Source organism: Micromonospora sp. LOL_024 (assembly GCF_048060415.1).
Classification (GTDB): Bacteria; Actinomycetota; Actinomycetes; order Mycobacteriales; family Micromonosporaceae; genus Micromonospora.
The window spans coordinates 1-57,671 of sequence record NZ_JBHMIS010000029.1 but is presented as its reverse complement, the minus strand read 5'-3'; the positions used below and the strand labels follow the sequence as shown (position 1 = coordinate 57,671).

Below are 57,671 nucleotides of genomic sequence, written 5' to 3'. Positions count from 1 at the left end.
GACGGTGCCGACGGGGATGTCCAGCAGCGGCCCGCCGATGATGCTGCCGGTCAATCGCAGGGTCGCCTGCACGGCGATGGCAACGGCACCGTCCTCGGTGACGGTTTCGACGTTGGTCAGCGTGGCGACCAGTTCGGCGTCGATCAGGCCGGGGACCACGACCGCGGCACTCGCGGTGACGCCGGGGGCGTTTGGCACCAGCTCGATCGGCACGCCGAATAGTTCCAGCCCGGTGAGGGTGGTGTCCGCTGTCTGCGCGCCGGTCTGCGGGCAGTTGACCGCCGCGGTGATCACCTCGGCGTCGATGACGGGGGTTCCGAGGATGGCCAGGGCCAGGTCGGCGATCTCGGCGTTGGCCGATGAAGCCGTCTCGTCCCGGGTTGCGCTTACCTCGACGACCGTGCCCGAGGCCGTCACGCCCACGGCGCCCGGGATGGTGATCGCCAGAGCGGTGTCGGTGTCCGTGCCGCCTCCAGCGGGCGCGGTCGCACTTCCGATGACCACGTCGGCCGTGATCACGGGAACACCGGCCACGGATGCGGACAGGTCGACCACGACGCCACGGGCGCTGGCATCGCCGGGCGCGGCGAGCGCCGGGGCCGCGCTGGACAGCGCTACGGCACCGACGGCGACCGCTATCGCTCCGGTGGCAGAAATTCGCCGAATTACTCTCACGTTTTTCGCCTCTACTCGATCAGGCCCTCCCGGCCATCGAGAAGGCAGATCGACCCTATCCACGATTAGCCATAATCTGCTATAAAACGGACAAGATGTAAGTGTTTCACCATCTCCCGAACCGAAGGACCGCCGCCGACCGCTTCAGGCGGTCGCCGGTCGAGATCCTCGGAAACGGAGACCGGCCCTGGGCTGCCCGTCTCCGCACGGTGCACGGCGGCACCACGCCCGGTAGCCTCGGGCGGGTGCGGATCATCGCGTTCCTGGCCGTCTTCATCATCGTGCTGACCGCTGTCCTGCTGGTCTTCGTGGCCATGACGGCCAGCGCCCGACGCCGACGCCAAACCTCGCAGCTTTCCGCCCGCTGGGCGGTGCGCCACTACGCCATACCGGGGCGCGGGCACACCGTCGTCGGGGTCACCCTTGCCGACGCGGACGGCCGGGTACACGGTGAGCACGTGGTAGCGCGCATCCCGGACGACGCTCAGGACTGGCAGCGCGACTTCATCGTGGCCCGGCAGGAGGCCGAGGAGCGCGCGTTCCACCTCAACGCCGACCGCCCGTCGATCGAGGGCTGAGGCCACCTGCCGGGCCGGTGCCGTCCCCGCGCGGCCCCACAGGCCACATCCACAGCCTGTGGATAGCACATGTGTACGATTCAGGTTGCTCACAGGTCGGCGTGAGTACGCTTGATCAGCGACCCGGCGCCACCGGGAACGGATCCCTACCTGGAACGACGTGCGAGTGGATCACCAGAAGGTCGTTCGTGATGTGACGGTCCGGCTGCCCATGGCGTCGACCGTCACGGAGGCGTGCGAGGCGGCCGTCAGCGTCCTCGCCCGCTACACCCCTGCCACCATCGCCATCCTGCTGCACGTCCACGGCCGGCTCCGCTGCGTCGCCGCCACCGGATCCTGGCAGGTCTTCGCCACCGTGGCACCGGACGCCGGGATCGTCGGCCGGGTCTACACCGGCGGAGAGCCGGCCGTCGTCCCGGATGTCGAGGCCGACGCCGACCACATCCCGGTACGCCCCGACGTCACCGCCGAGCTGTGCGTACCGGTGCTGGATCCGGCCGGCCGGGCGATCGGGGTACTCGACCTGCAGTGGACCGGCCCGGCCGACCTGCTGTCCTGGCAGGTGGTCGCCGAGCGCGTCGCGGCCCGCCTGGGCACCGGAATCGTGGCGCTCGGCGGACCGGCGGAGAGCCGCAGCGAGAAGTTGCTCCGGCACGCCTCCGCGATGGCCGCCGCCACCACCGAGTGGGACCTGATGGGGGCTGCCATCGCGGCGGCCCGGGACGTGTCCACCCTCGCTGCGGCCGTTCTGCTGCTCGGCGGTCGTGGCGGCCCCCGACTCGGCGCACCGATGGTTGCCCCCGGCGGACTTGAGACGCGGGTACGTGCCGAACTGGGCGAGGTGGGCCGGCTGGCGCTGGGGAGCATCATCGACCGGGCGCACCGCTATGGCGCCGGTTACACCCTCGGCGAGTCCGGCCACCCACCCACCGCCGAACACGAGCCGCTGGTCCGGGCCGGGGTGGGCACGCTGGTGGCGGTACCGTTCGGGCCGCCCGAACGGGGTGGGGTGCTGCTGGTCGCCGACGAGCGGCTACTACGACCGGATCCGACCACGGTCAACCTGATGGAGTTGCTGGCCGGCCAGGCGTGGGGCTGCCTGGACCGGCTGCGCACCCTGGATCGACTTCGGGAGCAGGCCAGCTCGGACCCGTTGACCGGACTGCGGCACACCGGCCCGTTCGGGCAGCGGATCGCCTCCGTGACTCCCGGGCGAACCGCCCTGCTGGCGATCGACGTGGACGGTTTCAAGACCGTCAACGACACCTACGGCCACCAGGCGGGCGACCGGGTGCTGATTGACCTTGCCCGGGCGTTGGAGGGGGCGCTTCGCCAGGGCGACGAGCTGTACCGGATCGGCGGGGACGAGTTCGTCGCGGTGATCGAGGTGGGCCGCCCCGACGAGGCCGTACGGGTTGCCGAGAGACTCACCGCGGCGGCCCGCCGGATCGGCCGGACGATCAGCGTCGGAGTGGCCCTCCCCCACCCGGGCGAGTCACCCGAGCTGACCCTGCGCCGCGCCGACCAGGCTCTCTACGCCGTCAAGCGCCAAGGCCGCGACGGCGTCCACCTCTCCGCCGCCTAGCGGGTGAGGTCTTTGGCCAGGAGTTCGGCGATCTGGGCGGTGTTCAGGGCGGCACCCTTGCGGAGGTTGTCGCCAGTGACGAAGAAGTCCAGTGCGCGCGGATCGTCGAGCGCGCGGCGGACCCGCCCGACCCAGGAGGGATCGGTGCCGACCACGTCGATCGGCATGGGGAACTCACCGGCCGCCGGGTCGTCGACGACGATCACCCCGGGCGCGTCGCGCAGCACACCCCGGGCTGCCTCGGCCTCGATCTCGGTGGCGAAGACGGCGTGCACCGCGACCGAGTGCCCGGTCACCACGGGCACCCGTACGCAGGTCGCGGAGACCTTGAGGTCGGGCAGACCGAGGATCTTCCGCGACTCGTTGCGTACCTTCATCTCCTCGGACGACCAGCCGAGTTCGGCCAACGAACCGGCCCAGGGCACCACGTTGAGTGCCAGCGGGGCGGGGAACGGGCCGAGGTCGTCACCGACGGCCTGACGCACATCGCCGGTACGCGAACCGAGCAGCCGATCGCCGGCCACCTTGGTCAGTTGGTCGTGCAGGACGTCCGCGCCCACCTGACCCGCGCCGGAGACCGCCTGGTAGGAGGCGAGCACGAGTTCACGCAGGCCGTACTCGCGATGCAGCGGGGCGACCGCGACGATCATGGCAAGGGTGGTGCAGTTGGCGTTGGCAACGATGCCCCGTGGGCGGTTGCCCAACTGCTCAGGATTGATCTCCGGTACCACCAGCGGGACGTCCCGGTCCATCCGGAAGGCAGCGGAGTTGTCCACCACGACGGCGCCTCGGCTCACCGCGATCGGCGCCCAGTGCGCGGAGACCTCGTCCGGCACGTCGAACATCGCCACGTCGACGCCGTCCAGCGCCTGCTCGGTGAGCGTCTGGACGGTCAGCTCCTCGCCCCGGCAGTGGACCTTGCGCCCGGCCGACCGCTCGGAGGCCAGCAGGCGGATCTCGCCCCAGACATTGCGGCGGCCGGTGAGCAGCTCACACATCACCGTTCCGACGGCCCCTGTCGCCCCGACCACGGCCAGGGTGGGCAGGCCGGTCACCCGCGCTACCGCCCCGTCCCCGCGTACACCACGGCCTCGGTGTCGCCGCCGAGATCGAATGCCTGGTGGATGGCGCGGACCGCCGCGTCGAGGTCCGTGTCGCGGCAGACCACCGAGACCCGGATCTCCGAGGTGGAGATCATCTCGATGTTCACCCCGGCCTGGCCGAGTGCGGCGAAGAAACCGGCAGCAACCCCCGGGTGGGACCGCATCCCCGCGCCGATCAGGGAGACCTTGCCGACGTGGTCGTCGTAGAGCAGGCCCTTGAAGTTGACCCCCTCCTGGATCTTGCTCAGCGCGGCCATGGCGGTCGGCCCGTCGGTCTTGGGCAAGGTGAACGAGATGTCGGTGCGGCCGGTGCCCTCGGTGGAGACGTTCTGCACGATCATGTCTATGTTGATCTCGGCACCCGCGACGGTGTCGAAGATGCTGGCGGCGGCGCCCGGCTCGTCGGGCACCCCGACGATGGTGATCTTGGCTTCGCTGCGGTCGTGGGCAACCCCGGTGATCAGCGCCTGCTCCACGAGAAGCTCCTCTATCGATCCGGTGACCATGGTGCCGGTGTTGGTCGAGTATGACGAACGGACGTGGATCGGCAGCCCCGCCCGACGGGCGTACTCCACGCTACGCAGGTGCAGCACCTTCGCGCCGCAGGCGGCCAGCTCCAGCATCTCCTCGTAGGTGATGTGCTTGATGTGTCGGGCGTTCGGAACGATCCGCGGATCGGCGGTGAAGACCCCGTCCACGTCGGTGTAGATCTCACACACGTCCGCGTGCAGCGCCGCGGCCAGCGCCACCGCGGTGGTGTCCGAACCGCCCCGGCCCAACGTGGTGACGTCCTTGGTGTCCTGTGAGACGCCCTGAAACCCGGCGACGATGACGACGGCACCCTCGTCCAGCGCGCCCTTGAGCCGTCCCGGTGTGACGTCGATGATCCGCGCCCGGCCGTGCACCGAGGTGGTGATCACGCCTGCCTGCGAACCGGTGAACGAGCGGGCTTCGTACCCCAGGTTGTGGATCGCCATGGCCAGCAGCGCCATCGAGATCCGCTCGCCGGCGGTGAGCAGCATGTCCAGTTCTCGTCCCGGCGGCAACGGACTGACCTGGTTGGCCAGGTCGAGCAGCTCGTCGGTGGTGTCGCCCATCGCGGAAACCACCACCACCACGTCGTCGCCGGCCTTACGGGCGGCGACGATGCGCTCGGCCACCCGCTTGATCCGCTCGGCGTTGGCGACGGAGGATCCGCCGTACTTCTGCACCACGAGTGCCACGACGGCGCACTCCCTCCCGGTTGCCCTGAGCGTGCCGACGCCGCCGGCACCGGGCTGCGCGTGCCGACGCCGCCGGTACCGTGGCCGGCGGCGCGGGTCGGACGACCTCAGGGTATCGGGCGGCTCTGACCGCAGGGTCAGGTGATCCCACGATCCGGCCGACGGCCGCGGCGCGGGTGGTGTGCGACACGCGGGCGATGCCGCCCTTTCCGGGGGTGTCCGAAAGCCGGTCCAGCACCCAGAATGGCCGGGTGCGCCCCGTCCACCATCCGGCCCGCCCGCTGACCACGCCGATCGCGCTGCTCGTCCTGTTGACCGGCTGCTCAGCCCCGCCGCCCGCCAGCCCCGAACGGCAGCCGAGCGCCGCGCCCCGCCCCGCCGCGCTGGATGCGGCCCGTGACGAACTGGCCGCCCTCGCCGCCGCCGCCCAGGATCGGCACCTGGTCGCCCGGTACACCCTGCGGGTTGACGGCAGCGCTGACCGGCTGATCGTCTTCACCAGCGCGAATGACGACAGCTGGCGGATCGACGTACCGGCGGGCGCGCTCGGAGGCACGGCCGACATCTCGCTCGCGGCGACGAACGACGGACTGTTCCAGTGCGGGCTGCCGTCGGCGACCAGGCCCGAGCCGGCCAGTTGTGTACGCCTCGGCGAGCGCGACGACACGCTGCCACGGCGGCTCGACCCTCGGGTGCAGCATCCGTTCACCGACTGGCTCAAGGTGCTGACCGACCGGCGTGCCCCGCTGTCGGTCTCGCCGGCCATGGCACCGCCCGAGGCGACCGGCAGCTGCTACTCGGTGGAGACCACGGTCGCCTCGATCAACTCGCCGCTGGACGTGGGCATCTACTGCTTCGACACCGACGGTACGCCGACGGCGGTACGAGCCGTGTTCGGCACGCTGACGCTGGCCGCGCCGCCCGAGCCGGCACCGACCACCGTGCAGCTCGCCGGCCCGGTGGTGGACGGCGAGCCGCTGGGCATGGCGGCGCCACCTGTGGACCCGTCCGTGCCGGGCGGCGCCGTGCCGGGCGAAGCAGAACCCGGCACAGCCGGGCCGGACGTGGCAACCTTCTGACAATAAGTCCGGTTACGGGTGTTTTATCCCACACCTTGCCACCCCCGACTCGCCACTAAATCCGCCCATACGGGACGCTTTTCGCATGACCGACCTCACCCCGCTACTCGCGTTCCGCTGGAGCCCCCGGTCCTTCGATCCGGTCGCGGAACTGACCCAGGCCGAGACGGCGACGCTGCTGGAGGCCGCCCGATGGGCGCCATCGGTCGGCAACCGGCAGCCCTGGCGATTCGCGGTGGGGCACCGTGAGGACGAGACCTACAAGCGGATCCTGGTCAACCTGCCGCCGGGCGAGCAGCGGTGGGCCGGGCGCGCCAGCGTCCTGCTGCTCGCCGCGCACCGGCACGGCGGCAGTCCCTACGCGGCGTACGACCTGGGCCAGGCGGTGGCCCACCTGACCGTCCAGGCAACCGCGCTGGGACTGCACGTCCGCCAGTTGACCGACCTCGATGAAGGCGGCCTGGTGGCCGATCTCGACCTGCCCGGCGACGTGCGACCGTGTGTGGTGGTGGCGGTCGGCCAACTGGGCGATCCGTTCAGCCTCCCGGCCGACCTGCTGGCCGACGAGACCTCGCTGCGCCACCGCCGGCCCCTGGCCGAACTCGTGATGAGCTGGGCAGACTCTCCGGCCTGAGCCCGCCTCGCGCGAGCCTCGTCCCAAAGTCCGGGCCGACCTTCCCAGACGCCGTCCCATCACGTAGTGTCACTCTGTCATGTGGCAGGCGCACCTTCTCCTTGGTCGCCGCGACGAGGCCTGACGGCCGGCACCTCGTCGCGGAGTCGAACCGCGCCGCCAGCACTGCCTCGGATCTCTTGCTCGGCATCGCTGCCGGGCTTCGCTGCTGACCACATGACCACAGGAGAACTCCGCCATGGCTCACCCAGCCGGCACCACCGACGTTGACTCCGATCCCATCGCCCGACAGCGTCCCAGTCGGATGCCGTACCAGCGGTACCAGCCGTACCAGCAACAGTTCCCGATCGTCCTGCCCGACCGCAGCTGGCCCACCCGGCAGGTCGGGGCCGCGCCGCGCTGGTGTGCGGTCGACCTGCGCGACGGCAACCAGGCGCTGATCGACCCGATGTCGCCGGAGCGCAAGCGCCGGATGTTCCAGCTCCTGGTGCAGATGGGATACAAGGAGATCGAGGTCGGTTTCCCGTCGGCCAGCCAGACCGACTTCGACTTCGTCCGGCAGCTCATCGAGCAGGACCTGATCCCCGCCGACGTCACGATCCAGGTGCTGACCCAGTGCCGGGAACACCTGATCGACCGGACCTTCGCCTCGCTGCGCGGCGCCCACCGGGCGATCGTGCACTTCTACAACTCCACCTCCACCTTGCAACGCCGGGTGGTGTTCGGGCTGGACCGCGACGGCATCAGCGACATCGCCACCACCGGCGCCCGGCTGTGCCAGAAGTACGCCGAGATCCACACCCCGGACACCCAGATCCACTACGAGTACTCGCCCGAGTCGTACACCGGCACCGAGCTGGAGTACGCGCTGGAGGTCTGCGCCAAGGTCATCGAGGTGGTCGACCCGACCCCGGACCGCAAGCTGATCGTCAACCTGCCGGCCACCGTCGAGATGTCCATGCCGAACGTGTACGCCGACTCGATCGAGTGGATGCACCGGCACCTGCCGCGGCGCGACAGCCTGGTACTCAGCCTGCACCCGCACAACGACCGGGGCACCGGGGTCGCCGCCGCCGAGCTGGGCCTGCTGGCCGGCGCCGACCGGATCGAGGGCTGCCTGTTCGGCAACGGCGAGCGCACCGGCAACGTCGACCTGGTGACGCTGGGGCTGAACCTCTTCTCCCAGGGCATCGACCCGATGATCGACTTCTCCGACATCGACGAGGTCAAGCGGGCCGTCGAGTACTGCAACCAGCTGCCTGTGCACGAGCGCCACCCGTACGCCGGCGACCTCGTCTACACCGCCTTCTCCGGCTCCCACCAGGACGCCATCAACAAGGGCTTCGCCGCGCTGGAGGCCGACGCGGCCACGACCGGGGCACCGGTCGACCAGTTCACCTGGGCGGTGCCCTACCTGCCGATCGACCCGAAGGATCTGGGCCGCAGCTACGAGGCGGTGATCCGGGTCAACTCGCAGTCCGGCAAGGGCGGCGTCGCGTACATCATGAAGACCGAGCACCAGCTCGACCTGCCGCGCCGACTCCAGATCGAGTTCTCGGGCGTGGTGCAGGACGTCACCGATCACGACGGCGGTGAGGTCTCGCCAGCCACCATGTGGCAGATCTTCGCCGGGCAGTACCTGCTCGACCACCAGGCCGACCCGGCGGTGACCCTGGCCGGGTACGCCATCGGCACCGCCGACGGCAAGGTCGAGATCACCGCCCAGGTCGCCGTCGCCGGGCAGCCCCGCTCGGTCAGCGCCATCGGCAACGGCCCGATCGACGCGTACGTCAACGCGCTCGGCTCGGCCGGCGTGAGCGTACGCGTGCTCGACTACCACGAGCACGCGCTCTCCTCCGGCGGTGACGCGCAGGCCGCCGCGTACGTCGAGTGCGAGGTCGAGGGGCGGACGGTCTGGGGCGTCGGCATGGACGCCAACATTGTCACCGCCTCCATCAAGGCGGTCTCCAGCGCCGTCAACCGCGCCCGCCGCTGAGCTGCAGGGAAGGGCCCCTTGATAGCAACGCCGCGGTGGGCGTTGCTATCAAGGGGCCCCCTTGCATCCGGGTTAGCGCGGGGTGGAGACCGGCATCGAGTGGCAGGGCTGGCCGGGCGGCGGCCGACGGACCGGACGGTGGACCAGCAGGACGGCGATGGCCGCGCCGGCCAGCAGCAGTCCGGCGCACCAGAGCAGCGCGCCACGGTAGGCGGCGGTGAGTTCGGCGGGCTGCTCGTAGCCGGCGCCGGTGAGGCCGACCAGCAGCGGCAGGGCCGCCACCGCCAGCAGGCCGCCGACCCGGGAGGCGGCGTTGTTGAAGCCGCTCGCCACCCCGGCGAAGCGGTCCTCGACCGCCGCCAGCACCGAGGCCGTCAGCGGTGCCACCACCAGCGTTAGCCCGGCCCCGAACAGCGCCACACCGGGCAGCACCTGACTCCAGTACGAGGCACCTGGTGAGACCTCACGCAGCATCAACAGGCCGGCGGCGGCCAGGACCGGGCCGACCGTCAGCGGCAGCCGTGGTCCGATCCTCGTGGACAACGCACCGGCACCGGGCGAGCCGATCAGCAGCAGCACCGTCATCGGCAGCAGCGCCAGGCCGGTGAGCAGCGCCGACCAGCCGAGCACGTTCTGCAGGTAGACGGCGATGAAGAAGGTGAACCCGCCGAGCGCGGCGTAGACCAGCACGGTGAAGACGTTCAGCACCGAGAACAGCCGGCTGCCGAACAGGCCGGTGGGCAGCATGGCGGCTTCGCCGCGCCGCCGCTCGACGAGCACGAAGACCACCGCCGCGAGCAGCGCGACCACCGCCGCCGCCAGTACGGCCGGCGAGCGCAGGCCCCGGCTGGGCGCGTCGACCAGGGCGTACGTCACGCCGGCCAGACCGAGCGCACCGAGCAGCGCTCCCGCAACGTCGAACCGGCGCGCTCCCCGGGTCCTGGAGACGCTCTCGTCCCGGCTCTCCGGCACCCAGCGGAGGGTTGCCAGCACCACGAGCACGGCCAACGGCACGTTCAGGAGAAAGATCCACCGCCAGGAGAGCGCATCGATCAGCCAGCCGCCGATGAACGGACCGAGCGCGGTCGAGACGCCGGACAGGCCGGACCACGCTCCGATGGTCTTCGCCCGGTCGTCCGGATGGAAGCTGGCCTGGAGCAGCGACAGTGATCCCGGGGTCAGCAGGGCGCCGCCCGCGCCCTGGAGGAACCGCGCGGCCACCAACCAGTCGGTCCGCAGGGCCAGCCCGCACAGTACGGAGGCGAGAGTGAACCAGAGCACGCCGAGCAGGAAGATCCGCCGGCGCCCGAATCGGTCGCCCAGCGCCCCACCGAGCAGGACGAAGGCCGCGAGGGTGAGCAGGTAGCCGTTCACCGTCCACTGTAGGTCGGCAACGGAGGCGTCGAGGTCGGCGCCGAGGCGGGGCAGCGCCACGTTGACCACGGTGCTGTCCAGGAAGACCATCCCGGAGGCGAACACGGCGGCGACGAGAGTGCCCCGTCCGGCGCTGCTACGCAGCCGGAGGGCGTGCGCGGATTCAGGCATGGGTACCAATCTGCCGTGCGTCATCTGTCAGACACCACGAAACGCCGAAACCTCGCCCGGGTACTGTGCGGGATCGCCGGAAGACCGCAAGCTGGAGAGGTGTCGTCTGTGCGTACCAGATCAGGACCCTGCGCCGTGGGGGCGCTCGCGCTCGCCGCGGTGCTGACCCTCGGCGCTGCCGGTTGCGTCCCGCTGGAGGAGCCGGAGGCGCCGCCGAGTAGTGACGGCGGAACCGCCACTCAGATGCTCGACCAACTCACCGTCGCCGAGGCCAACTCGATGCGGGGCTACAGTCGCAGTCATTTCTCACACTGGCGCAAAACTGGCCAGAACTGCGATGTCCGGGACACCGTGCTGGAGCGCGACGGCAAGGACATCCAGCATTCCGGCTGCAACGTGGTGGGCGGCCGGTGGGAGAGCGTCTACGACGGGCGGTCCTTCACCGACCCGTCCAGCGTGGACATCGATCACATGGTTCCGCTGGCCAACGCCTGGCGTTCCGGTGCCGACGACTGGGACGACACGACACGCGGCAACTTCGCCAACGACCTCGACCGGCCGCAGCTCTTCGCGGTTTCCGCGTCCTCGAACCGGGCAAAGGGTGACCAGGATCCGTCCCAGTGGAAACCACCGAACCAGTCGTACTGGTGTCAGTACGCCGGTGACTGGGTGGCGGTGAAGCACCATTGGCGGCTTACGGTGACCAGCGACGAGAAGGCCGCGCTAGCCGACATGTTGGAGGGCTGCACATGGGAGAGCAAGCCGTAACCGGCACCGACGGTGGCACCGTGCCCGACGGTCCCGCCGCCGGTGCCACCGAAAACCCGTCGCCACCCGGCCCGGCCACGGCCGGGATGACCGCCGACGGCACCGCCGCCGCCGAGGTGCAGGTACCGGGTGCCGGGATGAGCGCTGACGCCGGTGGCGCCACCGGTCCGCAGAGCCGGACCACGGACGTCGTGCCGGGGCCCGGCGGGGTGATGACCGACGAGGTAGGCGTGGTCACCGGCGAGTTGACCCTGCGCACCGACTTCGCCGACGGGCAGGTCACCCTCCACGTGCAGTACAAGGACGCCGACGAGTGGTACGTGGTCACCGGCGGCAAGGCGCCGCTGGGTGACGCCGCCGCGCTGGACACGGTGCACGGCATCGCCGTCGGCCTGCTGAACCGTCCCGAGGGCTGAACCAAGCCGCCCTGCTCAGACGAACGAGCCGGGTTCGCTCGGTGCGGAGACGACGTCTGGCTCCTCGCCCTCGCCCGCCGGGCGGACGGCCTCCACGCCAACCTGGTGCGGGCGGAACTCGCCGCGGGCGATCTGCTCGGTCCAGTGGCAGGCGACCCGGCTGGCGCCAATCTCCCGCAGCACCGGCCGTTCGTCGGCGCAGCGGGTGGGTTGCGCCCACGGGCACCGGGTGTGGAAACGGCAGCCCGCCGGAGGGTTGGCCGGCGAGGGCAGGTCACCGGCGAGCAGGATCCGCTCACGGCGGTCCTCCACATCCGGATCCGGTACCGGCACCGCCGACATCAACGCCCGGGTGTACGGGTGCAGCGGCTCGGTGTAGAGCCGATCACTCGGCGCCTCCTCGACCAGCGCACCCAGGTACATCACGCCCACCGTGTCGGAGATGTGCCGGACCACCGCCAGGTCGTGCGCGATCACCAGGTAGGTGAGGCCGAGGTTGTCCTGCAACTCGTCCAGCAGGTTGACCACCTGGGCCTGGATCGACACGTCCAGCGCGGAGACCGGCTCGTCGGCGACGATCAGTTCCGGCCCGAGCACCAGCGCGCGGGCGATGCCGATGCGCTGACGCTGGCCACCGGAGAACTCGTGCGGGTAGCGGGACAGCGCCCAGCGCGGCAGACCGACCTTGTCCAGCGTCTCCGCGATGATCTTCCGCCGGCCGTTCCGGTCACCGCCGATGCCGTGCGTCTGTAGGCCCTCGGTGAGGATCGACTCGACGTTCTGCCGGGGGTCGAGACTGGACATCGGATCTTGGAAGATCATCTGCATCCGACGGCGCATCGTGCGCAGCTTGCCGGGTGCCAGCTTGGTCAACTCGACCCCGTCGAAACTGACCTCCCCAGCGGTAGGCGGGGTGAGCTGGAGCAACGCCCGCCCGAGGGTGGACTTGCCGCAGCCCGACTCGCCGACCAACCCGTACGTCCTGCCACGCGAGATGCGCAGGTCGACGCCGTCGACCGCCTTCACGTGGCCGACCGTCCGGTCGAACAGCACCCCCCGCTTGATCGGGAAGTGCACCTTCAGGTCTCGTACCTCGACGAGGATGTCGTCCCCGGTCACGGCGTCTCCTCCTCGCTGGGGGCAGGGGCCAGGCCCAGTACGACCGGCGGGTCGTCGGGAACCGCCTGCGTCGGCACCGAACCCGGTTCGGCCTGTCCCGGAACCACTTTCCGGACCTCCTCGGCGGGCGTCAGGCCCGGCAGCGGGGCGGGGTTGACGCAACGGTAGCTACGACCGTCGTGGGTGAGCACCAGGTCCGGCGGTTCGTCGACGCAGACATCCAGCTGGCGGGTGCAGCGCGGAGCGAAGGCACAACCCTCCGGCCAGGGCAACAGGTCCCGCACCGATCCGGGGATCGGGTTGAGCCGCTCTCCGCGTCCGGCGTCCAGGCGCGGCACCGAGGCGAGCAACCCCACGGTGTACGGGTGCCGTGGCTCGCGGAACAGCGGACGCCGTCGCGCGGTCTCCACCACCCGACCGCCGTAGAGCACGTTGACCGTGTCACACATGCCGGCCACCACGCCCAGGTCGTGCGTGATCATCACCAGCGCGGTGCCGGATTCGCGGACCAGGTCCTTGAGCAACTCCAGGATCTGCGCCTGGATGGTGACGTCCAGGGCGGTCGTCGGCTCGTCGGCGATCAGCAACCGGGGCTGGCAGGCCACCGCCATCGCGATCAGGGCACGCTGGCGCATCCCGCCGGAGAGCTGGTGGGGGTACTCCTTCAGCCGCCGCCTCGGGTCGGGGATGCCCACCCTTTCCAGCAGTTGGGCGGCTTCCTTGGCAGCCGCGTCACCCTTCATGCCGCGGTGCCGGGCCAGCACCTCGGTCACCTGGAGACCGATCGGTACGACCGGGTTAAGCGACGACAGCGGATCCTGGAAGATCATCGCGATGTCCCGACCCCGGATGTCCCGCCGCGACCGGTCGTCGAGTCGGAGCAGGTCGGTGCCGTCGAACATCGCCTTGCCGCCGACCCGCAGGCCAGGCTGCTTGGGCAGCAGCCCCATGATCGCCAACGAGGTCACCGACTTGCCGCAGCCGGACTCGCCGACCAGGCCGACCACGCCTCCCGCGTCGACGGAGAAGGAGACCCCGTCGACGGCCCGTACGGTCCGCTGACCGCGTCGCGCGAAGGTGACGGAGAGGTCGTCCACCTCGAGTAGTGCCATGGAGAGAACCTACTTCCGCAGCTTCGGGTCGAGCGCCTCACGCATCGCCTCACCGAGCAGCGTGAAGCCGAGTGCGGTGATGATGATGGCGACCGCCGGATAGATGGCCAGCGCGGGTCGGATGCCGATCCACTGCTGGGCGTCGGCCAGCATCACGCCCCACTCGGGGGTGGCCGAGTCGGGGTTGCCGAGGCCGAGGAAGGACAGCGCGGCGGCCTCGATGATCGCGGTGGCCAGGGTGAGGGTGGCCTGGACGATGACCGGGGCGAGCGAGTTGGGCAGCACGTGGGCCAGCGCGATCTTCGACTTGCGTACACCGAGCGAGGTGGCCGCCAGCACGTAGTCGCTGTTGGACTGCACGATCATCGAGCCGCGCAGCAGCCGGGCGAAGACCGGCACCGAGACCATGCCGACCGCGATCATCACGGTGGTCAGGCTCGGCCCGAGCAGCGCGGCGACGCTCACCGCCAGCAGCAGGCTGGGCAGCGCCAGCAGCATGTCGATGAAGCGCATCAGAGTGGTGTCGAGCCAGCGGCCCCAGCGACCGCCGAGGCCGGCGGCGGCGCCGGCGACCCCACCGATCAGCGCGCCGATGGCCAGACCGATCATGGTGGCGACGACGCCGACCAGCAGGGTCTGCCGGGCTCCGACGACCATCCGGCTGAAGACGTCCCGGCCCTGGTGGTCGTAGCCGAGCCAGTGCTCGGCCGAGTGCCCCGGGATCAGGCCCTGCCCCACCCGAACCACACCCTCGCGGATGCCGATGGTGTCCGTCGGGCCGTACGGCACGAAGAACGGGCCGATCACCGCGACCAGGACGAAGATGGCCAGAATGACCGCGCCGACGATGGCAGCCGGGTTACGTCGCAGCCGGCGGAAGGCGTCCTGCCAGAGGCTGACCCCTCGCTCCTCCTCCCGGGCGGCGAGTTCGGCGAGCCGGTCGATCTTCTCGCGCTTCTTCCCGCTGATGATCGTCACCGGACCCTCACCCTCGGGTCGATCAGGCTGTACGAGAGGTCGACGAGCAGGTTCACCAGCACGTAGACCACCGCGATGATCATGATGAAGCCCATCAGGACCGGATAGTCGCGCTGGCTGATGGCGTCGGCGAGGAAAGCACCGATCCCGCTGAACGCGAAGACGGTCTCGGTGAGCACCGCGCCGGAGAGCAGACCGCCGGTGAGCAGACCGATCGAGGTCGCCACCGGGAGCATCGCGTTGCGCAGCACGTGCCGGCGACGAACCACGTTCTCGGTCAGGCCCTTCGCCTCTGCGGTGCGCACGAAGTCCTCGTTGAGCACCTCGAGCACGCTGGCCCTGGTAATCCGGACGATGATCGCCAACGGGATGCTGGCCAGCGCCACCCCCGGCAGCACGAGATGCATGAGCGCATCGGCGGCGGCGTCCCACTCCCGGGTCATCAGCCCGTCAAGGACGAAGAAGTTGGTGATCCGGGTCGCGCCCAGGATCGGATCCTGCCGGCCGCTGGACGGGAACCAGCCGAGGTTCTCCGAGAAGATCGCCTTGAGGATGTACGCCAGGAAGAAGACCGGGATGCAGATGCCGACAAGCGACCCGCCGACGGAAGCGTGGTCGAGGAACTGACCGCGTCGGCGGGCGGCCAGGTAGCCCAGCGGAATGCCGATACCGATAGCGATCACCAGCGCGGTGACGGTCAGCTCGACGGTGCCGGGGAAGCGCTGGATGAACTCCGTGGTCACCTCGCGCTTGGTCGAGATCGACGTGCCCAGGTCGAGGCGGATCATCCGTCGGACGAACCGGCCGTACTGGATCAGGATCGGCTCGTCGAGGCCGAGGTTTCGGCGGATCGCGGCGCGCATCTCGGGCGTGCCCCGCTCGCCGAGAATGGCGGTCTCGGGGCCGCCGGGCAGCCGGCGGAGCCAGATGAACAGCAGAATGGAGAGCCCGAACAGCGTGGGTATCAGCTGGAGCAGGCGTCTGACGATGAACCGGAACACGGCGGCCTCGTAGGGGTGCGTTGCCGATCGCGGGCGGGCGCTGTGGTACAGCGCCCGCCCGCGGTCTGTGCTTCAGATCAGGACTTGAACTCGGCGGTGGCGAACCGCTCGTCGGTGAGCGGGCTTGCCTTGACCCCGGTCACGTCCTTGCCGAACACGATCGCCGGCGGCGAGTGCGAGATCGGCACACCGGGCAGGAAGTTCATGATGTCGGCGTTGATCTCCTTGTAGAGCGCCACCCGGGCCGCCGGGTCCGCGGTGGTGTCCGCCTGCCTGAACTTCTCGAACAGGGCGGGGTTGTCGTAGCCCCACTCGTCCTTCTGCCGGTCGAAGAAGGTGCCGATGAAGTTGTAGCCGTCGCCGTAGTCGCCGGTCCACCCGAGGAAGTGCAGGTCGTGCTTGTTGCCGGAGGTGGTGGCGTTCAGGTAATCCGGGCTCCACTTCAGCGGGATCGGCTCGATCTTGATGCCGGCCGCCTGGAGATCCGCCGAGACCAGCTCGAAGAGGTCCTTCGGGTTGGGCATGTACGGCCGGGTGACCTCGGTCGGGTAGTGGAACCGAAGGGTCAGGTCCGAGGCGCCGGCCTCGGCCAGCAGCGTCTTGGCCTTCTCGACGTCGTACTCGTACTTGGTGACGTCGCCGTTCCAGCCCTCGACGGTGTCAGGGAAGAAGTTGACCGCAACCTGGGCACCCGGGGGCAGCTTCGAATCGACCAGGGCCTGACGGTTGACCGCGTGGGCCAGCGCCTGCCGGACCTTCAGGTCAGCCAGCTTCGGGTTCCCCTTCTGATTGATCGCCAGGTAGAGGATGTTGAAGGCCGGGCGGGTCAGGACGTTGAAGCCCTCGCCCTTGAGCGGCTCGACGTCAGCCGGACCGACCAGGTCGTAACCCTGGATGCCACCGGAACGCAGCTCCTGCTTACGGGCGTTCTCGTCCGAGATGGTCTTGAAGATCAGGCTCTTCAGCTTGGCCTTCTCGCCCCAGTAGTCCTCGTTCCGCTCCAGGGTCAGCGTCTTGTTCGGGACGTCCCAGGCCTTGAACTTGAACGGACCGGTACCGGTCGGGTGCTCGGTCGCGTAAGCGGGGTACGTGATGTCGTCCGCGCTGCCCGAGACGTTGCTGGCGTCGTGCGCCTGCAACGCCGTGGGGCTGTGGATCGAGAAGGACGGCAGCATCAGGGCTGCCGGGATCTTGCTGGAGACCCGGGTGAAGGCCAGGCTGACCGTGGTGGGGTCGGTGGCGGTGCAGGACTTGAAGAGGCTCTCGCCGAGCGTGTCGTCCTCGTTGGCGGCGAAGCCACCCATCACGTCCTGCCAGTACGCGGTCACGTCCGGGCTCTGCATCAGACCCTTGGCGTTGTACCAGCGGTCGAAGTTGGCGCAGACGGCCTCGGCGTTGAAGTCGGTGCCGTCGTGGAACTTCACACCGGAACGCAACTTGAACGTCCAGGTCGTGCCGGCGGCGTCCGGCTCCCAGGACTCGGCGAGACCGGGGCTGACCTTGGTGCCGCCCTCTTCTGGGCGGACCAGCGTCTCGAACACCTGACGGGCGACGCGCAGCGACTCACCGTCACTGGCGAAGCTGGGGTCGAGCACCTTCGGGTCTCCGGCAACGCCGAAGACGAGGGTGTCCTTGCTACTACCGCTGGAACCTTCACGGTCGCTTTCGGCACAGCCTGCTACCGCGAGGGCCGCGGCCGCCACGGCCGCGATAGCGACCTTCGGCCTGGATGCACGCATGGTGCTTCACCTCGTCCTAGGGGGTACGGACAACGTGGTGACAGGGTCACCGATGGCCGTGACCATAGCTCCCGTTCGGACCGGCCGGAAACGGCGCGGGAAGCTCTTGGTACCGGATCGTGTCCTTAGTGCCTGGCACTGGGAACACGGACCTTCGAGCTAACGGACAAACCCCCACAACAGACTCATACAATCGAGATCATTCTGTTACATCGATTGAACGGCTTACTAGCGCCAGTGTCATACCACCGGCCGGCGCCTCTCACGGCCTGGGCGGCGTCAGACAGCAGGCGATGCCGGCTGTCCCGCTCCTGCCGCGTCCGTTCCCTCGCGTCGCACGTGACTGCCCCACCGGGCTCAGCGGACGTGGGTGCCACCCGACCATTCGACCGTCACACGGCCCGGCGTCCCTCGAAGGCCCGGCCCAGAGTGATCTCGTCGGCGTACTCCAGGTCACCGCCGACCGGTAGCCCGCTGGCCAACCGGGTCACGGCGATCCCCATCGGCTTCACCATCAGCGCGAGGTAGGTGGCGGTCGCCTCGCCCTCGGTGTTCGGATCGGTGGCCAGGATCAGCTCACGGACCTCACCGCCGCCGAGCCGGACCAGCAACTCGCGGATCCGCAGATTGTCCGGCCCGATGCCCTCCAACGGATTGATCGCCCCACCGAGTACGTGGTACCGGCCGCGGAACTCACCGGTCCGCTCGATCGCGACAACGTCCTTCGGCTCCTCGACCACACAGATCACCTCGCCGGTACGGCGCGGGTCGCGGCAGATCCGGCACTGGTCGGACTCGGCGACGTTGTAGCAGCTGGTGCAGAAGCGAACCAGCTCCTTGACCTTTCGCAGCGCCCCGGCCAGCCGGTTGACGTCGGCCGGATCGGCGGACAGCACGTGGAAGGCGATCCGCTGGGCGCTCTTCGGGCCCACGCCCGGCAGCCGCCCCAACTCGTCGATCAGATCCTGGATCGCGCCCTCGTACATCCGGGAGCTCAGAACCCGGGCAGGCCGAGGCCGCCCATCCCGCCAGTGACCGGGCCCATTTTCTGCTCGGTCAGCTCCCGGGCCGCCTCGGCGGCGTTGTGCAGCGCGGCGACAACCAGATCTTCCAGCGTCTCCACGTCGTCCGGGTCGACCGCCTTGGGGTCGATTCTGATGCCCTTGACCTCACCGGAACCGGTTACGGTGGCGGTGACCAGGCCGCCGCCGGCGGTGCCGGTCACCTCGGCCTCGGCCAGCTCGGCCTGCGCCTTGGCGATCTGCTGCTGCATCTTCTGCGCCTGCTTCAGCATCTGCTGCATGTTCGGCTGTCCACCAGGCCGCACGATGACTCCCTCAACTCGCCTACGCTGCCGCCGCCACCCTAACGTTCCCCACCGACCCCACCCCCGCCACCGCACTCCCCCGCCGCACTCACACGCCGATCTAGGGGGAATGGCCGTGAGTCGATCTCCAGAAACGATGAACTGCCCTAGATCGACGGCGGGATCAGTCGGTGATCTTCTCGGCGCCACCGAAGGTTTCGCGGAGGAGGCGGACGGCCTGCTCCTCGCTCGACTCGCGGGCGGTCTTCTCGTCGATGATCTCGTCGAGCGGTTCGTCGCCCGGGTCGAAGCCTTCGTAGGAAGGAACGGCAGTCCGTTGGACGCCGCCGGGACGTCCCACGCCATCGCGCACCGGGCCGTCGAAATCGGGATCGTACGGCGGCTCGCCGGCGAACTCGACGTCCGCGGTCCGGCGCGCCCCCTGAGCGGTACGCACACCCCGGCCGGCCGCCGCCGCCCGAGCCGCCGCGATCGCACTGCTCACCGGGGCGCCACCGGTGCCGTTGGTCACCGCGCCCTGCTGCGGCGGGACGGCCGCCCCCGACCTGCCCGGCGAACCACCCGAAGCACCGGCCCAACCCACCGGGGCACCGGCCCGGCCGCTCGTCGACACGCCGGCCCCGTCCGCCGGGGAAACCACGGGAGGCGCAGCCGAACCTCCGGGGCGAGCCGCCTCCGGCCACCCGCCGTCCAGGTCACCCCCGGCAGGGGCGGCCGGGGTCGATGCGGAACCGCCAGGGCGGGCCGGCTCCGGCCAGTCCTCCTGGGTGTCCGCGGCGGCGGTAGCATCGCCCGCGTCGCCAGCACCCGCATTGACACTGGCAGTCCGGGTGGACGGGGCAAGGGCAGGCTCGAAGCCATCGGAACCGCCCGCGCTCGGGGCGGCACCGGTTACCGGAGTCGGGCCGACGGTGTCCGGGCCCCGGCCGGCACCGGCGGCGTCCGGGTCGGCATCAAGGGCGGGACGGGACGGGACGCGAGGGCTGCCCGGCGGAATCCCGCCACGTTCACCGGCCACCTCGCACCGGATCTGCCAGCGCCCGCCCAACTCCTCGTAGAGCGCGTCGGTGAGCACCTGGGCGTGGTCGGACATCATCCGGGCCAGCACGCCGGACTTCACGGTGAGCACGAGCGTGTCGCCGTCGAGGTCGCGGACGACCGCGTCGCGCATCAGCGCGGCGATCCGCTTGTTGCTCCGGTTCACCTTGCCGACCACCTCCGGCCATACCCGCCGCACCGCGACCGCGTCCAGCACGCCCTGGGTCACCGCACCGGGGCGGGGCGGTTCCGGGGTCGCCGGATCGGGCATGACGGCCGATGCGGGTACCGGTCGCCGGGGCGGGGCCGTCCCGGCGACCGCACCGTCCTGACTCCCCCCCGATCGGCTCGAAGGACCAGGTCCGCCGGGGGGCCCGTTCGTGCCGACGCTGGAGCCCGAGTCCGTCCCACCGCCCGTCCTGGCGGTACCGTCCCTCGCCGCGCCAGAAACGGCCGGCGCCGGCGCGCCGTCGCGGGCACCGGGTGCGGGCGCGCCGGTGGCGGTAGCCGGCGCTACCGCGCCGGTTTCGGCCCTGGTCGCGGCGGCAGCCGCGGCCGCGGCGGGAGGCTGGGTGCGTACCGTCGGGGGGTTGGTGGACGGTGCGGAGTCGGCGGTGGCCGGCGGCACATCGGTGCCGGCGAGGGTGAGCCGGCGTTCCATGCGTTCGAGGCGCTGGAGGAGCCCGCCGGTGGTGTCGTCGACGCCGGGCAGCAGCATCCGGGCACAGATCAGTTCGAGCAGCAGCCGGGGCGCGGTGGTGCCCCGCATCTCCACCAGGCCGTCGTGCACGATGTCGGCGCAGCGGGACAGGGTGCCCGGGCCGAGCTGCTGGGCCTGGGCGGCCATCCGCTCGATCTGGTCGTCCGGCCCGTCGATGAGGCCCTTGCCGGCGGCGTCCGGCACCTGTTGGAGCACGATCAGGTCACGCAGGCGTTCCAGCAGGTCGGCGGCGAACCGGCGGGCGTCGTGCCCGGCCTCGGCGACCCGGTCGACGGTGGCGTACGCGGCGGCGCCGTCCCCGGCCGCGAGGGCGTCGCACATCTCGTCGATCAGCGCCGCGTCGGTGACGCCGAGCAGTGCGGCGGCCCGGGCGTAGGTCACGCCCTCGGGGCCGGCACCGGCGATGAGCTGGTCGAGCACGGAGAGGCTGTCCCGGGCGCTGCCACCACCTGCCCGCACGACGAGAGGGAAGACCGCCGGATCGACCTGCACCTCCTCGGCCTGGGTGAGCTGCTCAAGGTACGGCCGGAGGGTCTTCGGCGGGATCAGCCGGAACGGATAGTGGTGGGTCCGCGACTTGATCGTGCCGAGGACCTTCTCCGGCTCGGTGGTGGCGAAGATGAACTTGACGTACTCGGGCGGCTCCTCGACCAGCTTGAGCAGGGCGTTGAAGCCGGCCGACGAGACCATGTGCGCCTCGTCGATGACGTAGATCTTGAATCGGCTGTTGGCCGGCGCGAAGAACGCCTTCTCGCGTAGCTCACGGGCGTCGTCCACCCCGCCGTGGCTGGCCGCGTCGATCTCGATGACGTCGATCGAGCCGGTTCCGTCGCCGGAGAGCGATCGGCAGGAGTCGCAGGTGCCGCAGGGCTCCGGGGTGGGGCCGTGCTCGCAGTTGAGCGAGCGGGCCAGGATGCGGGCGCTGGACGTCTTGCCGCAGCCGCGCGGGCCGGAGAAGAGGTACGCGTGGTTCAGCCGCCCGCTGCGCAGCGCCTGCGACAGCGGTTCGGTGACGTGCTCCTGCCCGATGACCTCGGCGAAGGTACGCGGGCGGTACTTGCGGTAGAGCGCCAGTGTCACGGCGTCCCGCCTCCTCTCGACCGAGCCATTCTGCGCCGCCCCGCCCCGCCTGACCACCCACCCCGCCGCCGGAGCGGCGCAGTCCAGTGCTGATCAACTCCGTTCCGCGGGTATGGCGGCATCACGATGCTCGGGACACCCCCACGTCGGCGACCTGGAGTCGATCAACGCCGCCGCAGGGGCGGGCCCGCGTGGGCACGAGACAAAAAGGCCCCCCGTGCACCCGGCAGAGCTCGCTTATCCTTGCTGCCTTCCGGCCCTGGGGAGGTTCACGAGATACCGCCGCACGGGAGGTGGCTCCAGCCTACCCGACCCACCGTGGATCTTCAGGGGGTGGTGGGGTGGGCGGGTCGGTGGAGACCTGTATCCTGATCGGCGGAGGATTCGCCTAGAGGCCTAGGGCGCACGCTTGGAAAGCGTGTTGGGTTTACACCCTCACGAGTTCGAATCTCGTATCCTCCGCTCACCTGAGCAGCACCACGAAAGGGCCGGCCCCCGACGGGACCGGCCCTCCTTCGTCGCTACCCGATGTCCTTCACCGGCGGGTCCGGAGTCAGCCGAGGACCGAGACCGACGAGTTGGCGCCGACCGTACCGGTGATCAGGTTCTGGAACGGCGCCGGCCGGTTCGGCCCGGTGACCAGCCGTACGGAGAGATAGTCGGCGCCGCCGGCCACGTAGAGGGCAGACCGCATGCCCGCCCCGGAGACGATCCACTTCGCGCCGCCGTTGGCCCGCTGGAAGGAGCCGCCCTCCACGCTCACCGCTGACGCGGCCACGTAGAAGCCCGCCGAGTTCTCATTCCCGGTGTCGCTGCTGCCGATCCCCGTCGAGTCCGCGGTGCAGCCGGAGAGCGTGGAGTTCGGGGCGAGGACCTCGAAACCGTTGCCCGCGGTGTCCTGGGCTTCACAGCCGACGACGGTCGCGCGCGAGGAATCGATCCGGAACGCGGGAGCGGGATCCGTCGCGGTGCCGATGCCGTACGCCTTGCTGCCCCACATCTTGATGTTGCCACCGCCGAGGAGGTAACCGCCACCCTTGCAGCCCTGGGCCGAGCAGCCGCTGATGAATCCGTCCGACGCCTGGAAGTTGTATGCCCAGCCACCCGCGTTTTCGACCCGACAGTCGGTGATCTTGAACTCCCGCTGCCCACCCGCGTACGTGCCACCGAACAGGAAACCGTCGCCGGTGGTCCGGGTGACGAAGACCCGCGTCAGCCAGGGCGCCGGGTCCGGCCCGAACGAACCAGGCGCGGTGTTCATCTGGAAGTTGACCCCGTTGGCCGCCCGACTCGCCCCGTCGAGTCCGATGTCGGTCACGCACTGCCGGGTCGCGGCGGCCTGGGCACCGGACCACGGGTTGACAACCAGGGCCGCCCCGCTGAATCCCGAGGCCGCGGTCAGCATCGTGACCAGCGGGCCGGCACCGATCAGGGCCTGCTTGTCACCAAGTACCACCGGGGCCTTCAGGTTGTAGTTGCCGGGTGCGACGTACACGGCACGCCGGCTGCCCGTGCCCAGCGCCGCATTGATGGCCGCCTGAGCGCCCAGGTTCTCGTTCACCTCAAAGGTGGCCCCCGAGCCGGCCGGGCCGACCCAGGGGATCGCGCCGGTCGCAGCGAGGGCGGCGGCCTGGGCGGGCGCGATGCCGCCCAGCACCGGCGCGGTGACGGCGGCACCGGCGGTGACCGCTGCGGCCCGGAACAGTTGGCGGCGGTGTGAACGATTCTCCTGCATGCTTGCTCCCTGAGGGGTGACCGGCCTGGAATCAGGCCGGTCGAGGTGCTGATGGGCACGAGGAAGCAGCCCGGCGACGACCGGCCCGGCGCGTTTGCGCCGGGCTCTATGTGGTTTCCGGATGTGACAGATGCCCCGTGGTGGCACCGTCTCGGGCACCATCGGAGTCATCCTTGCACCCGACGGGCAATCCTGGTTGCCCACCCGTCGTACACACGTTCCATCCACAGTCTGTGGACGCAGGGGTGACCACTACCCGCAATGAACGGTAGACGGTATATAACGGTGACCGTAGCATCGACCGCATGCAGGAACCTACTTTTCTAATCCTCACGGCCCTGGCCGCACAGCCGTTGCACGGCTACGGGGTGATCAGGGCGGTCGACGAACTGTCTGCGGGCGAGGTCAAGCTGAGACCGGGCACCCTCTACGGCGCCCTCGACCGGCTGGCCGAGCAGGGCCTGGTCACCGTCGACCGGGAGGAGGCCGTCGAGGGGCGGCTACGCCGCTACTACCGGCTCAGCGACACCGGGGCCGCCGCCCTCCAGGTCCAGATCGAGCGCCTCCGCCGCCACGCCACGGCGGCAGAGGTCCAGCTCGGCAAGCGCCTCGGCGGCGCACTGATCTTCGGCACGGTCAGCGCCCATACCCTCGGCCTGGTGACCAGATGACCGGCGCCTGGCCAGCCCCCGACCGCAGCACCACCGCCTGGCCGACCGCTGACGACCGCCTGGAGTGTGGCTACCGCGCGCTGTTGCTCGCCTATCCGCGTCGGCACCGGCGGCGGCACGGCACCGAGGTGATCACCACGCTGCTGGAGATGGCCGAACCGGGGCAGCGCCGCCCGCGTACCGGTGAAGCTATGCATCTGATCGCCAGCGGCCTGCGGCTGCGGTTCCGGCTGCCGGCCGGCCGACCGTTCATGACGATCGCGGCGCTGCTCACCGCGTTGACCATGGGCGGCTTCGGTGCCGCCGCCGGCTCTTGGCTCGGCGCCCAGACATTCGCCGACCTGCCCGACGAAGCCGGCGTGGCCCGACTGACGCAGCTGGCCGGCGGAGTGGGCGAGCCGAGCCAGTACCGCGTGGAGACAAACTGGCACGCCACGCGGACCAACGCGACGGAGTGGGTCGCAGCCACGTGGGACGGCGAGCAGGTCCGGCAGCGGTTCGCCGACGAAGGTTGGTCCGTCTCCGAGCTCACCGCGGTCTCCGGGCTTCGGGTCACCGTCGGCGCGGACGGGACCACCACCGAGGTCCCGTTGCGCGGCACGCAGTTCGACGCCGAGTCGGACGGCCTGGTCATCCAGGTACACGGGCTCATCGCCGATGATGGCGGAGGCGTCTCGGTCGACGCCGGGCCGATGCGGACCGCCGCATTCCTGCCCCTGGTCGTCGGCGGCGCGGCCGTCGGGCTGGTCGTCGGCTGGCTGGTCGCGGCGGCCGTCGCGTACCGGATGGCAGCAGCACCGCCCGGACGGCGGGTGACCGCGAGTGGGCTCTGGGGGATCGCCCTGCTGGCGCTGGCGCTACCGACGGTCGCCCTGCACGGCAACGCCCTGCGGGTGTTCCGCGCCGGCGGCGTCGACGACGACGGCGGCCTGCTCACCGTGCACAGCGCCTTCACCCCGGGCGAGTACTACTACCCCGTCGGCCCGTCCTGGCTGGTCCTCGGGCTGAGCGTCGCCGGGTTGGGGATCGCCGCCGCCGTGATCCTGGTCGCCCGGTCCGGCAAGCACCCACCGCAGCAGATCGCAGTAGCCGGCTGAGCAGGGCCCCGCTAAACGATACGGGGACGGGAGCCGCCGGCGACGCTGGCGGCTCCCGGTCGGACCACCGCCCCGCAGGTCCGTCCCGGTCCGGCTCCCGCTGACCGTAGGCGGACAGCCTCCTCACCCCCGCGCACGCGCCCAGGACACGAAGCGGTCGAACAGCCCGACCGCCGACGTCGGGTCATCGAGCTGCGCGGTGGCCTCCGCGTACAGCGTCGCGAGGTGCACCAGCAGTGCGGTCCGATCATCCCGGTATTCACCCAGCAGCCGTAGCTTCGCCGCGCTGCACGGCCATGCGATACCGCAGCTCCGGCAGCGCCACGTCGGGCGGGACGGCGCGTGTTCCGGGCGACGGCGATTCATCGGCGGACCGTCCCGGCGGCACCGGCCGAAGCCGATGCAGCCGGAGCGGGTGGGATCAGGCCGGCCGGCATCACGAACAGCTCGCGGCGCTCGACCGTCTCGCCCCGGGGCGTCGAGTTGGTAGCACTCGATCCAGGTCCACCCGTCGTAGGTGGTCCGGTCGGTGCGGTGCCGGATGACCCGGATGGTGATCGGGCGGACGAACTGCGGGGACGCCGCGCGGGTCAGCAGAAACATCTCCCCCGGCACGATCGAGCCACCGCATTGGCACGGGTCAGGTCGACGGCACGGATGTAATCCGACGGCACCCCGCCCGACGGCGTGTCTGAACCGAGGATCGGCCGCCGGCAGGCTCGTGGTGTGGTTTGGCACAGGTCGCCCCGATTCCGCGTCGCCGGCTGACTGAACCGTCTGTGCGGTCAGCTCAACAGCGCGTCGAGTGAGTGGATGGGGGCCGCCGTGGATGCTCGCCCGGACGGCGGCCCCCCGACGCACGTGACCGCCGGTCAAGGGGGATGAACCGGAACAAGCCACGCCGTCGATACCCCAATTTGACGCAGGTGACGAGACAACTACATCGCGTATCGGTATGGTCACCGAATATTCGAGACATCCGATGGGAGAGGCAACGAACCATGCGCTCCGGGTGGCGCTGCGGGACACCGGGCTCACGATCGAATCGCTCGCGGAACGAGTCGGCGTCGACCCGAAGACGGTCAGCCGGTGGCTGCTCGAAGACCGGATACCGCACGCCCGGCATCGCCTGACGGCGGCAGATGCGCTGAGCAAGACTGTCTCGGACATCTGGCCGGACATTTCGAGACGTCGTGCGCTGGTCTGGTTCCGCCCCTGGCAGGAGATCGAACGCGAGGCGACAACGCTGCGTTCGTACCAACCCCTGGTGCTACCTGGCCTGCTCCAGACCGAGGCGTATGCCCGCGCCGTACTCACGGGCGGCGGCCTGATCCCCCGCAGTGAGGTGGAACGGCTGGTCGCCCACCGCATCTCCCGCCAGCTGATCCTGCACCGGGAGGAGCCGCCACAGCTCACCGTCGTGCTCGACGAGGCGGTGCTGCGTCGCCCGGTCGGCGGCCCGGCCACCATGCGTGAGCAGCTGCTCGCGCTCGCCGACGCCTCTACCCAGCCGCATATCCGGGTGCACGTGGTGCCGTCCACAGTGGGCGAATACGCCGGACTGAACGGCCCGTTCGTGCTGGCCACCGCCGCCGACCACCGCATCGCCGGCTACCTCGACAACCAACTCCAGGGTCAAGTGGTTAGCGAACAGGCCGACATCGCGGCGATACTTGCCGCGTGGGAGAACGTGCGCGGCGAGACGCTCTCGCACTGGCAGTCGGTCGACCTGATCAGGGAGGTGGCGCAGTCATGGAGTTCAGCGCAGCCACGAGGCTGAACGGCGCCCGGTGGCGCAAGAGCAGCCGCAGCAGCGGCAACGGCGGCGACTGCGTCGAGGTCGCCGGCAACCTGCCCGGCCTGGTCGGCGTACGCGACTCGAAGGACCCGACCGGCCCGGCGCTGGTCTTCACCCCGGCCGCCTGGCGCGCCTTCGTCACCGAAGTCGACAAGACCTGACTTCCGTCGTACACATGTTCTATCCACAGGCTGTGGACGCGGGGTGAGTTACCAGCTCAGCGCGGTCATCGCGGACGCCGGGCTGTTGCGCGAGGAGACCCGCGAGCTGGATCATGCCGTCCTCGGCGCGCTCCGGCAGGACTTCGACCTACTCCCGTTGACGCCGCAGCTGGTGCAGGAGCTGATCGGCACACCGCCGGACTACGCGGCCGACGAACCCGGCCCGGAGCAGCCCTTCACCCTCGTCCTCTCCGCCACGCTGACCGAGGTGCTGGCCCACTGGTCCCGGCGCGGCCCACTGGCGTACGTCGAGGCGGAGTTCGTCGGCGGGGCCGGGCACCAGGCGGCGGCGGTCTGGGTGGGCGGCACGCTGGCCTGGGGACCGCGCTTCGACGCGGCGTTCGACGGGCCGCGCCCCGAGTGGCCGATCAACGCGGCGCTGACCGAGCTGGGCGCGGAACCGGGCCAGTGGATCGACCCCTTCGCCGAGCTGGGCCTACATGTCGAGCGGAACACCGAAGGGTGGCTCGCGCACGGGCGACGCGGGCTGAGCGCCGACTACTGGGACGAGTTGGCCGACGAATGGGAAGCCCGGCAATAACCTCCTGGCCCCCGTCACGTTGGGGACTGGGGGATTCCATGAAATTGCGACAATTCGGCTTCATCGCCGCACTGCTCTTTGCTGCCTCGATCTCAGCCAGCGGGCCCGTGCCACCGGGCAACATCGCCGTGCCCGAACCGGTCGCGACGGTCGCCGTCGTCGACCGCGACGGCCTCACCGACGTCGAATTCGGCGACACGGAGAGCGAGCTGACCAGGCGCGGCATACTCCGCACCGACGTAGACGCCTGCGGTCCGACGCTGGCCGGGCACGCCCTGATCAGCCCGATCTTCATCGACGACCGGCTGGTGCTGCTCTGGGCCGACGACCCGGTCCGCACCCCGGAGGGCATCGCGGCCGGCACGCCACTCGCCGAGGTCAAGGCCAGCTATCCGTCCGTAAGCCAACTGCGTGCCCCACAGGGGACACACCGCTTCGACGGACTACTCGCCCGCGACGGCGATCGCGCCTACCTGTTCCTGCATGACGGTCACACGGTCCGCAAGGTCATCGCCGGGTACGCCGACTGGGCACACCGCCTCTTCGTCGAGGGCCACGGCCCCTGCTGACCCTGCATCCTCACCCCGGATTGCCTTAATGGGCCGTCCTCGACTGATCAGCCACCCGGAAACGGAAACGCCCGGCCGATCCTCACGGACCGTGCCGGGCGTTCTCGCTGTTCAGGAGCGGTGGCGGAGGGATTTGAACCCTCGGAGGGCGTAAACCCTCACACGCTTTCGAGGCGTGCTCCTTAGGCCGCTCGGACACGCCACCGCCGACGAGGGTACAGGACCACCGGTTCCGACACCGAACCGGTCCCTGCCAGGCCGGCCTGGCAGGATCTCTGCCATGAGTACGCACATCGGCGCGAAGCCGGGCGAGATTGCCGAGCGGGTCCTGATGCCCGGTGACCCCCTGCGGGCCAAGTGGATCGCGGAGACCTACCTCGAAGGCGCGAACTGCTACTCGACGGTCCGGGGGATGCTGGGCTTCACCGGCCGCTGGAACGGCGTCGAGGTCTCCGTGCAGGGGTCCGGCATGGGTATGCCGTCGGCCTCGATCTACGCGCACGAACTGGTCAACGAGTACGGCGTGAAGTCGCTGATCCGGGTGGGCTCGTGCGGCGCCCTCAGCGAGGACCTCCAGTTGCGGGACGTGATCGCCGCGATCGGGTCGTCCACCGACTCGAACATGAACCGGATGCGCTTCGACGGGCTGATCGACTACGCCCCGGTCGCCGACTTCGGGTTGTTGCGTACCTCGGTCGAGGTGGCCGAGCGGCGCGGCGTCGCGATGCGGGTCGGGCCGATCCTGGCCGCGGACGCCTTCTACACGGACCGGCCGGACCTCTACGACCGCCTCGCCGAGTACGGGGTGCTGGCGGTGGAGATGGAGTCGGCGGCGCTCTACACCATCGCCGCCCGGTTCAAGGCTCGCGCCCTGACGCTGTTGACGGTGAGCGACCACATCAAGACCGGCGAAAAGACCACCTCCCAGGAGCGCGAACAGACGTTCAGCCAGATGGTGGAGATCGCCCTGGACACCATCACCACCTGAGCTGAGCGCCCGACCTCACCCCGCCTCGTCGATCTAGGGCTAATCGTCGCTAGTTGATCTCCAACGACAGCGATAGTCCCTAGATCGACGAGGCGAGGGCGCCGTCCATAGCAGGTATGGGGTGGGGGTGGGGGTTTTCCACAGGGGTGCTGGTTGTCCACAGGGCGCGCGGACGGGGCGGAGCGCGGAAGGGCTTGGTGGGCAGAGTGACCGGCCATGGATCTCTACGCGCAGGCGGCGGCCCTTCCCCGGCAGATTCCGATGGGCCTGCCTCCCAAGCAGTTCAGCCAGCTGCGCGATGAGGGGCTTTCCGCCGGTGCCATCCGGTGGCGGGCCAGCCGGACGACTTACCTGCACCGGGTACACCAGGGCTATTACGTCCCCGGACCGGACGAGCCAGGGCTCCTGAGTCGGGCGCGCTGTGCGCTGCGCGCCGCATCACCGTTGGTGGTGCTGGGCTTCCAGAGCGCCGCACAGCTGCACGGTTTCGGTGTCGCTCAAAGCCAGAAGATTCACGTGCTTGCCCCGGCGACGACCCCATTTCCACAGCGTCGAGGGGTGATTGCACACCAGTCCGTACTCCCGCTTGACCACGTCATCCGGGTACTCGGGCTTCCCTGCGCCCCGCCGGCCCGGTGTGCGGTAGACCTGGCCCGGACGTTGCCTCGTCGGCAGGCGTTGCCCGTGCTCGATGCCGCCCTGTTCGCCGGGGCCGTGGACAGCGCCGAGCTGCTTGCCGAAGTGGCGCGTCACGACGGCCTGCGGGGCGTACGGCAGGCCAGAGAGCTGGTGCCTCTCGCCGACGGTCGGGCGGAATGCCGGCAGGAAACGCTACTTCGACTGATACTGCACGACGCTGGGATCACCGGCTTCGTACCGCAGTTTCCTGTGCCCCAGGCCGGCCGCCTCCGCTACCGCCTCGACCTCGGCGACCCACACCATCTGATCGCGGTGGAGTACGACGGCTCGTCTCACCTCGACGCCAACCGCCTGAGGCGCGACCGTTCCCGCCACAATTGGCTCCAGCGCCAGGGTTGGCTCGTGCACTACGCCACCGCCGCCGACCTCTACGACCCCTCGTCGATCATCGAAGCGCTTCTCGCTGCTCGTCGATCTAGGGCGAATCGTCGCCGAAGGAGATCCAGTCACGGCGATACGCCCTAGATCGACGGGAAGATCTTCAGCGGAAGAAGGCGCGCAGGATGGCGGCGTTCTCGGTCTCCAGCACGCCGCCGTAGACCTCGGGGCGGTGGTTGAGCCGGCGGTCGCGCAGCATGTCCCAGAGGGAACCGGCGGCGCCGGTCTTCGGTTCCCAGGCGCCGAAGACCACGGTCGAGACCCGGGCCAGTACTGTTGCGCCGGCGCACATGGTGCAGGGTTCGAGGGTCACCACCAGGGTGCAGCCGTCCAGCCGCCAGCGCCCCAACCGCCGGGCCGCGCCGCGTAACGCGAGTACTTCGGCGTGCGCGGTCGGGTCGCCGGTCAGCTCCCGCTCGTTGCGGCCGATTGCCAGCTCGCGGCCGTCCGGTCCGTAGACCACCGCACCCACCGGCACGTCGCCGGACAGGTCAGGACCACCCGCGGTCGTCGCGGTGCCGACGGCCGGGCGGGACGCACCGCCCACCGAGGGCGGTGCGGCGGCGTCCGGGCCGGTCACCGCGACTTCGATGGCCCGGCGCATCCAGAGTTCGTGACGCTTCCGCCGGCCGGTGCCGGTCGGGTCGGCCACGCCCTCGTCCGCCCGCGGCCCGGCCCGGTCGGGCGAGCCGGGCGTGGGCTGATCCGGCCGCACCGTTTCCAGCGCCGGGTCGGTCACGTCGGCCGACCCAGCACCGCCTGCCGGCTCAGACCTCACGCAGCTCCTCGACCTCGTCGACGCAGCCCAGCACCTGGCAGATCTCGGCGGTGACGTCGGCCGGCATCATTCCCTCGTGGGCGCAGAGCGACAGCAGCCGCTGCGCGGGGATGCCCAGGTCGGTGAGGAGGTCCGCCTCGCCCACCGGGTCCGCCTCCGGATCGACGGCGGGCTGCTCGGTGTCGTCACCACCCGTCGCGGCAGGGCGCGGCTCCTCCGGATCGTCCAGTCCGGTCACCGACGTCTTGAGGTCACCGACCAGCAGGGCACCCAACCGGGACTCCTCCGCGTACGCCGAGTCGGAGCCGAATACCCGCAGGTCCTCGCCTTCGTCGAGCCGCAGGATGACGAGGTAGGTGTCGTCCGCCTCGACGAACAGCAGCGACAGGTAGGCGTCCGGAGCGGCGTCGCGCAGTCGATCGGCGACCTCGTCGACGTCTGCGGTGCCCCGCAGATTCAGCTCGGCGGCCGTCCAGCCGCGCTTTTCGCGCAGCACGGCCGCAGCGAAGTACGACACGGTTCCCCCAAGTTGCCTCGGCACATCACACGCCGACCCGTTAAGCGTGCAGGTTAGCCGGTCGGGTCGGCAGGCGACCGGTCAACGCCCCGAAGGGCCGGTCATTCCTGGGGGAGGATCTACGCGGCGCTCAGCCGGCCAGCCGACGACGGGTGGCGATCAACTGGCGCAGCTGCTCGCTGCGGGCCCGTTGCGGCCGTTCACGTTCGCGCACCGAGCGCGCATCCGCCAACTGTGCCAGCAGCTGAAGGCGTCGGCGGCTCCGGTCGGGGTCCGTCCGCGGAGTGGTCCAGGCCATACCGGGAGAGTGCCGAGTTACGGCGATCCAGTCAAGACGGGTTTCAGTGCGTGCACGACGACGCACCGCAGTCGTCGCCGGTGGAGCTACCAGAGAGGCCAGTCTCCGCTGGTCACCCACCGGGTGAGGGCCGCGGCGGTGGCGATGCTCAAACCTCCGGCGGTGACGATAGCGACCCCGGCGGCGGCCCCTCGGTCGCCGTACCGGACCAGCACCAGAGCGGCGAGCCCGGCCAGGCCGCCGGCGAGCAGCGTCCACCAGGCGTACCCGGCGAGGCTGCGCCCGAGCAGGCCAAAGAGGCCCAGCCAGGCGGCCGCCCCTACGGCACCGACTGCGACGCTGGCGCCGCCCACCGGGTGGGGTTCGCGGTAGGTGGGGCGGGGTGGCCGGCCGGCGGGGAAGAGACCCGACGGGTTGTACGGCATCATCGGTGCCCGTACTCCTCCCACGTGTGGACGGATGTCCGTCCACCGTACCCAGTCTGTCAGGATGTCCGGGTGGTCTCGCTGACGATCGGATGTCGCCGGGCGTCCGCGCTGCTGCTGGTGTCGGTGTTCGCGGCCGGCGGCTGCGGTGCCGGCGCTGCGCAGCCGGCTTCCGGCCCGACGGCTGCGACCGGCACGCCGGCCGCGACCGGTACGCCGGCCGCGACCGGTACGACGCCGGGCACCGCCGGTCAGCTGGCGGCGACGGCGGCGCCGGCGCCGACCCGGGAGGGGTTGCCGCACGTCTTTCCGGTACGCGCGACGAAGGTGGCCTACCACCCGACCCACTCGGCGTATCCGGGAACGGACATCTTCGCCGACTGCGGCGAGCCGGTGGTCTCGGTCACCGACGGTACGGTCGGTGAGGTCAGCCGCCGTGACCGGTACGACAAGCGGGGCCCGCAGGGGCCGTACAACGGTGGCCTGTCGGTGTCGGTGCTCGGCGACGACGGGGTGCGCTACTACGGCTCGCACCTGACCGAGATCGCTCCGGGCATCGATCCGGGGGTACGGGTGCGGGCCGGTCAGCAGCTCGGCACCCTGGGCCGGACGGGTAACGCCAACAACGTCTGTCACCTGCACTTCGGCATCTCTCCGCCGTGTCTGGGCGAGGACGGTTGGTGGATCCGTCGGGGCGTCGTCTGGCCGGCGCCGTACCTCGACTCGTGGCGCAGGGGCGGCAACCGCGAGCCGGCGGCCGAGGTCGCCGCCTGGCACCGTGAGCACGGCTGTCCGGCGAGGCCACCGGCGGGCTAGCGGGTGTGTCGCGGGCGCGTCGGCAGACGGTGTCGCGTCATCTGCTTTCATCAGTCGGAAAGATTGACGCAGTTCTTGCCGGTGAACTACCGTCCGGTGAACTACTGAGAGAGCGCTCTCTCGGACTTTTCTGACAACACCGACGAAGCGTGCGCCGACCGGCGCGGCCGGACCGGCACGCGATGGAGGAAAGATGCGACCTCCCGTCCCACGCCGCCCCCACCACCGGCTCCTGGCCGCCACCGCCACCGCGGCCCTCGTCCTCGGCGGCATGGCCGCCACCACCTCATCCGCGGCGCAGGCCGCCCCGGTCGGCGCCGGCAGCTACACCACCACCCCCGTCGGCCCGCTCCCCGGCGGCTGCGGGAACCTGACCACCAACCCCCGGCAATTCGCCACCAGCACCGCCCCACCCGGTCCGGTACCCACCAACGACTGGTGGTCCTCGCTGCTCTGGAAGCGGCTGAACTGCACCTTCAGCGAGCCGCTGCACGCGCACCCGGTCGCGTACCAGCCGGTCACCGACGGTCTCGGCCTCTCCGCCACCTCCACGCCCACCATCACCGGCACCGCGACCGGCGTCGGCGAGTTCAAGTACCCGTACGTCGAGGACATCCGGGTCGCGGTGGCCGGGCTCGGCGCTCCCAACGTGCTGGTGGACGACTGGACGGACTGGACGGTCACCCCCTACTGGAGCGACGGGTCGCGCACCCTGCGTGCCACCATCGGCCACGGTCTGCCGTTCGCGTACTTCCGCAGCAGCGGTGGCGACGCGGTGATCAACGCGACGGGCGGCACCCCCACCGTCTGGTCCAACACCGGATCCACCATCGGCTTCACCGTCCGCGGCCACGACTACGTGGCGTACGCGCCGACCGGCGCCAACTGGACCGTCAGCGGCAACCGGATCGCGTCCTCCCTCGCCGGGCGGGGCTACTTCTCCGTCGCGCTGCTGCCGGCCACCGGCGACAGCGCGGCCCGCGCCCAACTCGCCACCACCTACCGTCAGTACGCCCACGCCCACGTCACCGGCACCCGCGTCGGCTACACGTACAACCAGGCGACCAACCGGGTGGAGACCCGCTACACCTTCACCACCACGCCACGCGAGGGCAGCGAGACGCGGACGGTGGTCAGCCTCTACCCGCACCAGTGGAAGGCTCTCGCCGGCGTCACCCCGATCACGCCGACCTACCCGTCGGCGCGCGGCCGGATGAAGGTGGTCACCGGCGTCGGCGAGTTCCGCACCTCGATGCAGTTCCACGGGGTACTGCCGGAGCTGCCCGCCGTCGCCACCGGCACCGGCACCGACCTGGCCACGCTGCGCCAGCAGTTGGCGGCGGTCCGGAGCGACCCGATGGACCAACGCGGTGGGGACACCTACTGGACCGGCAAGGGGCTGGGCCGGGCGGCCCGGATCGCCGAGATCGCCGACCTGGTCGGCGACGCCGAGACGCGGACCTCGGCGCTGAACGTGATCAGGTCCACGCTCAACGACTGGCTCACCGCCTCACCCGGCGAGACCGAGCGGCTCTTCTACTACGACGAGCGGTGGGGCACGCTGATCGGCTACCCCGCCTCGTACGGTTCCGACCAGGAACTCAACGACCACCACTTCCACTACGGCTACTACATCGCCGCCGCCGCTACGCTGGCCAAGTTCGACCCCGCCTGGGCTCGACAGGAGCAGTACGGCGGCATGATCGACCTGTTGATCCGGGACGCCAACAACTACGACCGGGCGGACACCCGCTTCCCGTACCTGCGCGACTTCGACATCTACGCCGGCCACGACTGGGCGGCCGGGCACGGCGCGTTCGCCAGCGGCAACAACCAGGAGTCGTCATCGGAGGGGATGAACTTCGCCAACGCCCTGATCCAGTGGGGGCAGGCCACCGGAAACACCGCGGTACGCGACGCCGGCATCTACCTCTACACCACCCAGGCGGCGGCGATCCACGAGTACTGGTTCGACGTCGACGACGAGAACTTCCCCGCCGCGTTCGGGCACTCCAACGTGGGCATGGTCTGGGGCGACGGCGGTGCGTACGCCACCTGGTTCAGCGCCGAGCCGGAGATGATCCAGGGCATCAACCTGCTGCCCGTCACCGGTGGCCACCTCTACCTGGGACACCACCCGAACTACAACTCGACCAAGTACGCGGAGTTGGTCCGCAACAACGGCGGTGAGCCGACGGTGTGGCAGGACATCCACTGGCAGTTCCTGGCGCTCGGCGACGCCGACGCCGCGCTGACGAAGCTGCGTGCCAACCCTGGCTACCCACCTGAGGAGGGCGAGAGCCGGGCGCACACCTTCCACTGGGTCCGCAACCTGGCCGCCCTGGGCCGGGTCGACACCGGGATCACCGCCAACCACCCGTTGGCCGCCGTGTTCAACCGCAACGGGGCCCGGACCTACGTGGCCAGCAACATCTCCAGTTCGCCACTGAGCGTACGGTTCTCCGACGGCACCCACCTGAACGTGGCAGCCGGACGTACCGCCACCAGCGGTGCGCACACCTGGACCGGCGGCAGCGGCGGCGGTGGCGTGAGCCCCAGCCCCACGCCCACCCCGACTGCGACGTCCACGCCCACTCCGACGCCCACGCCCACCCCGACGCCCACCCCGACTCCGACACCAACCGACCCGCCGTCCAGCGCGCCGGTCCGCTACCTGCTGTCCGGCGGTGGCCTGGGCGCGGCCGGCACCGCCGGCACCAGCACGGTGGCCAGTGCCGGCGGCACCAACCACGACGGCACGCCGACCAATCCGGTGACGTTCACCGCGACCGGGCTGAACCTGAACCACAACGGCGGCCAGACCGCGTTCGACCTCCTCCTCGACGCCGGCCAGTCGGTCGGCAACGGGGTACAGGCCCGGATCTCGTACGACCTGACCGGCGACGGCAGTTGGGAGCGGGTGGAGACGTACCGTTACTTCGCCACCGACCCGGTGCCGGGCTGGGAGCACTACACGCAGGCGGCGGGACTGCACTCGACCACCGGGGCCCTGGGCAACCTGCGCGGCGGCACCGTGCGGGTGGAGGTCTGGTCCGCGATCGGGAACAACTCCACCACCCTCGGTGTCGGCGACCGTTCACTCGTGCGGCTGCCGTACACCTGACCCCCGTACCCACAACGTCCCCGCGCCGCCGGTCGTCCCGCGCCCGGCGGCGCGGGCGCGTAGGTTGCAACCCATGACCCGCGATCCCATCGCCGACCTACGCCGGATCGCCTTCCTGCTGGAACGCGCGAACGAGGCCACCTTTCGGGTACGCGCCTTCCGGTCGGCGGCGAGCGCACTGGCCGCGATGTCGAGCGCGGAGGTGACCGAGCGAGCCCGGGTCGGCAAGCTCACCGAGTTGGCCGGGGTCGGCGACGTGACCGCCCGCTGTGTGGCCGAGTCGCTGGCCGGCGAGGAGCCGGTCTACCTTCGCCGGCTGGTCGCGACGGAGGGCACCGACCTGGACGCCGAGGCCGCCGGCCTGCGGGACGCCCTGCGCGGCGACTGCCACACCCACTCCGACTGGTCCGACGGCGGGTCTCCGATCGAGGAGATGGCGCTGGCCGCGGTGGAGTTGGGCCACGAGTACCTGGTGCTGACCGACCACTCACCCCGACTCAAGGTGGCTCGGGGGTTGACCGCGGACCGGCTGCGCAGCCAGCTCGACCATGTGGCACAGCTGAACGAGGCGCTGCCGGAGGGGTTTCGCATTCTCACCGGGATCGAGGTGGACATTCTCGCCGACGGCTCGCTCGACCAGGACGAGGAGCTGCTTGCCCGGCTGGACGTGGTGGTCGGGTCGGTGCACAGCGGGCTGAACGACGATCGGGCGAAGATGACCCGCCGGATGCTGGCTGCCGTCGCCGACCCGAACCTGGACATCCTCGGCCACTGCACCGGCCGGATGGTGCTGTCCCGGCCGACCGGGGTGACCGGACCGGGTGATCGGGGGCACCGCGCACGGAGCCGCCCGGAGAGCACCTTCGACGCTGACGCCGTCTTCGCGGCCTGCGTGGAGCACGACACCGCCGTGGAAATCAACTCCCGCCCGGAACGGCAGGACCCGCCGAAGCGGCTGATCCGGCGAGCGCTGGAGGCCGGCTGTCTGTTCGCCATCAACACCGACGCGCACGCCCCGGGCCAGCTCGACTGGCAGCGCTTCGGCTGCGAGCGGGCGGCCCGCTGCGGCGTCCCCGCCGACCGCGTGGTCAACACCTGGTCGGCCGGCGACCTGGTCGCCTGGACGCAGACCTGACGTTGCCCTGGGCCCGCCCCGGACCCGCTCAGCGGACGGCAGGCTCGACGACGGGTGCCGCCGCAGCGCCCACAGCCGGTGTCACCCGCCGACCCCGCCGGCCGATCAGGCCCTGCGACACGGCGACGCCGAGCAGCACGATCAGCGCGCCGACCGGCTGGTGCCAGGTGAGCCGCTCATTGAGCACGACGGCCCCGATCAGCACCGCGAAGACCGGGATCAGGTAGGTCACGGTGGACGCTGCCGACGCCCCCACGATCCTGATGTTGCGTAGGTGGATCACGAAGGCCAGCCCGGTGCCGAGGGCGCCGAGCGCCAGCACGGCCGCGAGCACCCGGGGTGACAGCGCGGTCGGCAACGGCGGCGGGCCGGCCACGATCGGCGCCACGACGGCGAGTTGGATGGTGGCGACCACCAGTTGGGCCGCTGACAGCGACAACCCGGACAGCTTCCGGCCGGCGATGAACTTCTTCTGGTAGGGGATGGCGAGGCCGTAGCAAGCCGCCGCGCCGAAGCACATGACCTGGCCGATGAAGTGTGCCCCGCCGATGCCCTGCCAGACGCCGAGCACCACCATCACCCCGGCGAAGCCGAGCCCCAGCCCGACCGCGCCGCGTGCGGTCAGTCGTTCGGTGCGGAAGACCAGGACCGCCAGCGGCAGCACGACCAGCGGGGTGGTGGCGTTCCAGATGCCGGCAAGCATCGACTCGACCCGCTGCTCGCCGTAGCCGAAGAGGGTGAACGGCAACGCAACGCCGAAGCCGGCGATGACCGTCAGGTGACCCCAGACCCGCGGATCGCGAGGCAGCCGGTCCCGCAGCACGACGAGCACCACGAGCAGGGTCAGCGCGCCGGCGGCGACGCGGTAGAGGGTGAGGTGCAGCGGGTGCAGCTCCGCGACGCCGACCTTTATGAACAGGAAGCTGGAACCCCAGATCGCGGCAAGGGCGACGAAGCCGGGCAGCCAGCTCCGAAGCGCCGGCCGGTCAGGGGTGAAATCCGCTGTCACCCCTGACACTCTGCTCCTGGGACAGGATATTGTCGTGCGAATTTCGGGCATCGTGTCGCGCACCACAAAACCACTCCATTGGGCCCGGCCGACCTGCTGCCCTGACCCGTGGGCGACGCGCACCACCGGCACGGCCGCCTCGCGTAGGGTACGCAGCGTGGGACGAATCGACGACCTCGCGAACCGCTATGTGGCCGACTGGGCAGAGCTGAGCCCGACCGGCGCCACCCACGTCGGCATCGCCGGCCACGACGACCGGCTGGACGATCTTTCACCGGAGGGGTACGCCGCCCGCGCCGAGCTGGCCCGACGTGCCCTGGCCGACCTCGACGCGACCCAGCCGGACACGGAGTCCGAGCGCACCGCCCGGGAGGCGATGCAGGAGCGGCTGGGCCTGGAACTCGACCGCTACGCCGCCGGCGAGACGACCAGCGAGGTCAGTGTCATCACCAGTGGACTGCACGAGATCCGGATGGTCTTCGATCTGATGCCTACCGACGGCGACGAGGCGCGGGCCAACATCGCCAGCCGGCTCAACCTTTTCTCGGGCGCGCTGGAGGCGTACAAGACGACGCTGCGCGAGGCGGCCGCCGCCGGGCGGATCAGTTCGCGGGCGCAGCTGCTTGAGGTGGCCAAGCAGTGCGACATCTGGGTAAACCCGGATGGCGACAACATCTTCCACGGGCTGGTCGAGCGGCTCGGCGCCGACGGCTCGCTCGGTTCCGAACTGCGCAGAGGTGCGGCGGCAGCCACTGCGGCGACCGCCGAGTTCGGCCAGTTCCTGCGCACCGAGCTTGCCCCGCGCGGCCGGGAGAAGCAGGCCGCCGGGCGGGAGCGCTACGAACTGGCCGCGCAGTACTTCCTCGGCGCCCGGGTCGACCTCGACGACACGTACGCCTGGGGGTTCGCGGAGCTGGCCCGACTGGAGGCCGACATGCGGACGGTCGTCGCGCAGATCTGCGGCCCCGGTGCCACCATCGACGACGCGGTGGCCGCGCTCGACGCCGACCCGACCCGCACCATCCGGGGCAAGGACGCCTTCCGCGACTGGATGCAGGAGCTGGCCGACCGGGCGATCAGCGACCTGAACGGGACCCACTTCGACATTCCGGAGCGCGTCCGGCGGATCGAGTGCATGATCGCACCCACCAGCGACGGCTCCATCTACTACACCGGCCCGAGCGAGGACTTCGCCCGGCCGGGCCGGATGTGGTGGGCGGTGCCGCAGGGCGTCACCGACTTCTCCACCTGGCGTGAGGTGACCACCGTCTACCACGAGGGAGTCCCGGGGCATCACCTCCAGATCGGGCAGACCGCTGTCCGGGCAGAGCTGCTCAACCGCTGGCAGCGGCTGCTCTGCTGGGTTCCCGGTCACGGCGAGGGCTGGGCGCTGTACGCCGAGCGGCTGATGGACGAGCTGGGCTACCTGGAGGATCCGGGCGACAAGTTCGGCATGCTGAACGGTCAGGCGTTCCGGGCGGCCCGGGTGATCGTCGACATCGGGATGCACCTGGAGCTGACAATTCCCGAGGACAACCCGTTCGCCTTCCATCCGGGTGAGCGCTGGACACCGGAGCTGGGCTGGGAGTTCCTGCGGGAACACTGCCGGGTGCCGGACGAGATGCTGCGCTTCGAGTTGAACCGCTACCTGGGCTGGCCGGGGCAGGCGCCGTCGTACAAGGTGGGCGAGCGGATCTGGCTCCAGGCCCGCGACGACGCCAAGGTCCGCCAGGGCGCCGACTTCGACCTCCGGGAGTTTCACCGGCAGGCGCTCGACCTGGGCGCGCTCGGGCTCGACCCGCTACGTCGGGCGCTCGCCCGACTCTGAGTTCGTCGGTCAGGTGTGCCGACGCCGGAGGGCGGACCCGTCGGGCCCGCCCTCCGCACACGGTTCGGCTACTCAGCCGGTCACTTCTTCTCCGACTCGTCCTGGGCGGGCCGCTGGCTCGGCACCGTCGGCTCGTCGGACTTCCAGTTGGTCGACGCGGGCGGGATTTCGTCGGTCAACAGCCCCGCCGCCCGCTCGTCGTCCCGCACCACGGGCTGGTCGACGCGGGTCGGCGCCGGGTCCGAGGCCGGTGCCGCGTCCGCGCCCGGCCGGGCGGCCACGGCGGCGGGGGTACGGCCGCGCGAGACCAGCAACGCCACGATGAGCAGCACCAGACCCAGCACGGCGAGCCCGAGCGGCGCGAACACACCGAGGATGTTGAGCTGGCCACGGCTCTCCTTGGCCCGCTCCACCGATGAGGACACGGTCTCCTCGTTGTAGGAGAAATCCGCGTCCAGCAGCGTCACCGGCGTGCCGACGTTCGGCACCAGCACCTTCTTCTGCTGCTCACGAACGTTGACGTAGGAACCGGTGACCGGGTCGACCCAGACCGTACGGGTGTTGCTGTAGACCACGTCCCCCGCGTTCGCGCCCGGAGCCAGCGCACCGAGCAGCAGGGCCACCCGGTCGGCGGCCAGCGGCAGCTTCTCGTCGGTGATCATCTGCTCGTAGCGGTAGACCTCAAGGCCGTCGACGTCCTCGGTGCCCTTGAACTCCGCCATCCGGGTCTGGCGCAGGTCCCGGTCGAAGACCTCGTAGTTGCCCTGCGCGGAACCGAACGGGAACTTGTACACCTGGCCCGCGAAGGAGATCTTCTCCGGGTTGCCGCTCTCGTCGAGGAACTGCTCGTTCCATTCGACGGCCGCGCCGGAGACCCGATCCAGCGCCAGTTCGGCGCCGTAGGCGCTGACCAGCGCCTTGGTGTCGGTCCGTTCGACGGTCTGGCCGACCCGCCAGACCACGCTGTCGCCGGCGAGGTCGCCGCTGAGTGCGGCGGTCTTGTCCCGCTCCGGCGTCACCTGGACGGTGGACGCGAGATCGGCCTGGTTGATGGCGACCGCACCATCGGTGATCTGGAGGAACGTCGCGCCCTTGGCCTCGGCCACGGAGGTCGCCGGATCCAGGTCGTAGGGCAGTTTGGTCATCGCTGGCTTGACGACGAACACCAGCCCGGCGGCGAGCGCCAGGAGCAGTACGCCGCCGCCGAACAGCACGGCACCCACGGCGCGGTGCTTCATGTTTTCCTCCCTGAGGAGCTCAGTTTCGTCGATGTCGATCGGTGAGATTGCCGCGAGGTTACTACCTGGTCACATAGCAATGCGACCCCCGGTCAGCTTTGTTTCTCCGCTACCGCGCCAGGCTGTCGTGCCCCGGTCCGGCGCAGTACGAGAACGAAGTTCCAAGCCGCCACCTCCCGAACGCCGGGCACCTTGATCACCCACCGCGCCCACCACGGGTGGTAGCGCGGCAGGGCGTCCAGCACGTCGACGTCGACGTTGCACCGGGCCCAGCGCAACGTGTCGGCGATCGAGACCGGGAAGAGCGTCTCGCGGAACCGGTTCTTCGGCGCTCGTCCCATCCGCCGTTCGTAGCGGCGGCGGGCCCGCTCGCCACCGAGGTAGTGCCAGGGTGCGGTCTCGTGCCCGCCCCACGGCGACAGCCAGGGGGTGTACGACACGAAGAGCAGCCCACCCGGCCGCGTCACCCGCACCATCTCGTCGAGCATCCAGGGTGGTTCGGCGACGTGTTCCACCACGTTGGACGAGAACGTCACGTCCACGCTTCCGGTGCGGACCGGCAGCGCGGTGCCGCTGCCCCGCAGCATCCCCGCCGACGACTCACCGGCGGCGGCGGAGAAGTCACCCACGTCAGGGTCCAACCCGACGTATCGGGCACCGGCCGCGCGGAACGCGGCGGCGAAGTATCCCGGCCCGCCACCCACGTCGAGGACCGTCCGGCCGTCCAACGCGGTGTAACCGCAGACCTGGCGTACCGAGTCGGCGGCCAGCAGCCCGTAGAAGTGGTCGGGATCGGTCTGCTCCACCAGGAACGCCCGGAACAGGGTCACCGAACGGCTCAGCGTGGCGAACCTACGTCGACCCGCCCGAAGCGCCCGAAGCGCCCGGTCGTCCGCTGTCGTCACCGCGCCACCGTCCCGTCCTCGCCCTGGCTCTACGCCGCCGTCGACGGCTCGCCGGACGTGCCCGGCGTCACATCATGCGGGATGGCCGGCTCGGACCGCACACCGGGGACCGGCACCACCGCGGCAACCACCGCGCCGATCGCGACCAGCATGGCCGCCTGCACCCACGAACGGTACGCCCAGTCTTGCCCGTGCCCCTGCAGCCGACCGGCGACGGCGGTCGCGGTAGCCACCGTCAGCCCACCCAGCACCACCACCGGCAGGGCCCGCACGACCAACTGCCGCAGCAGCATCGCGGCCAGCACGATGGCCACCGGCAGCACCCCACCCAACGCGGCGAGCAGCACCACCAACAGCACACCGATCGCCCAGCCCGCAGCCTCGGCCGGGATCGGGTACCCCCTGCCCGGGTCCGGCCGTGACCCGCGCCGCACCGGCCAGGCGGCAAGGGCCAGTACCCCGAGCACCAGGACCGCGCCCACCGCCAGCGCACCCCGGTACGCCTCGTCGGGTGCGAAGACGAGCCGGAGTTCCCCGCCGCTGCCGGATGGCAGCACCCACGCCTGCTGCCATCCGTCCACCCGGGAGGGGGTCAGCACCTTCCCGTCGAGGGTGGCCGTCCAGCCGGCGTTGGCATTCTCCGGCACCACCAGCAACGCCCGTTCCCCGGCGGCAACCCGCACCGTCCGGTCGGTGGGCGCCCAGTCCAGCACCGTGACCGCCCGAGATCGGGGCGGGGAAGGTCGGTCGGCGTCCGGTCGAAGGGTCGCGTCCTGCACGAGGAAGCCCGCCGAAGGGTAGGTCGCCAGCCGGTGTCCGCCCGCCGGCAGGTCCAGGACCGCGCCGCCCTCGCCGCAGACGCGGATCGGCACCGGCCGCCCGGCCAGCACGTCCGCGAGGTCGGCGGTGATCGAGGTCTCGTAACGGACACCGTCCAGCTCGACGGTCGGTCCGTCGCCACACGATTCGACCAGCCGGGTGTCGGCGTCGATCGGGCTCATCAGGTTCGCCAGCGCCGGGATCTCCACCTCGGCGACACCGGCGGTGGCGGGCCAGCCGTTGCCGCGCTGATCGGCGAGGCGGTACTCGGTCTCCCGCACCACGATCTCGATCCGGTCGGTCCGGACCGCTGGGAAGCGGACCGTCCCGTCGGCGTCCACGGGCACCTCCACCTCGCGGTCCGCGGTGCGGATCTCCACCCGCTGCGGCAGCGAACCGACCGGCGACCGGGTGGCACGCAACCGCAGCCGGTCGATTCGGCGCTCCCCGGACCAGCTCAGCACAAGGGTGGGACGCAGGTCGCCGGTGTCGGCGAGCCAGGCCGTGCCCGGGTCACCGTCGATCGCCGCGTGCGCCGCCACCGCCGGGTCACCGCCGAGGCGCGAGGAGGAGGTCGCTGTCACCTTCGTGCCGGTGAGCGGCAGCTCCCCACCCGGCCGGGGCACCGCTGACAGCTCCATCCGATACGTGCCGGCGGCCGGGTTGCGGAACAGCCGGTCGAGGCCGAGTGGCTCCTCACCGACCCGGGCCAGGAACCGGTCACAGCGGATCACCGTACCGGCCGCCCGCGTGGTCGCCCCGGCTCCGCCCGAGCCGCCGCCCGGCCCCGGGTCCACGCCGCTCGCCGGGGTCGGGTAGCACGACGGCCGCTCGGCCGGCCCTCGGCTGAACACCCAGCTCGCCGCCGTCGGCAGGTCGGCCGGCAGGTCGGCCGGTACGCGCAGGGCGCGGCGGGGCTCGGTGTCCGGAATGGACAGCTCGCGGATTCCGACGCCGCCGTCGAGGTGACCGTCGGCCACCTCCAGCACCGTCACCCGCACCCGGCTGGTCGCGCCGGGCAGCGTGTAGTACGAGTGACCGCCCAACGTGGGGGCGACCTCGTGGTCCACCGAACCCCGGTCCGTGGTGATCCGGAACCTGCCCACCGGCCAGCCCACCGCGAGATCGCTGACGAAGGCCAGGCGCACGCTCTCCACCTGACGCGGCGTGTCCAGGTCCACCTGTAGCCACTGACCGATCGGACCGGCCAGTGGCGCCGAGTGCCAGGCGGTGGCGTACTCCCCGTCGACCGCCGCGAACGGCAGGTGCGACGGGTCGGCCGGACCGAGAGTGTCCACGAAACTCACCGCCGAGGAGGCCGTAACCTCGCGGACGCCCTGGTAGGTCGCGGTGGTCTGGTGCCGATCGGCGGCGAAGGGCAGCAGGTCGAGGGCCACCCGTCCCTGCCGTCCCGTCTCGTTAGCGGTCAACGTCTGGGAAAGGTTGTCCCGCACCCGACCGATGTCGCGTTCCCGGCGACGCAGACCGTCGGTGACGATCCACGATCCGCCGACGGCGTCCGGAGAGTCGTCCCGGTCGCCGGCGAGGACCACCGGCCGGTCCCGCTCCACCACCCCCTGTTCCAGCAGGGGCAGCAGGGACTCGGGGCCACCGCTGACCGTCGGCACGTCGGCGGTGAGCACCGCCGAGGCGATCGGAACCGGACGCTGCACCTCGTACACCTCGACCGCCGGTAGGGAGCGGTTGCCGTCGTCCACCGGGCTGCCGAGCGTACGGGACAGCGCGTCGGTGGTGCCGAAGGCAGCGACCCGGGCGATGCCCGGCGAGTCGGCCAACGCCCGGCGCAGCACCGCCACCGGCGGCGCGTCAGCCTGGGCAACCCGGTCGATGCCGTTGCGCAGCAGCAGATGCCGGAAGCCGGAACGGGCGAGCAGGTCGGCCAGCCCGGCCGAGCCACGGCCGCTGGCCAGCACCTGCTCGACGGTGTCCATCATCCGGGTGTTGCCGGCCGAGCCGAGCGGCACCTGGTGACGCACCGCCCACGGCGCGCCGGCCAGCACCTGCATCGGTTCGTCCACGGTCCGTCCCCACTCGTACTGCCCGAAGCCGGAACCGGGCACCACCAGGGTGCGGGCCAGCGCGTCGCGGTCGGCCAGCCAGGTCGCCGCGGCACGCCACTGCGGCGGCAGGTCGGACCAGCCCGGGCCGGGGCGCAGCAGCCCCAACCAGGCCGGCGCGGCGGCCCCCAGCACGAGCAGCAGCACCGGCACGAAGACCAGCGGACGCAACCGGATGCCGGGCCGGCGTCGGGTCAGCGCGTTGTGCATCCGGGTGGCTACCGCGTCGACGCCGTGCGCGAAGCCGAGCATCAGCGGCAGTCGCAACACCGGGTCGAGCTTGTGCACGTTGCGGAACGGGGCCAGCGGGCCGTCCAGCAGGTCGCGGACGATCTCGGAGAACGGGCTGTCCAACGCACCGACATATCCGATGGTGAGCAGGGTCAGCCCGGTGAGGAAACCGGCCACCAGGAACCGTCGCTCAGGCAGCAGGTTGCCGGCCAGCCCGGCCAGCCCGATCATCGCCACCACCGCGGTGAGCGCCATCAGCACGGGATGGTCGATCAGCAGCCATCCCGCCGGCCACCACGGCTCGCCCTGCACGATGTACGCGACCCACTGGTTGGTGCCGCGTACCGCCTGGAACAGCGAGGCCACCGCCGTGGTGGTGGTGGACGACTCGATGTGGTCCAGGAACGGAAGGCTGTACTGGCCGAGCAGCAGCAGCGGCACGATCCACCACAGGCAGACCCCGACCACGCAGACACACCACCAGCCGACCAGCCGCAGGTGCGGCCCGTCCCAGCGGCGGGTGAACAGCCACACACCGGGCAGCATCAGGGCCAGCAGCACCACCGCCGCGTTGATCCCACCCATGCCGAGAACGGCCAGCGCGGAGAGCGCGGCGGCGCGTCGCGGTGACCCGATGCGACCTACGGTGACCAGGGGCAGCAGCACCCAGGGCAGCATCGAGGCGGCGAGTGTCTCGGAGGAGAGCGCACCGACCTCGGTGAGGATCCGGGGGGCCAGCGCGTAGCCGAGCGCCGCAGCGTACCGGGTCGGCTCGGTGCCGATGTTCAGGGCTCGGGCCAGCCGCAGCAGTCCGTAGAACGCGGCGACGAGCAGCAAAGCAGTCCACAGCCGTTGGGTGATCCACGGCGGTACCGCCAGCAGTTGACCGACGGCGAAGAACGGTCCCATCGGGAACAGGTAGCCGTACGCCTGGTTCTGCAGCTCCCCCGAGGTGGCTTCGGGGTTCCACAGGTGCAGCGCGCGGGCCATGAAGTGGATCGGGTTGGCGGCCAGATCCAGTTTGGTGTCGAAGGTGACCTGCCCGGGCCGCTGCCCGAAGGCGATCGCGGTGAGCAGCAGCAACGTCAGCGGCGTGCCGGGCGAGCGACGCAGCCGCGCCAGCACCCGGCTCATCGGCGGCACTGCGGGGGCAGGCAGCTCAGGTCGGCCAGGGCGGAGAAGAAGATGCGCCGCATACCACCGGGCTGTTCGGTGACGAAGACCCGTCCGCCGGTGACCTTCGCGATCGCGTTCAGATCGTCGGGGTCGATGGCCCCGCCGAGACCGATGAGAATGATCGGCAGCGGACGGCGCGGCTCCTGCAGTTGCCGGAGTTCGGCGAGGAAGTCGGCTCGCCCGATGCTGTCGCCGTCCTCGTTTCGCCCGTCGGTCATCACCAGCACCAGGTTGATCCGGCCCGGCGTCCAGTTGCGCCGCGCGTCGCGGTACGCGGCCAGGGTGCTGTCGTAGAGCCCGGTGCCGCCCTGTGGCTTGACCTGCAGGCCGGCCAGCGCCTCCGCCAACTTCTCACGCTGACCGCCCAGCGGGGCCACCGGCAGGACCTCGCGGTAGTCCCGGTCCCCGTCAACCTCGGTGGCGAACGCCCAGATTCCGAGTTCGCTGTTGGCCAGCAGCAGCTCAGCCCCCTCCCGGGCGGCCCGGACGGTGGCGTCGAGGCGGGTCCCGCCGTCCGGCACCGTCGCCGCCATCGACCCGGAGATGTCGAGCAGGGTGAGGATCCGGGCGCTGCGCTGCACACCGCTCCAGCCGGTCAACACGTCGCTGACCGTCTCCTCTGCCGGCAGCGGGACCGGCCGGCGTTCCTCGGCGAGCAGCCGGTCGTCATCGGGCAGCGCCGGTGGGAGGCCCGAAGTGGTCCGGAACCCGTAGCCGGTGAACACCTCCCGTGCCTCCGCGGCGAGCAGCCTGGCCAGGAATGTCGTGGCGGCGTCACGCGGGCGGTCCGGCGCGCCGGGCAGCACCACGTACGGCAGGTCGAGCCAGGGCACGGCGATCTCCGGGTACGCGGCGACCAGCTTGCCCTCGGCGGCCAGGGCATTGTGTTCGAGGACGGCCTGTTCGCTCGCGGCGACGATGTCGGCCCGGCCGGGCAGCTCACGGTTCGGGGTCAGCGCACCGGCGGTACCGGCCGGGCTGAAGGTCCGCTCGGCGAGGCCACGCAGCGTCGCCACCACGGTCGCGGCCGAGTCTCCGTTGTCGTCGGCCAACACCCGGACGCCGAGCAGGGCACCGACACCGGCCGGGTCGACCGCCGGATCGGGCAGCCCGACCCGGACCGGACCTGCCCGGGTACCGAGCAGCGACGCCCAGGTCAGCCGCTTGTCCGGCCAACCTGATCGACGCGCGACGTGCTCGTCGACCGCCAGCACCACCGGGGTGCTCGCCACCGAGGTGCCCTGCCCGGGCACCTCGAAAGCGCCGGAGGCTCGCGCCCGGCGCAGCCAGAACGTCGACTCGGGCAGCCAGGCGTCCGCGACATCGCCGCCGTCCGCGACATCGCCGCCGTCCGCGAGTTCGCGGGCCACGGTCGCCGACGGCCGGGCCTGCACCTCTACGGAGACACAGGGTTGGCTGCCTGCGTTGGCCCGGGCAACGCGGTCGACCGCCGACGCGATCACCGGAGAGGCCACCACCCGGAGCCGCACCTGGTCGACGCAGGTCGGTGTGCTCCGTTCGGCCTGGACGTACGCCACCGCCGCCCAACCGGCCAGCAACAGTACGAGTGCGGAACTGAGCAGCACCACCGGCGACCGGTGGGACAGGGCCCGCGCCGGCGCGGGACGGTCGGCAACCACCGCCGCCTCACCTCCTCGTCACCCCTGCGTACGACGTCCCACCGCAGGTCACAACTCCGGCCGCGACGAGTTCGGGCGCCAGGCACCGGGCATCGCATTCGGTTGCGCTGCACACCCTGCCAAGGTTTCGGCCCGTCGGCAAACCCCCGTCCGGCGGGCCTCCTTCGGATCGTCGCTGCCGAATCTGCCCATTGCGCGCGCGGGTCGGACCGCCCTAGGGTGGCGCGATCGTGCTCACTTACTCACCGGTAGGAGCAGCGTGGACAACTCCGGCACCCCCTCCCGCCATGTCCTGTTCCTCAACTGGCGAGACACCACCAATCCCGAGGGCGGCGGCTCGGAGGTGTACCTCGAGAGGATCGCCACCGAGCTGGTCACCGTCGGTCATCGGGTGACTCTTCTCTGCGCCGCCCACGGTAACGCCGGTCCGGCCGGCACGACCGATTCCGGTGTGGACGTGCTGCGGCGCGGCTCACGGATGACCGTGTACCTGCGCGCGGCGCTGACCTGTCTCGCCGGCCGGTTCGGGCTGGGCCCGCTGAGCCGACGCGGTCTGGGTCGGCCGGATCTGGTCGTGGACGTCTGCAACGGCGTGCCGTTCTTCGCTCCGCTCCACGCCGGACGGCCCGTCATCGCGCTGGTGCACCACGTGCACCGGGAGCAGTGGCCGGTGGTGTTCGGCCCGTGGATGAGCCGGCTGGGCTGGTGGATCGAGTCGTGGCTGGCGGTGCGGCTCTACCGGCGCTGCCGCTACGTCACCGTCTCCGAGGCGAGCCGGGGCGAGCTGACCACGTTGGGGGTGGCCGCCGACCGGATCGACGTGGTGCCCAACGGCACGCCCCCGGTGACCGGCCCGTCGCTACCGCGCACCACGCACCCGTCGTTGCTGGTGCTCGGCCGGTTGGTGCCGCACAAGCGGGTGGAGATAGCCCTGCGGACGGTCGCCGCACTGGTCACCGAGCTACCCGACCTGGAATTGGTGGTGGCCGGGCAGGGCTGGTGGGAGGAGCCGCTGCGCGAGCTGTCCGCCTCCCTCGGGATCAGCGACCGGGTACGTTTCGCCGGCTTCGTCAGCGAGCAGGAGAAGCACGCCCTGCTCTGTTCGGCCTGGCTCGCCCTCACCCCGTCGCTCAAGGAGGGCTGGGGTCTGACCATCGTGGAGGCCGCCGCGCGAAGCACACCCACGGTCGCCTTCCGCTACGCGGGCGGGGTCGCCGAGGCCATGGTCGACACCGAGACCGGCCTGCTGGTCGACGACGAACGAGAGTTCACCTCGGTGGTGCGCGAGCTGCTCGCCGACGACGTGCGGCGCAAGTCGATGGGCGAGGCGGCGCTGGCCCACGCGGCCCGCTACACCTGGACGGCGACCGGAGCGCGGTTCGCCCAGCTGGTGGAGCAGGCGACCGCCCGGGCCAGCTGACCGACAAGGCGCCCGCCTCGACTTCTTTCGACCGACCGCACGGAAGGCGCCCGCGTCTCGCGGGCGCCTTCCAGGTCGTTCGAGGTCAGCGCGTGCCGTACAGCGGGGCCTCGGTCTGCTCACTCACCTTGGAGTTCGCGGCCTCCTTGGCGGACGGGCTGAGCGCGCTCGCCAGACCGACGCTGCCGAGCATGCCGAGCACGACCCCGAGTACCCCGACGGCGACGAACGCGGGCAGGTTCTTCATCCACCTTCTCCTTCCGCGGGACTCGCGTGCCGGGACGCTACCACGCGGTAGCACCTTCGCACAGTGCCCGAGAACCCGAGCACCAGCACCAGCACCAGCACCAGAGTTGCGGCCAGCAGGTGGGCCAGACCGACCGGACCCGGTCCCTTCGGCGTGGACGACGGCCGCCACGCCGGATTCTCGTACAGGGTCAGCTCGTCACCCAGATACGCTGGTCGCAGGCCAGCCAGCGTGGCCCGGTCCGGGATCGGGCCGGCGGCCCGCTGCACCAGCACCCAGCGCGGGCCGGCCGCCGCCACCGGTTCGCCCGCGTCGAGCAGCTCACGCAGCCGGGCGGCCCTGGGATCCTCCCCGACGACCGCGACGCCGTCCACCCGCAGCGTGTCGTCGATCAGGACCGGCACCCCGAGGTACCGCGGTGCCGGATCGATGACCACCTGCCCGCCGTTCCAGGCGTAGCTCTGGTACTCCTGGAAGGGCAGTGAAACAACCTCACCGGGCCGTTGGCCGACCAGCCTGGCCACTGTCGCCCAGTCCGCCGGCCAGGCCACCGGGCGAAGCCGTCCCGCACCGCCGAAGGCCAGGTCGGGCAGCAACACCAGCGGCAGCAACACCGCGCCGGCCAGCAACACTCGTCCGGTCAGCTCGTCGAACCGGACCGCGAGCCACCCGGCGAGCCGCTCCGCCCCGAGCGCCCCGGCGACCACCAGAACCAGCACGTACGGCACCAGCAGCTTCTGGCCGTCGCGGAGCAGCCCGGCACCGGGCACACCGGCGACCAGCCAGCCCAGCAACGTCGCCCCGCCGGGGAGCACGCCGAGCGCCGCCACCAGCCACGAACCGACCGCCAACAGCCCCAGCCGGCCGACGATCGACCCCGGCCAGCGACGCCGCAGCAGCGGTACACCGTAGCCGGCCACCACCAGCACCAGCAGCGTCGCCAGCGGCACCAGCCAGCCGCTCCGCGAAGCCGGGGTGGCCTGCCCGTTCCAGATGCCGCCGGTACCGGCGAGCGCCACCAGCGGCCCGGCCCAGTTCTCCGCACGGGCGGCGAAGACCGCCACGCCGGCCGGATCGGACCGGCCGTCTCCGGCGCTGGCGAGCCCGGCCACCAGCCACGGGGCGTTCAACAGCACGGTCGCGCCCACTCCGGTCGGCACCGCACGGGCCGCACCCGGGTACCGCCCGACCAGCAGCACGAGCACCACGACCAGGGCGAGGAGCCCACCGGTGGGCGTGATCGCCGCCGACGCCGCCGCCAGCAGCAGCCGGCGCATGGCACCTCGCTCGGCCGCCCGCACCCCGATCGCCGCGCGCACCAGCCAGGGCAGTGCGGCGTACGCGACCAACAGTCCCCACTGGCCGATCAGCAAACGCTCAGCAAGGTACGGGGACCAGGCGTACCCGAGCGCCGCCACCACCCGCACCGACAGCCGCCCGGTCGGCACCAGACGGGCAGCACCGAGCGCGGCGAGGTAGATGACTGCCACCAGTACCAGCCGTTGCAACAGCCACCCCGGCACGAGTTGGTCGACCAGCGCCACCACCGCGTCCTGCGGAACGGCGCGGGGCAGCGCTGTGGCCGGCGCGATCATCTCCCAGCTCAACGCCGACCGGGGCACGAAGACCATGTCGTAGCGCAGCACGTACCCGGGATTGGCCAGCGGTGCGAGCACCACCGCCGTGACGGCGGCGGCCACCGCGTGCGGCACCAGCCGTTCCCGCATCCGTCGACCTCACCACTGCCGGCGCGCGGCGGCCGGCCGCGCTGGTGGCGGCCACTGTACGCGGCCGTCGTCGGAGCGCCCCGGCCACCGGCGAACCATCCGTTGACCTGATGGGAGGCCCGGTGGCCGGTGTGGCAGTCTTCCCGCCATGGCATCGACGGGGGCAGGCTCGGCGACTTCGCCCGGCCGGGTCAGCGGCTGGCTGAGCAGCGATCGGATCCGGGCGGCGGCCCTGGCGATGATCGCACTCAGTGTGCTGTGGCGCGCCCAGGTGGCCTCCCGCGGCTTCCTCGCGGCCGACGACTACGTGATGATCACCCAGGCGGCGGAGTCCGACCTCACCGTCGAGCATCTCCTCTCCCTCTACAACAATCACCTCATGCCCGGGGGACGGATGTTCACCTGGCTCGTCACCGAACACGTCGGCATGGCCTACTGGCCGTACGTGCTGCTGATGGCGATCGGTCAGACGATCCTCGGGATCACCTTCCTCCGGCTGCTGCGCAGGCTGCTGCAACCGTCCTGGCTGCTGCTCCTGCCGCTCGGTGCGCTGATGTTCAGCCCGTTGACACTGGAGGCGACCTCCTGGTGGGCGGTCGGCGTCAACGTGCTGCCGATGCAGATCGCGATGGTGCTCGCGGTCGGCGCGCAGGTCGGCTATGTGCAGACCCGGCGTAGGCGACACCTGGTGGCCCTGGCGCTCTCCGTGCTGCTGGGCCTCTTCTTCTTCGAGAAGGCGATCCTGGTCGTCGCGTTGGTCTTCCTGCTGACCGCGGCCCTCTACGCCGAGGGCGGCCCGATCCGGACCATCTGGTCCACCGTGCGCCGCTGGTGGCCGTCGTGGTTGCTGCTGACCGTCTTGTCACTCGGCTTCCTCGCCGCCTACCTGGGCACTTCCGAGTCCTCCTTGCGGCGTCCCACCTCGGCCGGTGAGGTGTTCTCATTCCTCTCCCAGATGCTCGGGTCCACGGTGGTCGCCGGGCTGGTGGGCGGGCCGTGGCAGTGGCTTGGCGCCGGGGACGGCGCACCGGTCGCGGCACCGCCGGAGTTGGGTACCTGGGTGGGCTGGGCGATCCTCGCCGCACTGGTCGTGGCGACCGTACGCCGTCGTCGCCGCGCCGGCCGGGCCTGGCTGCTACTCGGGGCGTACCTGCTGCTGGTGGCGGGCATGCTGGCCGCGACCCGGCTCGGCTCGTCCTTCAGCGGTGTGGCCGGCGGAGTCCCCCGGTACGTCAGTGACGCCGTCGTGGTGGCGGCGATCTGTCTCGGGGTCACCGTGGTCGGGTTGGCCCGGCCATCCAGTGTCCCGGCCGAGATCGAACCGCCGGACGAGGCCGAACCGCCGGCCGGCGGTGCGCTGTCGGGGACACCGGATCTCGTCCAGAAACCGATCGGCGCACCGGTCGTCCCGGCGCCACCACCGGTCCGATCGACACAGCCGGCGCTCGTGGTGTCGCGGCCGGGCGTCATCCACGCCGAGGCCCCCGACGACCTCGACCCGAACCCGGCGTCCGGGACCACACCCGACACCGACTCACCGAAGCCCGAGGCCACCACGACGCGGGCCACCACGGCAGCGGCGCACGGTGCGGCGGAACCACCCTCGCCGGGGCCGCTCGGTCCGCTGCCGGAGCGTTACCGGGAGGCGGTGCACGTCATGCTCGCCCTGGTGCTGGTGGCCGTCTGCCTGGGCACGGTGTGGACCACGTCCGGGTACAGCGACAAATGGGCGGCCAAGTCCGGCAGGTCGTACGTAGACACCGTCCGCATCGAGATGGCCAGCGCGCCACCCGACACGGTCTTCTTCGACGGCCCGGTCCCGAGCAACGTCGTGCCGGACCTCTCTTGGCCGTACAACCTGCAGTCCCGGTTCTTCCGCGCCTTCGGCGCCCGCCCCACCTACGTGGACGAGGCCGACAACGTGTCTGTGCTCGACTCGCTGGGCCGGATCCAGGTCGCCACGATCGTGGGCAGCACGATCCAGCCGGGCCCCCAGGAAGGCTGCGGTTACCTGGTAACCACCGGCCAGACCGCACGGATGCCGCTGGACGAGCCGCGCGACGACTGGCACTGGGTGGTCCGGATCGGCTACCTCAGCTCGGCGGACGGCACGGCGACGCTACGGTTCGGCACCGGCAGCGCCGAGTTCCCGGTCAGGAAGGGCCTCAACCAGCGTTTCTTCCGCATCGTCGGCGGCGGGGACACGGTGGAGCTGGCCGTGGCCGGGACCGACGTGTCGCTCTGCACCAACGAGATCGCGATCGGAAATCCGGCCCTGAAGCCGGAATGAGGCATGGCAGAAGGCGGTGGGCGTGCGGGCCGCCGCCCGGGGGTCACTCGGGGCGGAACAGCACCGGGTTCACGTATCGGGACGCGGCCGACCGACGCGGCGGGCGAAGCTCTGGCTTACCCGGACGATCGCCACCGGCTGGCCCTTTGGCCGACACCACGCGGAGTGGCATGACGCAGAAGACGGGCAGGGACGCCACGAGGGCACGGCTCGGCGCGGCCGGCGCCGCCGTCACCGTCGCCACCCTGGTGACCAACGCGCTGGCGTACGTCGTGCCGGTGCTCGGTGCGCGCCGACTCAGCGCCGCCGATCTGGGTGCGCTCGCGACGGTGCTCGCGCTGGCCGCGATCGCGGCAGTACCGGGATACGGCCTCCAGATCGCGGTGGCCGCGCACCGGGCTCGCTGGGGCGGCGGTGACTCTGCCCGACTGGGGCTACGGACCGCCGTTCTCACCGCCGCGGTGACGCTCGCCGCCGCACCTGTGCTCACGATGGCCCTGCGGCTGCCGGTCGCGCTCACCCTGCTGCTCGCGGCGACCACCTTCGCCACCGTGCTGGGCGGGCGGTGGCTCGGTGAACTCCAGGGTGACCAGCGTTTCCTGCGGCTGGCCGTCTCGATGGCCGTGTTGGCCACCGGCCGCTACAGCGGGCTGGTCGTGGGGCTCGTGCTCGGTCTGGAACCGGCGTTCTGCCTGCTGCTGGCCGCGCTCACCGGTCTGCTCGCCCTGCCGCTGCTGGCTCGCCTCGCCCGGCCGGCAGCAGCCGGGAGGGCTGCTGCCGGGCCGGTCGCCGGGGCCATGGTGCCCAACGGCGTACCGGGAGTGCTGGGTGCCCGGCAGGTGATGACCGCCTGTGGCGCGACCCTGGCGATGCTCACCATCTCGTACGCGGATCTGATCCTCGCCCGCCAACTGCTGCCGGGGTCCACCTCCGGCGCGTACGCGGTCGGCGCGGTGCTCACCAAGGGTGCGCTCTGGGCGCCGCAGGTGGTCACGCTGCTGGTGCTGCCCCGGCTGGCGCGCGGCGACCGCCGGGCCCGGCTGACGGCCCTGGTGTTGATCCTGGCCTGCGGCGCGATCCTGGTGGCCGCCTCGACCGTCGGCGGCGAGCTGGCCTTCCGGCTCGCCGGCGGTGCGGACTACCTGCACATGGCCGGGCTGGCGCCGCTGTTCGCCGCCACCGGCGCCCTGTACGCGGTGGTGTTCATGCTGGTGAACGACCGGGTGGCCACTGCCGCTCGATGGCCGGCCGCACCGCTGTGGCTGACGACGTTCGGGTTGGCGGCGAGCGCGGCGCTGGTCGCACCACGCAGCGTCACGGGGGTACTGTGCTGCGCCCTTGCCGCCGCTGCCGTGGCCACCGTGACGATGACCCTGCTCACCTTCCGCCCGGCGCGTCGCTGACAACCAGGCAGCCCACCACTACCGGGAGCCATCATTCGGGGCTCGTGCCGGACCGAACGGACGCATACGGCAGTTCCCACGAACTCGGACTCCCCGACGGCCGTCGCGTTGGCTACCGTAGTTGGTTCCCGGAGTGGGGGTCCCGGCTCCCGAATGCGGAATATCCCTAAGAGGTAGTTGTGACGCTGTACGGCGAAGAACGCCCACCACCCGCCGACGACCGGCCCACCGTCCAGGTGGAGGCGGTCAGTTGGCCGGTGGAGGAACCGGTGCGCCCCGTACCACCGGACGGTCGGCGCTTCCGATCCCGTCGGTTCCGGCTCCTGCTCGCCGCCGGTGCGGCAAGCGCAGTGCTCGCCTCGGTCGGCGCGGGGACCATTTGGGCGTACGCCGGTGACGTGCCGCGGGGCACCAGCGTGCTGGGTACCGAACTCGGTGGGCGAAGCCGCACGGATGCGGCGCGGGAACTGCGGGCCCAACTGGAACGCCGTGCGGCCGAGCTGGCCGCCCCCCTTCAGGTCCGGGTGGGCGAGGAGACGGCCGAGATCGACCCGGCCGAGGTGGGGCTCACGGTCGACGTGGACGCCACCGTCGCGACAGCGGCGGCGACGAGCGCCCATGCGGTGGACCGGTTGGTCGGCTCCCGGGAGATCGAGCCGGTCGTTTCGGTCGACGTGCCGAAGCTGGAGGCCGCGCTGGAGAAGCTCGTCGGCGATCAGGGCCGAAAGATGACCATGCCGGCCATCACCTTCTCCGGCACCAAGCCGAAGGTCCGCTACCCGAAGCCGAGCCTCACGATCGATCCGCAGTATTCCGCACAGGTTGTCAAGGAGGGGTGGCTCAGTGGGCAGCCGGTGACGGTGCCGCTCGTGGAGAGCCACCCGGCGACCACGGCCGACGAGGTGGATCGCCTGGTCGCCGAGCTGGCCGAGCCCGCGGTAGCGGCGCCGGTCGAGCTGACCACGGCCCGGGGTTCGGTGACCATCCCGCCGGCGGCGATCGCCAAGGGCCTCCGCTTCAAGGCGGACAAGACCGGCAAGCTCACGCCCAGCGTGGACGTCAAGCAGCTGCGGTCCGCTCTCGGCGACAAGTTCGACTCGGTCGAGGTCGCCGCGAAGAACGCCACCATGAGCATTTCCGGCGGCAAGCCGAAGATCAGCGACGGCCGGGCCGGACAGCAGGTGGACACCAGCAGGCTCGGTGAGGAGCTGCTCGCCGTCCTACCTCGCACCGACGGCCGCACGGTCTCCGCCGACCTCAAACCGGCACAGCCGAAGCTCACCGCCGAGAAGCTCGGCGGTCTGGGGATCAAGGAGAAGATCGCCTCCTTCACCACGAACTTCACCGGTGGGCTCTCGTCGCCCCGCAGCCAGAACATCGTGACGATCGCCAACGACGTGAAGGGCACCGTGGTGCTGCCCGGCGACACGTTCTCGCTGAACGACCACACCGGCGAGCGCGGTTACGCGCAGGGTTACCGCGACGCGCCGGTGATCCTCGACGGCAAACTGGTGCCCGGTGTCGGTGGCGGCACGTCCCAGTTCACCACGACCTTGTTCAACGCCACCTACTACGCGGGCCTGGAGGACGTCGAGCACAAGCCGCACTCGTACTACTTCAGCCGCTACCCAGCGGTCATCGAGTCGACCATCTTCTGGCCCAACCTGGACTTCAAGTTCCGCAACAACACCGACCACGGCGTCCTGATCGACACCTCGTACACCGGTAGTTCGGTGACGGTGTCGATCTGGAGTACGAAGATCTGGGACAGCGTGAAGACGGAGTACGGTCCTCGGCGCAACATCACCTCACCGAAGACCGTCTACCTGGATCCTGGACCGACCTGCATTCCCGCCAATGGCAGCCAGGGCTTCGCCCAGGACGCCTTCCGCGTCATCAAGAAGGACGGCAAGACCGTCAAGCGGGAGAGGTTCTCCTGGACCTACTCTGCGGAGCCTCGCTTCATCTGCGCCAAGGAGCCGTCCTGACACCCGCCGGGCACCCGCCCCGTCACGGCCCCGCCGGCCTCGCGCCGGCGGGGCCGTTCCCTGCGGGTTGTCGTTTCCGGGGCCGGGGTTGGTGGGGTTTGGTGTCTGGAGACGAGTTCAGGGCCACCCCCGTGAGGGGTGGCCCTGAATCGAAGAATGTCCGGC

Annotated in this window: 48 protein-coding genes, 2 tRNA genes and 1 other RNA gene (1 of these 51 running past the window's edge); 24 read left to right on the top strand and 27 right to left on the bottom strand. The window is 70.9% G+C overall.

Translation table 11 applies throughout. From position 1 onward, the window contains the following. Nucleotides 1–675, bottom strand: the 5' portion of a protein-coding gene (locus tag ACFHWY_RS22935) for a hypothetical protein (RefSeq protein WP_416582307.1). It extends 255 nt beyond the left edge of the window; only the first 675 of its 930 coding nucleotides appear in the window; the start codon lies at nt 673–675; its stop codon lies off the left edge, out of view. A 245-nt stretch (nt 676–920) separates the two neighbouring features. On the opposite strand from ACFHWY_RS22935, the gene ACFHWY_RS22930 reads away from it, so the two are divergent. Together ACFHWY_RS22930 and ACFHWY_RS22925 are read left to right on the top strand one after the other, a co-directional pair. Then, a complete protein-coding gene (locus tag ACFHWY_RS22930) occupies nt 921–1,253 on the top strand; it encodes a resistance to Congo red protein (protein WP_416582306.1) in 333 nt (110 codons plus the stop codon). A 211-nt stretch (nt 1,254–1,464) separates the two neighbouring features. Further along, nucleotides 1,465–2,838: a diguanylate cyclase gene (locus ACFHWY_RS22925; protein WP_416582309.1), complete on the top strand. Its 1,374-nt coding sequence runs from the start codon at nt 1,465–1,467 to the stop codon at nt 2,836–2,838. On the opposite strand, the gene ACFHWY_RS22920 is transcribed toward ACFHWY_RS22925, so the two are convergent. Both ACFHWY_RS22920 and ACFHWY_RS22915 read right to left on the bottom strand, forming a co-directional pair. Further along, the gene (locus tag ACFHWY_RS22920) at nt 2,835–3,893 is read right to left on the bottom strand and encodes an aspartate-semialdehyde dehydrogenase (protein ID WP_416582305.1); all 1,059 of its coding nucleotides are present in this window, start codon (nt 3,891–3,893) and stop codon (nt 2,835–2,837) included. The genes ACFHWY_RS22925 and ACFHWY_RS22920 overlap by 4 nt on opposite strands. 5 nt (nt 3,894–3,898) lie before the next feature. Beyond that, a complete protein-coding gene (locus tag ACFHWY_RS22915) occupies nt 3,899–5,164 on the bottom strand; it encodes an aspartate kinase (RefSeq protein ID WP_416582304.1) in 1,266 nt (421 codons plus the stop codon). A 251-nt stretch (nt 5,165–5,415) separates the two neighbouring features. On the opposite strand from ACFHWY_RS22915, the gene ACFHWY_RS22910 reads away from it, so the two are divergent. The 3 genes from ACFHWY_RS22910 to leuA all read left to right on the top strand — a co-directional run bounded on the left by ACFHWY_RS22910 (nt 5,416) and on the right by leuA (nt 8,873). Further along, nucleotides 5,416–6,243 carry a hypothetical protein gene (locus ACFHWY_RS22910; RefSeq protein WP_416582303.1) on the top strand — a complete coding sequence of 276 codons (828 nt, stop codon included), beginning with the start codon at nt 5,416–5,418 and terminating at the stop codon, nt 6,241–6,243. Nucleotides 6,244–6,328: 85 nt separating this feature from the next. Further along, the gene (locus ACFHWY_RS22905; protein ID WP_416582302.1) at nt 6,329–6,877 is read left to right on the top strand and encodes a nitroreductase family protein; all 549 of its coding nucleotides are present in this window, start codon (nt 6,329–6,331) and stop codon (nt 6,875–6,877) included. 238 nt (nt 6,878–7,115) lie between these two features. Then, complete coding sequence (gene leuA / locus ACFHWY_RS22900; protein WP_416582301.1) at nt 7,116–8,873, top strand: 2-isopropylmalate synthase; 1,758 nt, start codon at nt 7,116–7,118, stop codon at nt 8,871–8,873. Between the two features lie 72 nt (nt 8,874–8,945). Here the strand turns inward: leuA and ACFHWY_RS22895 are convergent, their stop codons facing one another. Further along, nucleotides 8,946–10,418: an MFS transporter gene (locus tag ACFHWY_RS22895; RefSeq protein WP_416582300.1), complete on the bottom strand. Its 1,473-nt coding sequence runs from the start codon at nt 10,416–10,418 to the stop codon at nt 8,946–8,948. Nucleotides 10,419–10,526: 108 nt separating this feature from the next. Between ACFHWY_RS22895 and ACFHWY_RS22890 the strand changes: the two genes are divergently transcribed. Both ACFHWY_RS22890 and ACFHWY_RS22885 read left to right on the top strand, forming a co-directional pair. Next, nucleotides 10,527–11,186: an HNH endonuclease family protein gene (locus tag ACFHWY_RS22890; RefSeq protein WP_416582299.1), complete on the top strand. Its 660-nt coding sequence runs from the start codon at nt 10,527–10,529 to the stop codon at nt 11,184–11,186. Further along, on the top strand, nt 11,168–11,602 hold the full coding sequence (locus ACFHWY_RS22885) for a hypothetical protein (RefSeq protein WP_416582298.1): 435 nt from the start codon (nt 11,168–11,170) through the stop codon (nt 11,600–11,602). Before ACFHWY_RS22890 ends, ACFHWY_RS22885 begins: the two co-directional genes overlap by 19 nt. A 15-nt stretch (nt 11,603–11,617) precedes the next feature. Here ACFHWY_RS22885 and ACFHWY_RS22880 read toward each other — a convergent pair whose 3' ends face one another. From ACFHWY_RS22880 to ffs, 9 genes are all read right to left on the bottom strand, one after another. Continuing rightward, nucleotides 11,618–12,721, bottom strand: a complete 1,104-nt coding sequence (locus tag ACFHWY_RS22880; protein ID WP_416582297.1) for an ABC transporter ATP-binding protein — start codon at nt 12,719–12,721, stop codon at nt 11,618–11,620. Then, nucleotides 12,718–13,833 carry an ABC transporter ATP-binding protein gene (locus ACFHWY_RS22875; RefSeq protein WP_416582296.1) on the bottom strand — a complete coding sequence of 372 codons (1,116 nt, stop codon included), beginning with the start codon at nt 13,831–13,833 and terminating at the stop codon, nt 12,718–12,720. Before ACFHWY_RS22875 ends, ACFHWY_RS22880 begins: the two co-directional genes overlap by 4 nt. 9 nt (nt 13,834–13,842) lie before the next feature. Next, the gene (locus tag ACFHWY_RS22870) at nt 13,843–14,811 is read right to left on the bottom strand and encodes an ABC transporter permease (protein ID WP_416582295.1); all 969 of its coding nucleotides are present in this window, start codon (nt 14,809–14,811) and stop codon (nt 13,843–13,845) included. Then, nucleotides 14,808–15,812, bottom strand: coding sequence for an ABC transporter permease (locus tag ACFHWY_RS22865; protein WP_416582294.1), 1,005 nt, complete (start codon nt 15,810–15,812; stop codon nt 14,808–14,810). The genes ACFHWY_RS22870 and ACFHWY_RS22865 overlap by 4 nt, the downstream gene beginning before the upstream one ends. Nucleotides 15,813–15,889: 77 nt before the next feature. After that, nucleotides 15,890–17,551: an ABC transporter substrate-binding protein gene (locus ACFHWY_RS22860; RefSeq protein WP_416582293.1), complete on the bottom strand. Its 1,662-nt coding sequence runs from the start codon at nt 17,549–17,551 to the stop codon at nt 15,890–15,892. 392 nt (nt 17,552–17,943) lie between these two features. Continuing rightward, the gene (recR, locus tag ACFHWY_RS22855) at nt 17,944–18,537 is read right to left on the bottom strand and encodes a recombination mediator RecR (RefSeq protein WP_416582292.1); all 594 of its coding nucleotides are present in this window, start codon (nt 18,535–18,537) and stop codon (nt 17,944–17,946) included. Between the two features lie 8 nt (nt 18,538–18,545). Then, entirely contained in the window at nt 18,546–18,854 is a 309-nt protein-coding gene (locus tag ACFHWY_RS22850) for a YbaB/EbfC family nucleoid-associated protein (RefSeq protein ID WP_416582291.1), read from the bottom strand. Between the two features lie 187 nt (nt 18,855–19,041). Further along, nucleotides 19,042–21,717 (bottom strand): DNA polymerase III subunit gamma and tau, encoded by a 2,676-nt coding sequence (locus ACFHWY_RS22845; RefSeq protein WP_416582290.1) that lies wholly within the window; start codon nt 21,715–21,717, stop codon nt 19,042–19,044. A gap of 206 nt (nt 21,718–21,923) precedes the next feature. Beyond that, an RNA gene (gene ffs, locus ACFHWY_RS22840) (signal recognition particle sRNA small type) lies at nt 21,924–22,013 on the bottom strand. An 81-nt stretch (nt 22,014–22,094) separates the two neighbouring features. Here ffs and ACFHWY_RS22835 point away from each other — a divergent pair. Then, nucleotides 22,095–22,179: transfer RNA gene (locus tag ACFHWY_RS22835), tRNA-Ser, on the top strand. 91 nt (nt 22,180–22,270) lie between these two features. Here ACFHWY_RS22835 and ACFHWY_RS22830 read toward each other — a convergent pair. After that, nucleotides 22,271–23,452: a right-handed parallel beta-helix repeat-containing protein gene (locus ACFHWY_RS22830; protein ID WP_416582289.1), complete on the bottom strand. Its 1,182-nt coding sequence runs from the start codon at nt 23,450–23,452 to the stop codon at nt 22,271–22,273. Nucleotides 23,453–23,757: 305 nt separating this feature from the next. Here ACFHWY_RS22830 and ACFHWY_RS22825 point away from each other — a divergent pair, with 305 nt between their 5' ends. Both ACFHWY_RS22825 and ACFHWY_RS22820 read left to right on the top strand, forming a co-directional pair. Continuing rightward, on the top strand, nt 23,758–24,123 hold the full coding sequence (locus ACFHWY_RS22825) for a PadR family transcriptional regulator (protein WP_416582288.1): 366 nt from the start codon (nt 23,758–23,760) through the stop codon (nt 24,121–24,123). Beyond that, nucleotides 24,120–25,220: a hypothetical protein gene (locus ACFHWY_RS22820; RefSeq protein WP_416582287.1), complete on the top strand. Its 1,101-nt coding sequence runs from the start codon at nt 24,120–24,122 to the stop codon at nt 25,218–25,220. The genes ACFHWY_RS22825 and ACFHWY_RS22820 overlap by 4 nt, the downstream gene beginning before the upstream one ends. 123 nt (nt 25,221–25,343) lie before the next feature. On the opposite strand, the gene ACFHWY_RS22815 is transcribed toward ACFHWY_RS22820, so the two are convergent. Beyond that, on the bottom strand, nt 25,344–25,823 hold the full coding sequence (locus ACFHWY_RS22815) for a hypothetical protein (protein ID WP_416582286.1): 480 nt from the start codon (nt 25,821–25,823) through the stop codon (nt 25,344–25,346). A 379-nt stretch (nt 25,824–26,202) separates the two neighbouring features. Here ACFHWY_RS22815 and ACFHWY_RS22810 point away from each other — a divergent pair, with 379 nt between their 5' ends. From ACFHWY_RS22810 to ACFHWY_RS22795, 4 genes are read left to right on the top strand one after another with little or no spacing between them, the layout of a single operon-like run. Further along, nucleotides 26,203–27,000: a helix-turn-helix domain-containing protein gene (locus ACFHWY_RS22810; RefSeq protein ID WP_416582285.1), complete on the top strand. Its 798-nt coding sequence runs from the start codon at nt 26,203–26,205 to the stop codon at nt 26,998–27,000. Then, nucleotides 26,973–27,179 carry a DUF397 domain-containing protein gene (locus ACFHWY_RS22805; protein WP_416582284.1) on the top strand — a complete coding sequence of 69 codons (207 nt, stop codon included), beginning with the start codon at nt 26,973–26,975 and terminating at the stop codon, nt 27,177–27,179. Before ACFHWY_RS22810 ends, ACFHWY_RS22805 begins: the two co-directional genes overlap by 28 nt. Nucleotides 27,180–27,222: 43 nt before the next feature. After that, nucleotides 27,223–27,780: a hypothetical protein gene (locus ACFHWY_RS22800; RefSeq protein WP_416582283.1), complete on the top strand. Its 558-nt coding sequence runs from the start codon at nt 27,223–27,225 to the stop codon at nt 27,778–27,780. A 38-nt stretch (nt 27,781–27,818) separates the two neighbouring features. Continuing rightward, nucleotides 27,819–28,349, top strand: a complete 531-nt coding sequence (locus tag ACFHWY_RS22795) for a hypothetical protein (protein ID WP_416582282.1) — start codon at nt 27,819–27,821, stop codon at nt 28,347–28,349. Between the two features lie 118 nt (nt 28,350–28,467). On the opposite strand, the gene ACFHWY_RS22790 is transcribed toward ACFHWY_RS22795, so the two are convergent. Further along, a tRNA-Ser gene (locus ACFHWY_RS22790) sits at nt 28,468–28,554 on the bottom strand. Nucleotides 28,555–28,629: 75 nt separating this feature from the next. On the opposite strand from ACFHWY_RS22790, the gene deoD reads away from it, so the two are divergent. Both deoD and ACFHWY_RS22780 read left to right on the top strand, forming a co-directional pair. Then, nucleotides 28,630–29,337: a purine-nucleoside phosphorylase gene (gene deoD / locus ACFHWY_RS22785; protein WP_416582281.1), complete on the top strand. Its 708-nt coding sequence runs from the start codon at nt 28,630–28,632 to the stop codon at nt 29,335–29,337. Between the two features lie 216 nt (nt 29,338–29,553). Continuing rightward, complete coding sequence (locus tag ACFHWY_RS22780) at nt 29,554–30,501, top strand: hypothetical protein (RefSeq protein ID WP_416582280.1); 948 nt, start codon at nt 29,554–29,556, stop codon at nt 30,499–30,501. A 16-nt stretch (nt 30,502–30,517) separates the two neighbouring features. Here the strand turns inward: ACFHWY_RS22780 and ACFHWY_RS22775 are convergent, their stop codons facing one another. The 4 genes from ACFHWY_RS22775 to ACFHWY_RS22760 form a co-directional block, all read right to left on the bottom strand. Further along, nucleotides 30,518–31,018 carry a nucleoside deaminase gene (locus ACFHWY_RS22775; RefSeq protein ID WP_416582308.1) on the bottom strand — a complete coding sequence of 167 codons (501 nt, stop codon included), beginning with the start codon at nt 31,016–31,018 and terminating at the stop codon, nt 30,518–30,520. 163 nt (nt 31,019–31,181) lie between these two features. Continuing rightward, nucleotides 31,182–31,709, bottom strand: coding sequence for a tRNA adenosine deaminase-associated protein (locus tag ACFHWY_RS22770; protein ID WP_416582279.1), 528 nt, complete (start codon nt 31,707–31,709; stop codon nt 31,182–31,184). Between the two features lie 130 nt (nt 31,710–31,839). Beyond that, nucleotides 31,840–32,007 (bottom strand): hypothetical protein, encoded by a 168-nt coding sequence (locus ACFHWY_RS22765; protein WP_416582278.1) that lies wholly within the window; start codon nt 32,005–32,007, stop codon nt 31,840–31,842. 86 nt (nt 32,008–32,093) lie between these two features. After that, nucleotides 32,094–32,435: a hypothetical protein gene (locus ACFHWY_RS22760; protein WP_416582277.1), complete on the bottom strand. Its 342-nt coding sequence runs from the start codon at nt 32,433–32,435 to the stop codon at nt 32,094–32,096. Between ACFHWY_RS22760 and ACFHWY_RS22755 the strand changes: the two genes are divergently transcribed. From ACFHWY_RS22755 to ACFHWY_RS22745, 3 genes are all read left to right on the top strand, one after another. Further along, nucleotides 32,364–33,248, top strand: a complete 885-nt coding sequence (locus tag ACFHWY_RS22755; protein ID WP_416582276.1) for a M23 family metallopeptidase — start codon at nt 32,364–32,366, stop codon at nt 33,246–33,248. The two genes, ACFHWY_RS22760 and ACFHWY_RS22755, sit on opposite strands and share 72 nt — an antisense overlap. Before the next feature lie 193 nt (nt 33,249–33,441). Next, entirely contained in the window at nt 33,442–36,372 is a 2,931-nt protein-coding gene (locus ACFHWY_RS22750) for a glycosyl hydrolase (RefSeq protein WP_416582275.1), read from the top strand. Between the two features lie 73 nt (nt 36,373–36,445). Then, nucleotides 36,446–37,507: a PHP domain-containing protein gene (locus ACFHWY_RS22745; RefSeq protein ID WP_416582274.1), complete on the top strand. Its 1,062-nt coding sequence runs from the start codon at nt 36,446–36,448 to the stop codon at nt 37,505–37,507. A gap of 28 nt (nt 37,508–37,535) precedes the next feature. Here ACFHWY_RS22745 and ACFHWY_RS22740 read toward each other — a convergent pair whose 3' ends face one another. Next, nucleotides 37,536–38,516, bottom strand: coding sequence for a DMT family transporter (locus ACFHWY_RS22740; protein ID WP_416582273.1), 981 nt, complete (start codon nt 38,514–38,516; stop codon nt 37,536–37,538). Nucleotides 38,517–38,673: 157 nt separating this feature from the next. Here ACFHWY_RS22740 and ACFHWY_RS22735 point away from each other — a divergent pair, with 157 nt between their 5' ends. After that, nucleotides 38,674–40,344: a DUF885 domain-containing protein gene (locus tag ACFHWY_RS22735; RefSeq protein ID WP_416582272.1), complete on the top strand. Its 1,671-nt coding sequence runs from the start codon at nt 38,674–38,676 to the stop codon at nt 40,342–40,344. 80 nt (nt 40,345–40,424) lie between these two features. Here ACFHWY_RS22735 and ACFHWY_RS22730 read toward each other — a convergent pair whose 3' ends face one another. The 4 genes from ACFHWY_RS22730 to ACFHWY_RS22715 all read right to left on the bottom strand — a co-directional run bounded on the left by ACFHWY_RS22730 (nt 40,425) and on the right by ACFHWY_RS22715 (nt 48,431). Then, complete coding sequence (locus ACFHWY_RS22730; protein ID WP_416582271.1) at nt 40,425–41,582, bottom strand: DUF3068 domain-containing protein; 1,158 nt, start codon at nt 41,580–41,582, stop codon at nt 40,425–40,427. A gap of 92 nt (nt 41,583–41,674) precedes the next feature. Beyond that, nucleotides 41,675–42,487 carry a class I SAM-dependent methyltransferase gene (locus ACFHWY_RS22725; RefSeq protein WP_416582270.1) on the bottom strand — a complete coding sequence of 271 codons (813 nt, stop codon included), beginning with the start codon at nt 42,485–42,487 and terminating at the stop codon, nt 41,675–41,677. A gap of 29 nt (nt 42,488–42,516) precedes the next feature. Continuing rightward, the gene (locus ACFHWY_RS22720; RefSeq protein ID WP_416582269.1) at nt 42,517–46,749 is read right to left on the bottom strand and encodes an alpha-(1->3)-arabinofuranosyltransferase; all 4,233 of its coding nucleotides are present in this window, start codon (nt 46,747–46,749) and stop codon (nt 42,517–42,519) included. Next, complete coding sequence (locus tag ACFHWY_RS22715; protein WP_416582268.1) at nt 46,746–48,431, bottom strand: substrate-binding and VWA domain-containing protein; 1,686 nt, start codon at nt 48,429–48,431, stop codon at nt 46,746–46,748. The genes ACFHWY_RS22720 and ACFHWY_RS22715 overlap by 4 nt, the downstream gene beginning before the upstream one ends. A 259-nt stretch (nt 48,432–48,690) precedes the next feature. Here ACFHWY_RS22715 and ACFHWY_RS22710 point away from each other — a divergent pair, with 259 nt between their 5' ends. After that, nucleotides 48,691–49,851 carry a glycosyltransferase family 4 protein gene (locus ACFHWY_RS22710; RefSeq protein WP_416582267.1) on the top strand — a complete coding sequence of 387 codons (1,161 nt, stop codon included), beginning with the start codon at nt 48,691–48,693 and terminating at the stop codon, nt 49,849–49,851. Nucleotides 49,852–49,936: 85 nt separating this feature from the next. On the opposite strand, the gene ACFHWY_RS22705 is transcribed toward ACFHWY_RS22710, so the two are convergent. Both ACFHWY_RS22705 and ACFHWY_RS22700 read right to left on the bottom strand, forming a co-directional pair. Next, nucleotides 49,937–50,098 (bottom strand): hypothetical protein, encoded by a 162-nt coding sequence (locus ACFHWY_RS22705; protein ID WP_416582266.1) that lies wholly within the window; start codon nt 50,096–50,098, stop codon nt 49,937–49,939. Beyond that, complete coding sequence (locus ACFHWY_RS22700; protein ID WP_416582265.1) at nt 50,095–51,825, bottom strand: hypothetical protein; 1,731 nt, start codon at nt 51,823–51,825, stop codon at nt 50,095–50,097. The genes ACFHWY_RS22705 and ACFHWY_RS22700 overlap by 4 nt, the downstream gene beginning before the upstream one ends. A gap of 148 nt (nt 51,826–51,973) precedes the next feature. Here ACFHWY_RS22700 and ACFHWY_RS22695 point away from each other — a divergent pair, with 148 nt between their 5' ends. The 3 genes from ACFHWY_RS22695 to ACFHWY_RS22685 all read left to right on the top strand — a co-directional run bounded on the left by ACFHWY_RS22695 (nt 51,974) and on the right by ACFHWY_RS22685 (nt 57,506). Next, nucleotides 51,974–54,115 carry a hypothetical protein gene (locus ACFHWY_RS22695; protein ID WP_416582264.1) on the top strand — a complete coding sequence of 714 codons (2,142 nt, stop codon included), beginning with the start codon at nt 51,974–51,976 and terminating at the stop codon, nt 54,113–54,115. Nucleotides 54,116–54,285: 170 nt separating this feature from the next. Then, nucleotides 54,286–55,518 carry a polysaccharide biosynthesis protein gene (locus tag ACFHWY_RS22690; protein ID WP_416582263.1) on the top strand — a complete coding sequence of 411 codons (1,233 nt, stop codon included), beginning with the start codon at nt 54,286–54,288 and terminating at the stop codon, nt 55,516–55,518. Between the two features lie 179 nt (nt 55,519–55,697). After that, a complete protein-coding gene (locus tag ACFHWY_RS22685) occupies nt 55,698–57,506 on the top strand; it encodes a VanW family protein (protein ID WP_416582262.1) in 1,809 nt (602 codons plus the stop codon). Nucleotides 57,507–57,671 lie beyond the last annotated feature (165 nt).

Coding starts and splice junctions, on each gene's coding strand:
- ACFHWY_RS22925 (WP_416582309.1), top strand. CDS start 1,465: ATGGCGTCGACCGTCACGGAGGCGTGCGAGGCGGCCGTCAGCGTCCTC.
- ACFHWY_RS22905 (WP_416582302.1), top strand. CDS start 6,329: ATGACCGACCTCACCCCGCTACTCGCGTTCCGCTGGAGCCCCCGGTCC.
- leuA (WP_416582301.1), top strand. CDS start 7,116: ATGGCTCACCCAGCCGGCACCACCGACGTTGACTCCGATCCCATCGCC.
- ACFHWY_RS22895 (WP_416582300.1), bottom strand. CDS start 10,418: ATGCCTGAATCCGCGCACGCCCTCCGGCTGCGTAGCAGCGCCGGACGG.
- ACFHWY_RS22885 (WP_416582298.1), top strand. CDS start 11,168: ATGGGAGAGCAAGCCGTAACCGGCACCGACGGTGGCACCGTGCCCGAC.
- ACFHWY_RS22875 (WP_416582296.1), bottom strand. CDS start 13,833: ATGGCACTACTCGAGGTGGACGACCTCTCCGTCACCTTCGCGCGACGC.
- ACFHWY_RS22860 (WP_416582293.1), bottom strand. CDS start 17,551: ATGCGTGCATCCAGGCCGAAGGTCGCTATCGCGGCCGTGGCGGCCGCG.
- recR (WP_416582292.1), bottom strand. CDS start 18,537: ATGTACGAGGGCGCGATCCAGGATCTGATCGACGAGTTGGGGCGGCTG.
- ACFHWY_RS22850 (WP_416582291.1), bottom strand. CDS start 18,854: ATGCAGCAGATGCTGAAGCAGGCGCAGAAGATGCAGCAGCAGATCGCC.
- ACFHWY_RS22830 (WP_416582289.1), bottom strand. CDS start 23,452: ATGCAGGAGAATCGTTCACACCGCCGCCAACTGTTCCGGGCCGCAGCG.
- ACFHWY_RS22825 (WP_416582288.1), top strand. CDS start 23,758: ATGCAGGAACCTACTTTTCTAATCCTCACGGCCCTGGCCGCACAGCCG.
- ACFHWY_RS22820 (WP_416582287.1), top strand. CDS start 24,120: ATGACCGGCGCCTGGCCAGCCCCCGACCGCAGCACCACCGCCTGGCCG.
- ACFHWY_RS22815 (WP_416582286.1), bottom strand. CDS start 25,823: ATGTTTCTGCTGACCCGCGCGGCGTCCCCGCAGTTCGTCCGCCCGATC.
- ACFHWY_RS22810 (WP_416582285.1), top strand. CDS start 26,203: ATGGGAGAGGCAACGAACCATGCGCTCCGGGTGGCGCTGCGGGACACC.
- ACFHWY_RS22805 (WP_416582284.1), top strand. CDS start 26,973: ATGGAGTTCAGCGCAGCCACGAGGCTGAACGGCGCCCGGTGGCGCAAG.
- ACFHWY_RS22795 (WP_416582282.1), top strand. CDS start 27,819: ATGAAATTGCGACAATTCGGCTTCATCGCCGCACTGCTCTTTGCTGCC.
- deoD (WP_416582281.1), top strand. CDS start 28,630: ATGAGTACGCACATCGGCGCGAAGCCGGGCGAGATTGCCGAGCGGGTC.
- ACFHWY_RS22780 (WP_416582280.1), top strand. CDS start 29,554: ATGGATCTCTACGCGCAGGCGGCGGCCCTTCCCCGGCAGATTCCGATG.
- ACFHWY_RS22775 (WP_416582308.1), bottom strand. CDS start 31,018: ATGCGCCGGGCCATCGAAGTCGCGGTGACCGGCCCGGACGCCGCCGCA.
- ACFHWY_RS22765 (WP_416582278.1), bottom strand. CDS start 32,007: ATGGCCTGGACCACTCCGCGGACGGACCCCGACCGGAGCCGCCGACGC.
- ACFHWY_RS22760 (WP_416582277.1), bottom strand. CDS start 32,435: ATGATGCCGTACAACCCGTCGGGTCTCTTCCCCGCCGGCCGGCCACCC.
- ACFHWY_RS22750 (WP_416582275.1), top strand. CDS start 33,442: ATGCGACCTCCCGTCCCACGCCGCCCCCACCACCGGCTCCTGGCCGCC.
- ACFHWY_RS22745 (WP_416582274.1), top strand. CDS start 36,446: ATGACCCGCGATCCCATCGCCGACCTACGCCGGATCGCCTTCCTGCTG.
- ACFHWY_RS22730 (WP_416582271.1), bottom strand. CDS start 41,582: ATGAAGCACCGCGCCGTGGGTGCCGTGCTGTTCGGCGGCGGCGTACTG.
- ACFHWY_RS22720 (WP_416582269.1), bottom strand. CDS start 46,749: ATGAGCCGGGTGCTGGCGCGGCTGCGTCGCTCGCCCGGCACGCCGCTG.
- ACFHWY_RS22705 (WP_416582266.1), bottom strand. CDS start 50,098: ATGAAGAACCTGCCCGCGTTCGTCGCCGTCGGGGTACTCGGGGTCGTG.
- ACFHWY_RS22700 (WP_416582265.1), bottom strand. CDS start 51,825: ATGCGGGAACGGCTGGTGCCGCACGCGGTGGCCGCCGCCGTCACGGCG.
- ACFHWY_RS22695 (WP_416582264.1), top strand. CDS start 51,974: ATGGCATCGACGGGGGCAGGCTCGGCGACTTCGCCCGGCCGGGTCAGC.
- ACFHWY_RS22690 (WP_416582263.1), top strand. CDS start 54,286: ATGACGCAGAAGACGGGCAGGGACGCCACGAGGGCACGGCTCGGCGCG.